This is a genomic window from Algoriphagus sp., assembly GCF_013373065.1.
Lineage (GTDB): Bacteria > Bacteroidota > Bacteroidia > Cytophagales > Cyclobacteriaceae > Algoriphagus.
This window is the reverse complement of the sequence record NZ_JABXIN010000014.1, coordinates 57,672-101,655: the sequence shown is the minus strand read 5'-3', so window position 1 is coordinate 101,655 and position 43,984 is coordinate 57,672. Positions and strand designations below refer to the sequence as shown.

General features: G+C 36.9%; 39 protein-coding genes. 2 read left to right on the top strand and 37 right to left on the bottom strand.

The window, feature by feature from the left end; genetic code table 11:
- The first annotated feature begins 494 nt into the window (after positions 1–494).
- Complete coding sequence (locus HWE15_RS11020; protein ID WP_290507589.1) at positions 495–1,478, top strand: polysaccharide deacetylase family protein; 984 nt, start codon at positions 495–497, stop codon at positions 1,476–1,478.
- A 24-nt stretch (positions 1,479–1,502) separates the two neighbouring features.
- Here the strand turns inward: HWE15_RS11020 and HWE15_RS11015 are convergent, their stop codons facing one another.
- The 27 genes from HWE15_RS11015 to HWE15_RS10885 form a co-directional block, all read right to left on the bottom strand.
- A complete protein-coding gene (locus HWE15_RS11015) occupies positions 1,503–2,663 on the bottom strand; it encodes a glycosyltransferase (protein ID WP_290507588.1) in 1,161 nt (386 codons plus the stop codon).
- 1,271 nt (positions 2,664–3,934) lie between these two features.
- A complete protein-coding gene (locus HWE15_RS11010; protein WP_290507587.1) occupies positions 3,935–4,972 on the bottom strand; it encodes a hypothetical protein in 1,038 nt (345 codons plus the stop codon).
- Between the two features lie 479 nt (positions 4,973–5,451).
- Positions 5,452–6,546 carry a glycosyltransferase family 4 protein gene (locus tag HWE15_RS11005; protein ID WP_290507586.1) on the bottom strand — a complete coding sequence of 365 codons (1,095 nt, stop codon included), beginning with the start codon at positions 6,544–6,546 and terminating at the stop codon, positions 5,452–5,454.
- The gene (locus HWE15_RS11000; protein WP_290507585.1) at positions 6,543–7,604 is read right to left on the bottom strand and encodes a glycosyltransferase; all 1,062 of its coding nucleotides are present in this window, start codon (positions 7,602–7,604) and stop codon (positions 6,543–6,545) included. Before HWE15_RS11000 ends, HWE15_RS11005 begins: the two co-directional genes overlap by 4 nt.
- The gene (locus HWE15_RS10995) at positions 7,601–9,211 is read right to left on the bottom strand and encodes a hypothetical protein (protein WP_290507584.1); all 1,611 of its coding nucleotides are present in this window, start codon (positions 9,209–9,211) and stop codon (positions 7,601–7,603) included. Before HWE15_RS10995 ends, HWE15_RS11000 begins: the two co-directional genes overlap by 4 nt.
- 1 nt (position 9,212) lies before the next feature.
- Positions 9,213–10,547 carry a glycosyltransferase gene (locus HWE15_RS10990; RefSeq protein WP_290507583.1) on the bottom strand — a complete coding sequence of 445 codons (1,335 nt, stop codon included), beginning with the start codon at positions 10,545–10,547 and terminating at the stop codon, positions 9,213–9,215.
- Complete coding sequence (locus HWE15_RS10985; RefSeq protein ID WP_290507582.1) at positions 10,544–11,341, bottom strand: class I SAM-dependent methyltransferase; 798 nt, start codon at positions 11,339–11,341, stop codon at positions 10,544–10,546. Before HWE15_RS10985 ends, HWE15_RS10990 begins: the two co-directional genes overlap by 4 nt.
- Positions 11,338–12,234, bottom strand: coding sequence for a glycosyltransferase (locus tag HWE15_RS10980; protein ID WP_290507581.1), 897 nt, complete (start codon positions 12,232–12,234; stop codon positions 11,338–11,340). Before HWE15_RS10980 ends, HWE15_RS10985 begins: the two co-directional genes overlap by 4 nt.
- A gap of 10 nt (positions 12,235–12,244) precedes the next feature.
- Complete coding sequence (locus HWE15_RS10975) at positions 12,245–13,129, bottom strand: glycosyltransferase (protein WP_290507580.1); 885 nt, start codon at positions 13,127–13,129, stop codon at positions 12,245–12,247.
- The gene (locus HWE15_RS10970) at positions 13,126–13,968 is read right to left on the bottom strand and encodes a glycosyltransferase (RefSeq protein WP_290507579.1); all 843 of its coding nucleotides are present in this window, start codon (positions 13,966–13,968) and stop codon (positions 13,126–13,128) included. The genes HWE15_RS10975 and HWE15_RS10970 overlap by 4 nt, the downstream gene beginning before the upstream one ends.
- Positions 13,965–14,972: a glycosyltransferase family 2 protein gene (locus HWE15_RS10965; protein ID WP_290507578.1), complete on the bottom strand. Its 1,008-nt coding sequence runs from the start codon at positions 14,970–14,972 to the stop codon at positions 13,965–13,967. The genes HWE15_RS10970 and HWE15_RS10965 overlap by 4 nt, the downstream gene beginning before the upstream one ends.
- On the bottom strand, positions 14,973–15,956 hold the full coding sequence (locus HWE15_RS10960; RefSeq protein ID WP_290507577.1) for a glycosyl transferase: 984 nt from the start codon (positions 15,954–15,956) through the stop codon (positions 14,973–14,975). It abuts the gene before it with no gap.
- Between the two features lie 10 nt (positions 15,957–15,966).
- Positions 15,967–16,713 (bottom strand): glycosyltransferase family 2 protein, encoded by a 747-nt coding sequence (locus tag HWE15_RS10955; protein WP_290507576.1) that lies wholly within the window; start codon positions 16,711–16,713, stop codon positions 15,967–15,969.
- Positions 16,685–17,524, bottom strand: a complete 840-nt coding sequence (locus tag HWE15_RS10950) for an FkbM family methyltransferase (RefSeq protein ID WP_290507575.1) — start codon at positions 17,522–17,524, stop codon at positions 16,685–16,687. Before HWE15_RS10950 ends, HWE15_RS10955 begins: the two co-directional genes overlap by 29 nt.
- Positions 17,525–17,564: 40 nt before the next feature.
- On the bottom strand, positions 17,565–18,377 hold the full coding sequence (locus tag HWE15_RS10945) for a sulfotransferase domain-containing protein (protein ID WP_290507574.1): 813 nt from the start codon (positions 18,375–18,377) through the stop codon (positions 17,565–17,567).
- Entirely contained in the window at positions 18,361–19,632 is a 1,272-nt protein-coding gene (locus tag HWE15_RS10940) for an ABC transporter ATP-binding protein (protein ID WP_290507573.1), read from the bottom strand. Before HWE15_RS10940 ends, HWE15_RS10945 begins: the two co-directional genes overlap by 17 nt.
- 9 nt (positions 19,633–19,641) lie before the next feature.
- Positions 19,642–20,589, bottom strand: a complete 948-nt coding sequence (locus tag HWE15_RS10935) for a glycosyltransferase family 10 (RefSeq protein WP_290507572.1) — start codon at positions 20,587–20,589, stop codon at positions 19,642–19,644.
- Between the two features lie 5 nt (positions 20,590–20,594).
- Positions 20,595–21,299: an FkbM family methyltransferase gene (locus HWE15_RS10930; protein WP_290507571.1), complete on the bottom strand. Its 705-nt coding sequence runs from the start codon at positions 21,297–21,299 to the stop codon at positions 20,595–20,597.
- Between the two features lie 379 nt (positions 21,300–21,678).
- On the bottom strand, positions 21,679–22,467 hold the full coding sequence (locus HWE15_RS10925) for a glycosyltransferase family A protein (protein WP_290507570.1): 789 nt from the start codon (positions 22,465–22,467) through the stop codon (positions 21,679–21,681).
- A gap of 5 nt (positions 22,468–22,472) precedes the next feature.
- Positions 22,473–23,681: a glycosyltransferase family 4 protein gene (locus HWE15_RS10920; RefSeq protein ID WP_290507569.1), complete on the bottom strand. Its 1,209-nt coding sequence runs from the start codon at positions 23,679–23,681 to the stop codon at positions 22,473–22,475.
- Position 23,682: 1 nt separating this feature from the next.
- A complete protein-coding gene (locus HWE15_RS10915; protein WP_290507568.1) occupies positions 23,683–24,465 on the bottom strand; it encodes an FkbM family methyltransferase in 783 nt (260 codons plus the stop codon).
- Positions 24,462–25,271 (bottom strand): hypothetical protein, encoded by an 810-nt coding sequence (locus tag HWE15_RS10910; protein ID WP_290507567.1) that lies wholly within the window; start codon positions 25,269–25,271, stop codon positions 24,462–24,464. The genes HWE15_RS10915 and HWE15_RS10910 overlap by 4 nt, the downstream gene beginning before the upstream one ends.
- Positions 25,253–26,137 carry a hypothetical protein gene (locus HWE15_RS10905; RefSeq protein ID WP_290507566.1) on the bottom strand — a complete coding sequence of 295 codons (885 nt, stop codon included), beginning with the start codon at positions 26,135–26,137 and terminating at the stop codon, positions 25,253–25,255. Before HWE15_RS10905 ends, HWE15_RS10910 begins: the two co-directional genes overlap by 19 nt.
- A 50-nt stretch (positions 26,138–26,187) precedes the next feature.
- Complete coding sequence (locus tag HWE15_RS10900; protein ID WP_367203934.1) at positions 26,188–27,648, bottom strand: MBOAT family protein; 1,461 nt, start codon at positions 27,646–27,648, stop codon at positions 26,188–26,190.
- 292 nt (positions 27,649–27,940) lie between these two features.
- Positions 27,941–28,717, bottom strand: coding sequence for an ABC transporter permease (locus HWE15_RS10895; RefSeq protein WP_290507564.1), 777 nt, complete (start codon positions 28,715–28,717; stop codon positions 27,941–27,943).
- A gap of 96 nt (positions 28,718–28,813) precedes the next feature.
- Complete coding sequence (locus tag HWE15_RS10890) at positions 28,814–29,158, bottom strand: four helix bundle protein (RefSeq protein ID WP_290507590.1); 345 nt, start codon at positions 29,156–29,158, stop codon at positions 28,814–28,816.
- A gap of 560 nt (positions 29,159–29,718) precedes the next feature.
- Positions 29,719–30,225 carry a winged helix-turn-helix domain-containing protein gene (locus tag HWE15_RS10885; protein ID WP_290507563.1) on the bottom strand — a complete coding sequence of 169 codons (507 nt, stop codon included), beginning with the start codon at positions 30,223–30,225 and terminating at the stop codon, positions 29,719–29,721.
- A gap of 291 nt (positions 30,226–30,516) precedes the next feature.
- On the opposite strand from HWE15_RS10885, the gene HWE15_RS10880 reads away from it, so the two are divergent.
- Positions 30,517–31,824, top strand: coding sequence for a hypothetical protein (locus HWE15_RS10880; RefSeq protein WP_290507562.1), 1,308 nt, complete (start codon positions 30,517–30,519; stop codon positions 31,822–31,824).
- On the opposite strand, the gene HWE15_RS10875 is transcribed toward HWE15_RS10880, so the two are convergent.
- The 10 genes from HWE15_RS10875 to HWE15_RS10830 form a co-directional block, all read right to left on the bottom strand.
- Complete coding sequence (locus tag HWE15_RS10875; RefSeq protein ID WP_290507561.1) at positions 31,785–32,954, bottom strand: hypothetical protein; 1,170 nt, start codon at positions 32,952–32,954, stop codon at positions 31,785–31,787. The genes HWE15_RS10880 and HWE15_RS10875 overlap by 40 nt on opposite strands.
- Positions 32,951–34,459, bottom strand: coding sequence for a hypothetical protein (locus HWE15_RS10870; protein ID WP_290507560.1), 1,509 nt, complete (start codon positions 34,457–34,459; stop codon positions 32,951–32,953). Before HWE15_RS10870 ends, HWE15_RS10875 begins: the two co-directional genes overlap by 4 nt.
- The gene (locus HWE15_RS10865) at positions 34,456–35,934 is read right to left on the bottom strand and encodes a hypothetical protein (RefSeq protein ID WP_290507559.1); all 1,479 of its coding nucleotides are present in this window, start codon (positions 35,932–35,934) and stop codon (positions 34,456–34,458) included. Before HWE15_RS10865 ends, HWE15_RS10870 begins: the two co-directional genes overlap by 4 nt.
- 221 nt (positions 35,935–36,155) lie before the next feature.
- Complete coding sequence (gene rffA, locus HWE15_RS10860) at positions 36,156–37,325, bottom strand: dTDP-4-amino-4,6-dideoxygalactose transaminase (RefSeq protein ID WP_290507558.1); 1,170 nt, start codon at positions 37,323–37,325, stop codon at positions 36,156–36,158.
- A 70-nt stretch (positions 37,326–37,395) separates the two neighbouring features.
- A complete protein-coding gene (locus HWE15_RS10855) occupies positions 37,396–38,094 on the bottom strand; it encodes a GNAT family N-acetyltransferase (RefSeq protein ID WP_290507557.1) in 699 nt (232 codons plus the stop codon).
- On the bottom strand, positions 38,078–39,019 hold the full coding sequence (locus tag HWE15_RS10850) for a glycosyltransferase family 2 protein (RefSeq protein ID WP_290507556.1): 942 nt from the start codon (positions 39,017–39,019) through the stop codon (positions 38,078–38,080). Before HWE15_RS10850 ends, HWE15_RS10855 begins: the two co-directional genes overlap by 17 nt.
- 426 nt (positions 39,020–39,445) lie before the next feature.
- Positions 39,446–41,896, bottom strand: coding sequence for a leucine-rich repeat domain-containing protein (locus HWE15_RS10845; protein WP_290507555.1), 2,451 nt, complete (start codon positions 41,894–41,896; stop codon positions 39,446–39,448).
- Entirely contained in the window at positions 41,883–42,722 is an 840-nt protein-coding gene (locus HWE15_RS10840; RefSeq protein ID WP_290507554.1) for a hypothetical protein, read from the bottom strand. Before HWE15_RS10840 ends, HWE15_RS10845 begins: the two co-directional genes overlap by 14 nt.
- Complete coding sequence (locus tag HWE15_RS10835) at positions 42,719–43,297, bottom strand: hypothetical protein (protein ID WP_290507553.1); 579 nt, start codon at positions 43,295–43,297, stop codon at positions 42,719–42,721. Before HWE15_RS10835 ends, HWE15_RS10840 begins: the two co-directional genes overlap by 4 nt.
- Before the next feature lie 23 nt (positions 43,298–43,320).
- Positions 43,321–43,791 (bottom strand): nucleoid-structuring protein H-NS, encoded by a 471-nt coding sequence (locus HWE15_RS10830; RefSeq protein WP_290507552.1) that lies wholly within the window; start codon positions 43,789–43,791, stop codon positions 43,321–43,323.
- Positions 43,792–43,984: the final 193 nt, after the last annotated feature.

Here is a 43,984-nt window from a genome sequence, read left to right as displayed (position 1 = left end):
TGCTACTTTTGAAGGCCAAAAGTAGCCAAAAGCCTTCGACGCAAAAAAGCTTCCACGCACATGGCCAACGCATGGCCCGCTTTTGCGTCAGCCCCACGCGCCAAAACAAATTGAAAAAGGTAGAGTCTGAGAATTTTCCATCCGATCATGCTGAAGGTATGAATTAGAAATAGCCCGGGATCTCAACCCAGATATTAGAATAGGCGGTTTTCCCAGCGCTGGCCCGACAGTATTGTTAGGAAACGAGAGCAAAATGCCAGCAAGACGGAGACGAGTCATTTTTGAAACCCTCCAAGAGATGGTGTCAATTTGAAAACTTGATTTCCATTGGTTTATTTCTCCACCTTAAAAACCCTTGGAGGGTTATGATCTGAAAACTTCCGTTCGTGAGGACACGAACGGGGGTTGGGAGATTTAAAAAAACCCTTGGAGGGTTTAACTTTAAATGAAATCAAAGATTTTCTTAACTTAATCCAAAATTACCCTTTTAACACATGCCTGGAATTTTTACCATTTCCCTCGATTTTGAATTGCTCTGGGGGATTTTTGATAAGGTCGGAACCAATTACAAACCGGAATATTTTTCCAATACCCGAAAGGTAATTCCTCAAATGCTGGATTGCTTTGGGAAAAATGAAATCGGAGTAACCTGGGCAACGGTGGGGATGCTATTCGCAGAAAATGAAGAGGAATGGAAAGCCTACTCACCGGAATTCACGCCTTCCTACCGAGATAAAAAATTATCTGCTTATGAATGGGCTAAAAAAAATGGTATCCGACCAGAAGTTCATTTCGCCCCGGAATTAATCCGACAAATCTTAGATACTCCCTTTCAGGAACTGGGCTCTCATTCCTTTGCCCACTATTATACCCTAGTCCGTGGCCAAAGTCCAGAACAATTCCGACAGGATCTAAAAGCCACTCAAAAAATCGCTCAAAATAAATTCGGGATTTCGCTTCAATCTCTCGTTTTCCCACGAAACCATATCAACGAGCTATATCTCCCTATTTGCCTGGAGGAAGGCTATGAATTTGTTCGGGGAAATCCTAAAAACTGGTACTGGCAAGAAACCCAGCATGAGAGTTTTGGTAAAAAATTCTTCCGGTCTGCAGACTGCTTTTTCCCTGTAGGAGATAAAACCTCCTACCGACTCGATGAACTTAGTCATTTCAAACAAGAGCCGCTTATCATTCCGGCTTCCCGCATCTTACGACCCATGAATATTCGAAATGGTCTTTTTAATGAGATTCGATTGCAGCGTATTTTGAATGAAATGGAATCAGCCGCCAAAGCTGGAGAGGTTTACCATTTGTGGTGGCATCCCCATAATTTTGGAAATGATCCCGAAGCCAGTATCAAAGAATTGGATCGAGTTCTTGAAAAATACCGGGAACTTCATGAAAAATTCGGCTTAGAATCCAAATCCATGAAAATGCTGGGAGAAGGATTACTCGAAAAATCCAGAACTAAGGTGTAGGGAATACACCTTGAGAAAAATAAATCACTCGCTTTCGTTTCGAAGAACTTGATCGTAGATGGCTTCTAATTCGGAAACCATTCGCTTCATGCTAAAATGATTAACTACCTGAGATCGGGCTGCTTTGGCCATTTTTTGTTGCAATTCAGCATCTCGTAAAAGCTTCAAGCAATATCCCTCCAAATCTTCCCATTCATCTATTCCGGTCAAAAATCCCTGCTTTCCATCCTGGATAACTTCTCCAATTCCTCCTGCTCGGGTTGCTACCACCGGCACCTCACAAGCCATAGCTTCCAACATCGCAATCGGCAAACCTTCAAATTCAGAACTGCTTAGATATATATCCAGGATATTTAAAAAAGGGAGTACCTCCTTTTGTACTCCTACCAAGTGGAAATTCTTTTCAAAACCAGAATCTAAAATCTGCTTTTCAATGCGAGATCGCCATTCTCCATCCCCCACCAGTAAAAAATGAACATTCGGTTCCTTTTTAAGAATCCGAATAGCAATTTCCACCCACAACCAAAGACGTTTTTGAGAGCGAAATACGGCTACTTTTCCGATAACAGGAACCTCCACAGGAATCCCCAATTGTGATTTAACAGATAATTCTCCATTCCCTTTTCCCTGATCTCTCAAATTCTTAAAAATCTCCGTATTCACTCCATTCTGAACCACCTTAACTTTCAATCTCCCTCCCCGTTTGTATGGATCCCAAATAGAATTCAGCTGCATGGAAAGCGCCACCTCATTGGAAACAGCAATGGCTACATCCTGCTGCTTAAAGGTCAGACGATTTCCCCAGTAGGAAACCTTATTGTATCGATCCCAAGTATTGTGTTCGGTATACACAATAGGAATATCCAATTTTCTACCGACGAAACGCGCCAAAATACCTGCCCATGGCAAATGGGCATGGATGATATCAAAGTCATACTGCTTGACAAATTCCCGAACTCGCTGAACTTGGAAAAACAATCCCAAATTGCCGGAAGGAATCAAATGCACTTGTATTCCTGCTCGCTCCAATTCGTCCACAATATTTTCCACCTGATGGTAAAAATAGAGGCAATGGAATTCAAATCGACTTTGATCATGAACCAAAGCTGTCTCCGGAATCAGCTTTTCCGCCCCTCCCCGACCGAGGGATTTAATGAGGTGAAGTATTTTGGTTTTGGAGGTCAAATCGGAATTTGAATAAATGGGTTAGGTTCTTACTCCAATCCAAAAATAATGGAATTGTGAAGTTCGAAGTACGATTTACGAAGTACGGTGATTTTTTCTTTCCTAATGTGGTCTTATGCCATCAATCCAGCATGCATCTGTGAATGATTTAATGATGAATGTAGAATGATGAATGTTAGATATCGAAGTAGGTATCTAAAACCCTCCAAGGGATTGGTGAAACTTGAATTAAACGAAAAACTTTGAAAATGTATGTCACTATTGAAAACCCTTGGAGGGTTATGGACAGATCTGAAAATTTCCGTTGGCGAGGACACAAATGGGGGCGGCGGAAATTCTTTATTGATGAATAGTTAATAACGAATTAAAAAATTGAATAACGCCTGAAAAACCCCGTAGGGGTGAAACTATGGGTAGCCCTGGGTGAGTGAAGCGAAACTCAGGGAGAATAAATTAATAGAAAAACAGCGCTGGCCCGGGATTATAAATAGGAAACGAAGTCTTGATGCCAGCAAGACGAAGGTGAGTCTTTGTCGAAACCCTCCAAGGCTTTGAAAACTTAAACGACAGTAATATTCTCTATTTGAATAACACATTTCAACCTTTGCTACTTTTGAAGGCCAAAAGTAGCCAAAAGCCTTCGACGCAAAAAAGCTTCCACGCGCAAGGCCAACGCATGGCCCGCTTTTGCGTCAGCCCAACGCGCCAAAACAAATTGAAAAAGATAGAGCCTGAGAATTTTCCCATCCGATCATGCTGAAAGTACAAATTATAAATAGCCTAGTGTTTCAACCCCGGATTATAATACAGGCCATTTTCCCAGCGGTGGCCTAGGATTATGGTTAGGAAACGAAGATTTGATGCCAGCAAGAACTTGTCTGCCGTGTCAGATGAAGACGGATCTTTGATAGATGAAGTACGATTTAAGAAGTACGAGACATCTTAATTTCTTAATGTGCCTTTTTACCCTCAATTCAGCAAAAAACTCGGAAAGCTTTAATGATGAATGAAGAATAGTGAATAAAAAATTAAATAACGCCTTAAACACCCCGTAGGGGTGAAAGATTGGTAGCCCTGAGTGAGTGAAGCGAAACCCAGGGAGAATAAATTAATAGAAAAACAGCGCTGGCACGGGATTATTAATAGGAAACGAAGTCTTGATGCCAGCAAGACGAAGACGGATTTTTGAAAAAAATTGCGATTAGAATGCCGTTCGTGAGGACACGAACGGGGGCGGGTGAGTAAGATATCTTTTGATAAAACCTCAAAGGTTAGGTGGCTGCTTCAGCCACTTCTCGCTCCCTTCGTTCTCGCTCAACAATCCGATTATAAATCTCCGCCCGCTTCTTAATCCGATTCGTTTTTTCCCAGTCCATAAAGGCCACGATCACAAAAAGCATATAATACATAATCTGGGACTTTTGTCGGATGATAATACCCAAATTCGACATCACAAAGGTCATGGAGATGGAAATGGAGATAAATACCACCGCTGACATCTTCACCATGGCCGGGGCGATACGGATATAATCAATAAAGCTCTTCTTAAAAATTTTGGAGAACATGTAGATATACAGGGTATTTTCCATGGACACTACCAAACCCAAGGCATTCGGAGAATCCACAAAAAGAGGCCGGAACCAAAAGGTAAAAAGCTTCATCGGAAGGCTATAACTTGTCATGTCAACACCAGAACCTGCAGACTGCAAACGCTGTGCATTTAAAGCAGTTTCTTCCTCAAAGCTTAGTAATATATTATTCGGATCAAATCCTAAGTAAGCCAACAAATCCTCATATACAAAAATACTTAATCCAATACCTGCCAAGGCAGCTAAGTACTTCTGATAGACAGGAACTTTCTCACGTCCCAAAATAAATCCAACCCCCATTCCTATCAGCACGGCAAATAGGATATGCGGTCGAATCATGTAACAGAAAAACCCACCTAAAATCATCAAAAAAACACGCTTTCCTGGCCATGAAAGTCCATAGGTCAAAAAAGCCAAGCCCGCAAAGATATAAGCTCCTTTTCCTAAGGAAGCAGTCCAAAAGTGCATATTGGGTAAGAACATAAAAATGGTGATCGCGTCCCAACCCTCAAACTTGGGATTAAAGCGCAGGTTTTCCTTCATAAAACAATAGAAGTACACAAAGCCCCAATACCCCACCCAAGTAGAAAAAAACATCATCATATCATAGTTGAAGCCCAACCACTTGGCAAAAGGATAATTCACCCATTCAATAAATGAAGTTCCAGGCTCAAAAGCATCAAACCAATTAGTGTACCACGAATGACTTCGATAATACATAACAGAGTCTGACCTATTAAATTGACCGTAAGTCCAATAAACCAATCCAAAAAACATATGGTACCAGTACAGCTGATTTAATAGTCCTGCCTTCAGCCATTTGTGTTCCTTTTGCAGGTTATTCAAAATGGGCTGGGAGGCGAAGAAAAGAAAAAGGACTAAGAGTACGGCGCCGAGCAAGGGTATCGAGGTTAGTTTAATTCAAATATAAAAAAAGGGGGAAGATTGTTAAATGTTAATGGTTAAGCGTTAAAGGTCCGTAGTTCTATGTTCTATTTGGAGAATTGTATGATTGTGTAATCGGGTAATTGCTTAATTGAGAAGAGAAGGAAAGGTTAATGGTTAAAAGTAAAAAGTTAATCGTTGGATAGTTAGGAGTTCAGCTTTGTATAATTGGGGAATTGATGAACTGTGTAACTGATGAGTAGTGATTATATGAAAATCAGATTTTTATGTAAGAGAAAAACTGAATTTGGGTATTAATTTGGAGCTAAAATTTTTTGAAAAAATTCTTCAAATTGAGAAGTGACTTGGTTAAGGGAATAACGGGACGTAACCAATTGATAAGCCTGATCCAAAATCTTTTGTTTGGCGGTTTCGTCCATTTGCAAAACGTCCTGAATGTCATTTGAAAAGGCTTTGGAATCCTTTGGTGGAATACACCAACCCGTTTCTCCATTTTTGAGGACTTCAGATATACCTCCTACTCCATAGGCGACTACAGGAATACGGCAATACATTGCTTCTAAAATCACGGCTGGCAAGCCCTCAATTTTAGAGGGTAAAATCAATGCTTTCGCCTTTTGCAACACAGGAAATGGGTTGCCCAAATTGGAAATCAATAAGACCTTTTCCTGAAGGCTATGCACCTCAATTTTCTTTTTCAAATTCTCTACCAAGATTCCTTTTCCCAGAAATAGCAAATGCAAATCCGAAAATTGATTATGATTTTCAACAAACCAATCTATTAGAAATTCCGGATCTTTTTCCTCAACAAAACCACCCATAAAGAGCAAAAATGATTTGGGTAATTCTAAATCCAATTCTTCCCTTACTTTGCCTTCAATAGCTGTTCCATCAATTCCAATTGGAATGGTATGGATTATTTTTGAATAACCATAAAAGTCCATCAAATCCAAGCGTGTAGCCTCGGCTACAGAAATCACCGCGCCTGTTTGATTAAGCAGAAATTTATAAAAACTTTTGGTCCATCTGCTTTTGACAAAAGGACTCATCATGTTGGCATTTCGATAAACTAAGCAGAATTGGCTACCTCTCAAAAATTTTGCAGCGACACCATACCTCAGCGTATCAGAGGCATTGGCTTGAACCAAATCAGGCTGGAAATCTTTCAGAATTTTACCCAGTTGCCAGAATCCTTTCCAATCCACCAATTTTTTACCCGGTCTGTTCAAGTGAATTATTCTTCCTGAGAATTCCAGTCCTTCCCCACCGGACAGAAGGGTAATGACCAAAACCTCATGCCCCGTTTCCAGGAGAGATTCTGATAGCTGAAGGGCAAAAATCTCCGCTCCTCTTCTTTGTGCACGGGTTAGAAGTTGGATAATTTTCACAGGCTTTGATAAAGATTTAAAAAATTCCGAGCTGCTCTTGACATACTGAAATATACTTTGGCTTTTTCCTTCATTTGCTGAGCCCTTTTAGAGTAAAACCCATAATTCTCTTGGACATCAAGCATGGCTTGAATAAAGGCTTGGCTGTGGTTAGGAGGTATACCCAAGACGGATGGAAACTCTTCCTCTAATTCAGCTACCCCCCCTACTCGATAGGCAATCACCGGAATTCCCAAGCAAAGCGCCTCTGCAATTACCCCAGGCATCCCTTCAATCAAGCTGGGAAGGATAAGTACGGATTTTCCCGGTAGATTATCCCAAGGGTTATTCAGGCTTCCCAAAAAACGGATCCTTTCACCCAAGTCTTTGCTCCCTACTTCCTCAATTATTTTGCTTTTAAGTGGGCCATCTCCGATTAAATAAAGATTTCCATTTAGTCCTATCTTTATTCCATCCTGTAATAGCTGAATTAGACCCTGATGATTTTTTTCAGGGGTAAATCCTCCAATGTGCACCCAAGTCAGCTCCTCTTCTAATGAATAATTTACCTCCGAAATTTTGACAGCAATAGGAATAACTTGGTGTGGAATTTTGGAATCGGAATATTGATTTAAGTCCGCCTGGCTAAACTTTGAAACTGATACCAAGGCATCCATTTGCCTTAAAAAGAATGTATTTAGTTTTTCCTGAAAACTACTTTTTAAATAAAAGCCCATTACCCCTCCATTATTGAATATCAGCTTGGATTTGAGAGAAAAGAACCGAGCCGTCAAGGCTAAAAATTTTAGGGTATCACCCCCATTGGCCTGAATGATATCGGGACTAAATTCCTTAATAAGGCTGTAAAACCTCCTCCAGTTTTTAGGATTCCAAGCGGACCTAGCCGAACTCAGATCCAAGCATCTTATTTCACCTAAAAAGGGCAAGGTAAATGAACCGGGATATAAGCTGACTACTATAACCTCATCACCATGATTAAGCAACTCTTTTCCCAATTGTGAAGCAAATATCTCCTGCCCTCTTGCCTGTTGACAATGTATCAAAAGAAGAACTTTCATTTTCTAGAATAAAAATCCAAAATCCAGTTTTCTCCCAATTGATTGAGAGTATGAATTCCTAAGATACCTGAAGATTCATCCGGCTCGACTCGAAAAGCTTCCTCCTCTAAATAGTCCACCAAACTAAGCTCTTTAATTTCCATCACCCGAATGCGATGTCCATATCGTTTAGCGGAATCTTGTGCCGGGCGATAAATCTTTCCATCTTTTTTAAATAATCTTCCTGCTGGTCTTGCTTTCCTCACATCCGATACGATGGGATTTTTAGGATGAGGAGTCCATTTGGTTCCAATTAATGAAGGAGAAAAGTATAAATAGAGCTCGTCAAAGGGTGAGCAGGCTGGATTGAACTTCTGATTTACAAAAAGCCAATAGCCATCTTCATTCTTCCAAAGCGTTGGGTCATAGGCCTCTTCAGGAAAGAAAATCTGAATTTTTTCCCAGGAAAACGGAAAGTTAGTGGACCGATAAAGTATAAGATGACCAGCTTCTGCTGATTCAGGTAGGAGGAAATAATTTCCATCTTCTTCCAACAGAAATGGATAAGACAAATGATAGGATTCTTCTAAAATGACCTGATGATTACCCTTTTCGTCTATTAAAGCAATACTTCCTTTCCCCTTCTTTTTACCGAAAAGCTCTGCAAAAAACATCCATTTGCCTTGATAGAAAAATGGAAAGGGATCTGCAAAATATTTCTTAAAGCTCTCTGAGTTAGGAAGAAAAGTTATATCCTTTTTTGATATCACTTGATTAGAAAAAGTCAGGAAATCAACTGTACCTATATCCCAGTGAGCTTGATGCCTTTTTTCCCGAACCTTCCTTTTCAAATTCCCATACAAGAGATTACTAATTCCTCTTATTAAATCTAAAGTTCGGGGATTTCTCCAAAGAGGACTTTTGGCATGGTCTTGCGTATTTTCGTTTTCCAATTGTTTATTCCAATTATCTACACCTATCCGATCTATTTCTTTAAGCACCCGAAATGGGAAATTCGAGGAGGCCCAAAAGATTTTATTTCCATTTCGTTGTACAGATAAGGGGTCTGTTTGGGTATGAGTTTGATATAATACTTTTCCCCGATCCAAATCTTCATTCAGCTTCATTAGAACACAACCTGTAGTGGGGATTTGCTTGACCACTTCCCAAAAAGCGGGAGGCCCTCCACGATAAACTTTTGGGTCTCCGTGGTGATAGGACCAAACTCCTAAGGTGGCTAATTTTAATACCTCTCCTCTCAGTATTCTAAATCCAAATCGAATCAGGATATCAGGCGCACAGGCACGAATTTGATCTAAGTCTTTGGAATCAAAATAATCCGAGTAAGTTTTTTGAATAGGTTTTATGGGGAGCTCGGGAACTTCCCAGCCTGGAATATTTTGCAGATTCTTTTTGGCAAAAGCATCAGGTTGTTTTAAGAAAAACTTCCGATCAATCCAGCGATAAGTTCTGTATAGAATTGGAGATTTCTTTCCACTGGGCTTAGGAGATTGATTAATCACCGACAAAACAATTTGAGCATTTTTTGCCTGCTGGATTTGAAAAACAGCTTCCCATGCCCAAGCCGGAACCTCCAATGAATCCAATAATATTACAATTCGCAGCATGCTAATTTTGCTTAATTCGATAAGCAATTTTTACAAGTATTTGCTCGTACTGGAGAGCAATTTTTTCAATATCAAATCGCTCAATAGAAACTTTTCTGGCTTCATTGCCTAAGCCCTCCATTTGATCCGGATTTTCGATGGCCCAAAGCATACATTCTTTTAAAGATTCAATGTTTTGAACAGGAAAAACTAAAGCAGATTTTTGGTCGGTGACTGCCTCTAGGTTCATAGGAATATCGGAAGCTATAATGGGTATCCCGGCCATCATGGCTTCGACTAGGGCACCGGAGAAGCCTTCGTACCAGCTGGGGAAGATAAAACAGTTGGCAGTTAGCAGTTGGCAGTTGTTAGGCTGAGCGGAGTCGAAGCCGGTGGTTAGAATTTGTTGGTTAGGACTTATCTGGAAGTAATATCCTTTCAAAAGAGTATCCATTGGGTTCTGGATTTTTCCTGGGAGAAAAACAGATTTTTGGGCTCCTAATTCTTGGATTAATGATTCCAAGTTTTTTCTATAAGGCCCTTCTCCGAAAATGGTCAAGGTACAATCCGGATATTTTTTAAGGACTTTTGAGAAGGCCTGAATGGCATCCTGAAAGCCTTTTCGTTCCAATAAGCGACCATAGGAGATAAAGTTCCGAATTGCCCCAGTCTCTACTTTACCATCGGAAACCAAAACATTTTCTTTTGCATCCATTCTGACAATTCCATCTTCCCCATTCCCATTTCCCTTCTCCCTATTTCCCTCTCCCTTATCCTTACTACCGAGATTTTCTCCAGAACCCAAATTATTGTACCGAGTTAATTCCGGAACTTTTCTACCCCGATAAACTACCGAAATCTTATCCCGATCTATTCCCAAAGTCTTCACATGGGAGTCCGATAGCGCTTGGGCATTAGCAATCCAAAATTTAGGAATTCCTGAAGTCAGCCAATCCAGCCAATACACCAACTTGTACTTGATGCCTTTCTTATCTGTCCAAGCTATCGGTGCATAGCTGTCATTGACCAAAGTACCTACCAATGGCACTCTTGTAATCTTTGAAGCGATCCGAGTAATGATATCAGCCCGCCAAAGGGAAGAAACCAATAAATCCGGCTTTTCCTTTTTGATCAATTGAACCAAGCGGTAAATAGCCAAATGAAAATGATAAGACTCGGGAATATCCAAAAAAAAGAGCCGAAATCCGGCTCGTTCATAGGCGTCTTTGAGGTCATGCTTAGGATAGAAATAAACAAAACCCACATCTACGTCCTTGGAAAAACTTGAAAGAATCTCAAGGTGACTCCGTTCTGCTCCTGCATTGACTAAGGCATCTTGTGTAAAGAGGAGTTTCAATTAAGTTCGTTAGATTTTAGAAAGTTTTGCTTCTCTCTAATTGTTTTAAAGTTCAAAAGTCGCTTTATCCCTTGCATTGATCCTAAGAGAAAAGTATCCAATGAGAACTTTCTCTTTAAGGGCATCTTAACTTCTAAAATAGCCAATCCTTTATCCCCAAACCTCTCTTTGAAATAGATCAATTCAAGGCCTTTATAAACCTTTAACCATTTGTATATCACACATTGTTCTGTATACCGTTCTGCATCATCCATAACGATTAAGCATCCAACTTTTAATTTATCATAGATATCATCCAATGCTCCTTCTCTTCCATAATAGTATTGAGGGCCATCAACGAAAACCAATTCAACCCCATACTTTAGCTTTTTCTTTTCGGATACCTGATAACTAGCATGGATCCCAAATATTCCGAAAACAAAACGTATTCTGCCCGTATAAAAACCCATTGAATCGCGATCAACTAGCTCTTTTAATTCACTGGGAATTTTAAACCAATTCACATTTTCTTCTATGGAAAAAACTTCATAATTGGGGCTAACTTTTGGCATGGTAAAATGAAAAACGATTGTAGAAAATCCAGCTCCAATTTCTACTACTCTATTAATCTTCTTCTCTTTTACTAAAGCTATAATTGCTTCTGCCACTGGTTTATCAATCGACCAACCACCCGGAGAATGTTTTAAAACTTTTAACTCAAGTTCTGATGGATTAGAATTGGTAAGTTTCAGTTTTTCATCTGTAAAAGTACTTTTAGACAAGTATGAAGTGACATTTTCCTTAATCCAATTCATAGGCTTTTGGCTATTCTTTTATGCATTTTTTTAGCGAAACTGAATGGAAAAAGGACAAAAATTAAATAAAGGAGACTTGATTTTATAGGATAGCCCATGGATTTCAAATAGATCCTAGCCTGATTAGTTTTTCCGCAATATAATGCAAGCCACATTGCTTTATGATACCACCATTTTTTGCGAGAATTATTTAGCTCTATTAATTTATGATACCGATCAATAAGTCTTGAATAGGCATCATACTGGGCTAAAAAATCTTTTCTAACTGATTCATGATCGCCTATCAAACAATTTACCAAGATTTTTGAAATCCCAGCCCCCTTTTCTTTCTGACTGATTCTAAGAAAAAACTCTCTATCAACGGAGGCTTTAAATAATTCATCAAAGCCATTAAAACTTTCAAGCATTCTTTTTTTAAACGCTACCCCACAATTAGTCCCAATTCGTAACTCATCAAAAAATGTAGTGCTAGGTAATGCACTTTGTGGACTCCAAAACTCTTCTTTTATAATCCCTCCGGTTGGATTTACATATCTTACGCCAGTCCAAAAGAAACTTATATCTGAATTTGCTCTTATCGTTTCAGACAGATTTTGTAAATAATTAGGTTCAAACCAATCATCGCTATCCAAATACACAATCCACTCCCCCTTTGCGACTCTCCAACCAGCATTTCTAGCCTTCGCATTTCCTCCATTTTCAGACAGAGATACTACCCTAAGCCGCTTGTCATTGATAGCTTTTACTATTTGAAGTGATTCATCGCTTGAAGCATCATCTACAATGATGAGTTCAAAATCCTGATAGGATTGATTCAAAACGCTTTTAATCGCTTTCGAAATATAATTTGCTCTATTGTAGAGCGGAATTACTATAGAAAAGCGAAAATCCATTTACTTTAGTTTAAAGGTCAATAGTTTTTCCTTTTATCCCTTTATGATAGTGATGAAAAGCCAAAAAAATCATCTTTGCATTCTGGAACCCATAACCCAGACCATATTTAAATCCATAGATTGATTTGGCGAACCATTTCTTAACCAATCTTGATCTCATGGATTTTAATGTGAGCGTATCTGAGATCATCAATAAATTCCTGAGGCTATAGTATTCTCTTGAGGGATTTTGCTTCTTTTTATAATTTGGTCTTTCATAATCTGTTCGATTATGGAGTTTTCTTAAGTCAAGGAATATTTTGCAGTGGGCAAGAATAATAAACCCTTTTCGTGAAGCTTTCAGACAAAAATCAAGCTCTTCAAATCCAAAGAACAAATCTTCATTGGGCAATACCCCTGCATTCACCAGCTCTGCACTGACCAACATGGACATCCCTCCTGCTACAAAATCAACTTCTACAAATTCCTTTTTTTCAAGCAACCGGGATTGGATTCTTTTGACTACTCCCTTTTTACGATCAAAAAAATGTCCTACAGCTCCTATGATACCACAAAAAGGGTTTTCATCACGGATAGAAAGTAACTTCTCAAACGTGTCATTGAAAAATGGTGGGTCGTTGTCATCTCCCCAAAAAATCCAATCCAAGCCCTCTGCGGCACAGAGTTCCAATCCTTTTTTCGCAGCGCCCGCAGGTCCTGCGTTATACCCCATTCTAAAATAATTGATTCGATTGTCCAAAAGACCTGCGATCGCATAATCCGTCTTCAGATTATCAGAGTTATCGATGACCCAAATCAGTTCCGGTGGAAAAGTCTGCTCAAATAATTTTTCAATCGTCTCCAGTAGGATATTTGGACGATTATAGGTAATAATAAAACCTCCAAATCGAATCATATATTGACGTCTTTGGTATAGATTCTTTTGGATAGAATTGGAAGGAAGCTTAACCCGAATCTAGCCAAAGTCTTAACCTTCCATGGCTTATACCGATAAGCTTTCCAAAGATGCTTTCTTGCTTGGGCAAATCTTTGAAAACGCAATTGGTTAACCCCAACAATTTGATGATAAAGATACTTCACATGTTCAGTCAATAGCTTATCATGTTTTTCCAAAATTATCAAAATGGAATCTATCATATTTTGGAGGTTTTTGCTACCTCCATCTACAGACTGATGATAAATAAAATTAGGCTTTTTAATATATTCTGTAGGTTTTTCTATTTGATCAATTCTGAAAAATAATTCAGTATTCTCTGCAAAATTTAATCGTTCATCAAAACCTTTTATTTGATCAAAGATTTCTTTTTTGATTAGCCAAGATCCAGGAATAACAATTGGCCTTTTTCTCATTTGTGCCGAAACATTCTCTTCCTTCCCAAATCTATCAACTACCTTCATATCACAATAAACTATTCCAGGATTAGATTTTAAACTAGATCGAAAATCTTCGAGCCAATCAGTAGTGAAATCATCATCATCATCGAAAAATAGAAGATATTCTCCTTTAGCTTCAGCTGCGCCGATATTTCTAGCAGAGCTAACCCCTAGCCTTTCTCCTCTGTGAATGTATTTAATCCTAAATTTAAAATGGTTAAAAATTTCTTGTGGTAATTCATCTTTACTATCATCCACAATAATCAACTCTTCTTTTTCAACCACTTCCCCTAATCGAAAAAGTAATTTTTTCAACTGATCTGGACGATTAAGGGTTGGAATGATGATAGAAATCTTCATTGAACATTATTGTTAATGAAAAAAATTCGCTTTAGCTCCGAATAAAGTTTCAAAGATTCGACAGGATATCTACGGAAGGATTGAACTCTTGATCTTAGAATTGCTAATGCTAATTCATTCTCCCAATTTTTACTATTTATCAAAAATCTATTTTTGTAATATCTAAGCCTATGTTTTAAAGATTCCATTTTAAAACTGGCCTTAAAACCTGAAACTGAAAGATTCCTGTTTTTGAAAAAAGTTCTATATGCAAATAATAGAGCACTTCCAGAAGCTGTACCCGCTTTAAGTTTTATATAATAAGATTCGTTCAATCGTTGTTCAGAAAGATCATGGTAAAATCTCAGTTTATCTTCATAATAGATTTTATAGCCTTTCAGTTGTAGGAGCCAGCACCATTCCAAATCATCTCCTGAGAGCAAAGTTGTATTGGTTCTTCCTATTAAGCTTGGATAAAAGCCCGCCTCTAAAATCTCCAGCATAGGAATTCTTCGAAAAAAAGAACCGGCACCATAAACATGACTTGGTGAGAAATCAATCAATCCAGAATTTAACCTTTGTGGTCCCACGGCATAACTTTTCTGATATTTTTCAAACCAAACTGGTGGATTTATTGTCATTCGTGCAATACCTCTTCCACCAACTATTCCTACATTTTCATTTTTCTCAAAAATTTCTAACCCAAAATCTAAATAATCAGGGGATAAGGAATTATCATCATCACAAAAGAGCAAATAATCATATCTAGAATTCATAATCCCGGCAATTCTTGCATGAGTTAGTCCAGTCTTATTTTCTTTAACCAACTTAAATTTAATTTTCAAAGGATTCTCAGAGAAATAGTTATGACAAAAACCTTCTATATCCTCTGTTGAAGCATTATCAACCAAAATCAATTCCCGAGTAATTCCCGGATTTAATTGTAAAATAGAATCAAGAGTTTTGGGAAGTCGCTCTACTCCATTGTAAGTACAAATGATTATACTGACTCCATTTAGTCTCATTTAAACCTTAAAAATTCTGAAGATGGCATTAGTCATTTTGGATTTTAGCTTTCTACCGATTCTATGCTTTAGTTCGTTTGGAGTTTCACGGAACTTGAGTGATGGCTTAATACCGCTTAACTGATCATAACCTCTGCTTTTTAGCTTTATCTCATAATTATCAAATAATTCACGTAATGCGCCTTCGCTTTCCATATCAAATTCAGAGGATTTAATCCGCTCAGTAATAGTTTGAACACCAGGTTTAAATCCAGAGAAATGAAAAAAAATCAAAGGGAAGTCAATCGAATTTACAAAATAAGTTTCCTCCATCTTTTTCAGATTCCGTTCCGAAAGATTCCACCAAGCCATGTTCCAACCAGGATGCTTTATGGATTTCATATTGAGAAAAAACAGTGCTGCAATATCTATCCATTTTTGATCGACAAATATTCCACGGCATTTATCCAACTGGCAATAATGAGTCAATCTCTCTTTCCACCAACTGACAATTTTTAACCCTTCCTCACATCTAGCTATTCCAACAAATCCCAAATTATTAATTCCATGCTTAAGTGAAGCTAATTCTCCACGCACAGTTTTTTCAGGAAGGTAGATTAAATTTGGTGTCAATAAAGCACTTGCACCATCCCAGCTATTTTCCAGATTACTGATCGATTGATAAAAGAGAATATCAGGATCTATATAATAAATCCTATCTACTTCGGGTCTCGTTCGAAACAAATACTCAAAATAAAAAGGCTTTACTGCTGTATTGAATTCAATGATATTATATCTACTTAGCATATCATCAAATTCGGCATATCCCAAATCAAAACATGGGAGAATTTCAAAATCTGAAAATTGTGTATAATCTATATTTATATTTATTTTATCTACTAAACCAATAATAAAATTAACATTTGGATCAAATTTTAAGATTGAATCTCCTAAAGAAGCAGCATGTGATAAATAGTTATTGGAGCATAAAGTGAATACTATCAAAATCTCAAGATTAATTATTTAATATTTTTTTTACTTTAGAAATAAATACTTTCCATTTAGATGGAAACAAAAAATAATATTTTAAAGGAATGTCTTCAAAAATAGAATCATAAATAGCTGCATTGGTACTCAAACCTCCAGAAGAAAAATTAGCTATGATAAGATTTAAGTATAAAAATTTGGTAATAGATATACACCTTAAATTGAAATCCCAATCTGAATTGATAGGATATTGCAAATCGAAAAACAGTTGATTTTTGTTCAAAAATGATCTTCTGTAAAAAATTCCCTGATGACAAATATTCTTTTTTGTTAATCTGAAAGAATCAAATTCTCCGGCATAAACTTCCTGATCTTTGGCCCAATCCGAATCGCCATGAATTAAAACATCTCCATAGGCCACGTGACAACTAGTATTTAGTAACCTTTTATAAACTTTATCTAGGGTATGTTTATCATATAGCCAATCATCTGCCCCAATAAAATATACCCATTCCCCCTTTGCAGCAGATATGCCTTTATTCATGGCATCATACACCCCTTTATCAGGAGAGGAATAAATCTCAATTCTTTTGTCTTTAAAAGAATTAATAATCTCCAGGGTATTATCAGTGGAGACTCCATCCATTACAAGAATTTCAAATTCAGAAAAATTTTGATTTATTAAACTACTCAGAAGTCTTTCTAAATACTTTCCAGAATTAAGAGTGGGTACAATGATTGAAAATTTAGCTTCCACTTTCCATTGAGTTTCCAATCCAGTCGTTTGGTAAGACAATATGATTTCCTACCTCATTATCCACATCCAAGGCATGGGGAAATGAATTTGAGTAAGAAAATTCTTTTACCCGATCTTTTCTTAAAAATGTAAACTCCATGATTGGAGGAATCTCAATACCATCTTTTTTAAAAACCGGGTAGCAGTTATTGGGATGTATATGAATGCAATAGTGATTATGAAGCAATTTTTCAAAAACAATTGAGGCAAAACGGAAAAACTCAGGATTCCAAAGTTTATCCAAGTCATGAAACTCCACTACAATAATTCTGAAACGATTTAATAAGGAAGTGGAAATACTGATTAAGGACTCATATTCAAACCCTTCAATATCCATTTGCAAAATCAGATCCGAATAATCTGATATACTTGATTGGGTTACCCATTCATCTAAGGTGATGAATTGATCATCACTTTTCGAACCTATGAATTTCTTGAGAAAAGAAAACTTAACTTCCTTAGGGTCGAGATTTGGCGAATCAACGGAATTATCTGCCATGAAAATTTTCATTCCATGTCGGAAGCAATCCGTCTCAAAGGAACTAAATTCACCAACTCCCGGTGAAAAGCAAGCTTCAACACCTTTTAAATCATTTGGCACTAAATATCCTCCATCGGAATCTGCACCAAGCCTGATTAATTCTTTGTCAGTGCGAATTGGTTGAAGCTTTGAAATCAAATCAGTTAATTTTTGCTTTTCGGTCTTATCTAAAACAATTTTATCCTGTTTTTCAATTATGCCAACTAATAAGTTGAAAACCTTGATTTTATTTTTGATCAAAAAGTTCATATTTCTTTACCGATTATAATCTCTAAGTATGAAAATAAAACTAGACATAGTTAAATAACTCCAGCTCGTTTTTTGACTCCGTCTCAAAGTATTCAAGCAGATCCTTCTCAAATTTATCCTGGTAACTTTTTGATTTTCCTTGATTAAAAAACAATACTCCTTTTTCTCCTTTTAGATCTTTATGAGCCATTCCTTTACTATTTGAAACTCTTTCTCGCATTTTTTCTATATGACATCCTTCGACAATTTTTTGTATAAGAAATTCATCCCTTTCAATTTTTGCAAACTCACATACTTTTTTTAATTCGTTTATTGGATCTTCCAGTAAGTCCTCATATCGAATAATCATCATATCTGAATGATATGGATTTTTCATCCATTCTCTTACATGAAAACCCCATTTACAAGGAAAAAGATTTTTTCCCTCGGTAATCATGTCTTTCATTGACGTCTCCTTATTAATTATTTTCAAGTAATTCTCATAAGAAACCATGACATCTCTTCCATCTCTTACTAGGTAAATAACTCTTCTATATCTTTCGTCTGGGAGGTTATGTGATTTGAAAAAATTTATTTCCGAAAATCTTTTATAGTATGTACGAGCATGAACGTCAGGAACCAATTCCTGGGCTAAGGATTCAGGTAAATATTCTGTACTTATACCAAATACTAATCCTGAAATCAAGGATTGCATCCAAGTATTTCCTGATTTTGGATATCCAACAATGAAAATATCTTTTTCAGAAAATTCTTCAATCGGTATCAAAAAATTTCTATCTATTAAGTTTTCCAAATTCCTATTCATCCCCTTTTTAGAAGGAGAATTTTTAAATAGTTCAATCAATTTTTTCATTATTCCAAAATAGTTGCGGGGCAATAATTCCTGGCCATTTTTCTTTTCTAGTCGACCCATGTAATCCTGATGAAAGTACCCTAAAAGATAAATAGTCTTTGGGATGCAATAAATAGTCTACCCCAGGCTGACCAGCATGAATTCTTACTTTGTATTGACCATCCCTTAATATTCTATCCGGGATAAAACATTTCGTTGAATAATTTCCTTCATCCAAGCTATATGTTAAAACTTGTTGGTTTGTAGAAGCAAAAACTATCACCTCATTCATATCTATCAGCTGAAACACCATTCTTGCCCCTTTTAAATTCTCTTTTAAAGAATAATTTATCTCCAATACTATTTCATCCGTGTCTTCAAAAGTATCAGTTATTTCCTCCGCTTTATTTTTTAAGCAAACGCTATAAATATCAAATACTGATTCACTGGAAATTGGCTGATTATAGTATCCAGACAATTCGTCAGAACTAGAAGTATTTAAATAATAATTTACTGTCTCATCAACATTGCCGTTTTTTACTAATTCGCCATTGGATAATAATATTGCTCTAGAACATAAAGTTTTGACTGAAGGAAGATGATGACTTACAAATAATACTGTTCTTCCCTGCTTTTTACTCACTTCCTCCATTTTACCAAGGCACTTTGCCTGAAACTCATAATCCCCTACAGAAAGGACCTCATCAATGATTAAGATCTCTGGTTCTAAATGAGCTGCAACTGAAAACCCTAGACGAACTTTCATTCCAGAAGAATAAAACTTAACAGGTGTATCAATGAACTTCTCCACCCCTGAAAAATCAATAATTTCATCCAGTTTTCTATCAATTTCTTTTCGGGTCATTCCTAGAATGGTTCCATTCATATAGATATTCTCTCGTCCTGAAAGTTCGGGATGAAATCCAGTTCCCACCTCTAAGAGAGAGGCAACCCTTCCATGGATTTTGATTTTCCCTGAAGTGGGATCGGTAATCTGAGAGAGGATTTTCAGCAAGGTTGATTTCCCCGCCCCGTTTTTTCCGATAATCCCTAGAACTTCTCCTTTTTCTACTTCAAAATTGATGTCTTTGAGCGCCCAAAAAACAGATTCGTCTTCTTCTCTAAATTTATTTAGTGCCTGAAGTCTTTTAAGATTCTGCCAGGGAGATTTAATAAGATTTGCCACCTGGCCAGCTAAGGTATCAGCTTGCTTTTCTTTCAAACCCAACCTGTACCTCTTTGAAAGATCTTCTACTCGAATTACAGTTTTGCCCATAACTTTTTTTTAATACCATACACGTTCTGTGTATCCGAGTTTTTTCTTTATTCTGCTAAATATCATTTTATTATAGCGAATAGACAGACCTAAATATTTTCGAATGCCTTTAGATCTTGATTCACTTGGACCATTAAAGATTTTTTCAAAAAATTCAACTATTCGACTTTCATCAAAATATTCAGTAAACTGATTATTTTTGAAAATTGGTTGAGCTATAAACTCCTTATATGCAGACAGATTTTCATTCAAATACTTTATTTCTGCGATCAATTCTTCATCTGAATTGAAATCAAGCCTATTCAAAATTCTTTTAGGATTAAAATCTTTTTCAATGCAATTACTCCCCCAATAAATCGGAATACAACCTGCTATAAAACAATCCATGATTTTTTCAGTGACATACCCAGGGTAAGAACTGTTTTCGTATGCAATACAAAACTTATAGGGTTTCATAAACGCGATTTTATCTGGAACTGGCCCACCTACATTATTTAGAACCTTTCCTCCAGAATCCACAGGTAAGTAGGTACTAAGCTTTTTGAAAAATTTATTACGCTCCATCGCCCCTGCATTAGAAGAAATAAAGCAGCAAAATTTAGTTTTGGGGTTTTGATCGATGATTTGTTGATGCTTTGGAAATAGTAATTTAGAAAAATCATAATACCACAATATGGAATATAGTGGGACTCTTAAATAATCTGTTCTATTTAGGAAATCGAAACCTAAAGCATAGTCACATAAAAAAAAGTTGGGGCGATGATTCTCTCCTGTATAGAATATTTTTGGACAATCATATTTTAAATGTTCAGATCCCCAAGATGAATAAATAATAAAATCTGGCTCACTTTCAGTAAGAAGCACAGAAAAATATCGCTTTAAAAAAGTAAAGATCCGATCATTTTCTGCCTCAAACCCACTATAATGATCGACAAACTTTAATTTAATTACCTTCAATATATCTAATACTTAGCTATAATGGATTCCAATTTTTTCCGAACCCTCCACAAAAAAGTCCTTATTTTTATAGAAGCTGAAAGCAAATCAGATTTAAGATAAATATCGTCACTTCCTAAACGAATAATAAACATATATCCTTTTTCAAAGAGAAAGTCCTTAATACTATTATCATTATAATTATTTTCTATTGAAATGGCGGAAATAATCATCTTTTCAAAATCAATAGATTTCAAAACTGAAAGTTCATTACCTTCAGTATCAATTGTTGCGAAATCGATAATTTTCCCAGTTAATTCAGGAATAGATCTTATTTTTTTTACTGGAACATCAATCTCCAAAACTGATCCTCCATGTAATTTAATTTCTTGACTTATTCGATCAAGGTGTTTATCATCATAAAACTCTTTAATGCCACTTAACATTTCTGAATATCCCTCAACTTGGCAGAAAGTCACATATCCATCATAATCACCAATACATGTATTATAGGATCGACATTTTCTGTTTTCTACTAATTCCCTAAAAACTTTAGGGTTTGGTTCAAAACAAACCCCATCCCAATTTCTATATAATTCAAAGAAATATGAATTACTAAACTTGACTCCATCATGCGCACCAATGTCAATAAAGAAACCATTTTTTTTATGAGGAAAAAAAACTCGATTTAAAAACTCATCTTGTCGATATTGAGAATAATATTTTTTCAAATCAATTAATTAAGTTCGAAATGAGTAAGAAAAAAAGTAATATAGATCTAATATATAAATGAGTTAATTCCACCTTAATCAATTATTCGAGAACAATAGTAAACAATCAACTTTTAAAATATCCCCCTATTCATTTAATACTGAGTTGATAGCATCTAAATATTTTCTCTTTTTAACTTCAAAATTTTATACCTCTCAATGTCTAAAATTCCGCTTCCTTCTCCGCTCCAAATTTATTTAGCCCTTGAAGTCTCTTAAGGTTTTGCAAAGGGGGGGGGCTAATAAGATTTGCTACTTTACCAGCTAAGATATCAGCTTTTCTTTCAAACCTAACCTATATTTTTTTGATAGGTTATTTATTTTAATGACTATTTTCATTCTAATTAGAAATCGCCCTAAGCCAGAACTTAAATAATTGTTTTAAAATTAAAATTTTATTAAAAACACCAATTGGAAGCCCATAAACCTTATTGTAGACTTCATTCCACATAATTTTCTTTGATTTAATAGAAGCTACTTTACTCAAATTATTATTATGAATAGAATAAGAGGCTATTGGCGCCTTATCAACAATAGGGGATACTTTTCCTTTGGAAGCCATTCTAATCCAAAGTTCAGAATCCTCATGAGGCCAACATACTTGATCAAAGAAACCTACTTCTTTAAAAAAACTTTTCCTCACTGTAATAGAATTGGTATGGAAATAACCCCCTTTTAACAAATATGTTAACACAGAGGTAGAGGGAGATTTTTTTAAAAACCCCATATTTTTTTTACGTCCAGTATCCAGATTAATTACTTCTACAATCCCATAACAAGCCTGAATTGAAGGGTTCTCTCTTAATAATAAAAGAGCTTCTTTAAACCTATTTTCATAATAAATATCATCCGCATCCAAAAATGAGATAATGGGAAAATTAGCTAACTGAATACCTAAATTCCTGGATGCTGCTGCCCCTCGATTTTCATGATTAGGATGCATTTTACATTTAACTTTCGAATACCTTAGTGCTAGCTCACAACATTTTTTTGAGGTGCTGTCAGTCGATCCGTCCTCCACAAGGATTACCTCCCCCACACAATCATGTTTAAGTACTGAGTGTACTGCGTTTTCAATAAAAAACTCTGCATTAAATACTGGAATAATTACGGATACTTGCTCAGTCATATATTTCAGTTACTGCTAAAACCATAGATATCCAACATTCTATTTCCTATCACGGAAACATCAAAGTATTTTGCCACATAATCTTTAGCGGCATCTTTCATAGAGTATCTAAGAATAGGATTATCAATCAAAAAAATTATTTTTTCAACAAAGTCATCTACATTGTTTTCTTCTGCGATTAAGCCTGTCACTCCATCCAGCATACCATATTTCATTCCACCAGCATTAGAAATAATAACTGGTAATCTCATAGCTTGAGCTTCTTGCAAAACCAACCCTTGAGCTTCTGTTTTATGACTGTTTGATTCATGAACCCCTGGTAATAAAAACAAATCAGCTTCTTCGTATTCAGATAAAATTTCTTCTTGACTTAACATCCCTAATAGTTTAATTTCATTACCTAAACCAAGCTCCACTATTAGCTTCTCGCACAAATCATATAAGGGGCCTATGCCAATAATTTTAAGTTTCACAGGATAGCCTAGAACAACTAGTTCATGGACAATTCGAATTGCTAATGTAGGAGCTTTCAATTCTATCAACCTTCCACAAAAAATGAGATTGAAAAAACCCTTTTCAGTATTTTCTTTTTTGGAAGGTTTAAAAAAATTTACATCCACTGGTACAGGAACAATCTCAACATTAGACCAACTTTCTCCTACTGAATTGATCAAGCATTCTTTCGTATATTTAGAGTTGACAGTTACTTTATCTGCAAGTCTCCCAATATTCTTATACTTTTCTTTATGTGTATTCAATGTTTTATGAGAAAGATCTTCACCATGGAAAGAACAAATTACTTTGGTATTTTGAAATAACCCTATTGATTTCAAATCACATACTAATGCTCCAACATGGCCGTAATGTGCATGAATAACATCATATTGGGAGTAATATTTAAAATAATTAAGATTTCCAATCAAGAATAATCCTTTTTTCAAACCCCATAGTTTTATTATTTTAAAAGAATAATAGGGCTGAACTATAATATTTCTCAATAATTGATATCCAACTTTACGATTTAAAAAAGTGCATTTTTTAAAAAGATTATATTTAATAATTTTGTCATGTAAATTCTCTGAATAACTTGGATTATTTTTTAAAGCAAGTAACTCCACATAAAACTGTCTATCCAATAAAAAATATATTTGATTATAAAGAAAGGTTTCTGAATAATTAGGAAAACTATCTATGAAAAATAAAATCTTCTTCAAATCAATTGCGACTATATTTTATCTTATATGATAAATGGGATTTTAAACAAAAATTATCATATTGATCTCCAATGATTTGGTAACCATGCTTTCGAAGCAAATCCTCAGATTGATTCTTATCTTCTTCATTCAAGTTCGCTTTTTCATATCGAATGAAATCACATTTAAATCTTGAAAAATCAATCAACTTAAGTATTTCAAAATCATAACCTTCAGTATCTATCTGAAGATAATCTACTTCCATAAATTCAGGATACATTGAAACCAAATCCATAAAAGTTATACCATCAACAATAAATACATCAAAATCTTCATCTAATAAATTTTTACTCGATAAATGCTTTTTATTTATGGATCCGATCCCTTTCCCCCAATTCGGGATTTTTTTTAATCCTTTATCATTCAATTCATATAACTCTATAGAAGAATTATTTTTAAAGATGGCCTTTCTTATTAATCTAATATTTGGAAAACCCTTATAGTTATTTGCCAACTCTTTAAAATATTTTGGAGAAGGCTCAACAATTATTCCCTTTGATTTTCTCATCACAACTTCAGAATGTAAAAAATCAAATGAAACACCATCATTTCCTCCTATTTGTATAAATGAAAACTCATCATTTTTAGGAAAGTTTCCTCTAAATGTTTTTTTTGGATCAATGGAAATCCATTTAGAAATCACTTTATTTTTAAACAATCTTCCTTTTATATAATCACTTGAATTGATTATATTAAAAATCAATTCATGCAAAAATATATTTATTCTAACTTTAAAATTTCTCATATATAAAATCCATCATCAAATTTACTTCGGACATAATTATATATTTGATAATCTAATTTATTATAATTTTTAAACTTAGTTATCTCATCTTCTGAAAGAGTAGAAATTTCAGTTTTGGAGTTAGATGAATTAACATGTGGAATATCTAAAATCATTTTTCTATTCATTTTTTTTGATAATTGAACTAAAGATCTATTGTACTCCTCCATTAAACCAACAAAAAAATAACTATCTACTCTTTCTTTATAATTGTTTTCATCACATTCAAGGATCTGAGCAATAAAATTCATTTCTTTAAAAATGTAATCAGATAAAGTAAACCCTTGAACATAAGTATGACTTCGCTTTTTCCCATATTTAAATAAAGAAATCCTTTGATGTAATGGTTCCCTGATAAATGTTATCAGATAGACCCGGGAACTCCTAAAAACTTCTGGAAATCTCTTGCTTAAATTAAACCTTCCATTAAAAAAATGTCCTGCTATAATTTCAAAAGGTCTTATTTTTGAATAGTTAGGTACATTTTTTTCAAACTCACTCAGGGCAATTTCAAAACCTTCTTTACTGTTAAACTCAAATTCATGTGGGGGATAATCTTTAACCAGATGAAACCATTTTCTTAAAACAATATTTAAACTTGTCCCTCCACACTTCGGGATATGGTTAAAAATAAATATAGGATTCTCTCCAACTTCTTCTGGGTAAGGATTTAATTTATACTGGATATAAGCCCTACCATACAGGAATTTATCCTTTAAATATTGGTAAGGTTTACTTCTCCTTAATTTTAAAAATTTGATAGCCAAATTTCTTTTACTCTTTTACTAAATTTTATCGTAAATAAATCTACTCCTCTTTTACTCAAATGACCTTGGTCTATAAAATATGCCTTATTAAGTATTGGAAATTCATCCGGATAAAGCATGGGAATATCAATTTGCTTTAGGGTATTTTTTAAATCTTCCTGACTATCAAAAAATCGAGGAGCTGAAAATAAAACTATTTCAACCCCCTCAATTGTGGCTAAATGAATTATTTTCTTCAAATAGTTCCAATCTACTGAATCTGCGACACCAGGCAATTCTGATATACCAATTTGTGATTCTTCTATATTTTCCCCGTTTCTAAAAGCTCCTCCCTTTAAAATGGAAAAAGGATTTTCTTGAACTTCAATTAACCGAATTTTTCTTAATACTTCCTTTGGGGAATAATACTTATTGAAGTAAAAATACCTCCATTGTGGAAAAAGCTTAGTACCTATATTGTCAAGAAGTGGTATTTCTTCTATTAAAACATTCCTAACATTTTCATTTTCCCAATAGGGAAAAAATGTAAATGCATGAAACTCATTACTAAAAGCCACATCAGAATTTAAAGAAGCCATGTCAACCTGAAGAAATAGCTTTTTTATTGAATTAGATTTTAAAAATAAATCCAAAATCAAAAAATTATCTTTAAACCCACTTCCATTTGCTCCAAGGTTAATTCCATTCCAACCAGTAAGGCTATCTAGCAAATTCATATCAAAGGCTCCAAATGCTCTACTAGAACCTAAAACAGCATATTCATATGCTCCTCCTTCTAAAGATAAAACCCATTGTTTCTTTTCAGTTTTGTCGAGAAATCGTTTTTGGGTAAAGAAGTAATCACAAAAGGATCCATATCCAATCATAAAAACCGATAGAAGTCCCGCTGCTACAAGGCTTTTAGTAAGAAATCTCCTCAAAACTGGAAATATATAAAGTCTTGAGGATTGAAAAACACCCCATAAAATAGGATGAGGACTATAATAGCAGAATAGCTTGAGTAACGTATAATTGGCTTTCTGAAATTGAAAACCTGTTCACCTTTCATAATCCATTCTAAGCAAATCAAAATTGAAATCAAGACAATTGAAAGTAAATATGAGCTTAATCTAACCCCACTAATTAAGGGATGAAAAACTATTCCTTTTAAATACCCCCAAGCCTCTCCTACAGTATCTGCCCTAAAAAAGACCCAAGCAATACAAACCAATAAGAAAGTTGATCCCATCTGAAAGATTTCCTTGAAAGAAGGAACCATGTGCTCTCCCTCATGTAAGTGAGCTCTGTTCTTCCCAATCAAGAAGATTGGAATAAACAATGCCGCATGGATTCCTCCCCAAGCGATAAAAGTCCAGTTGGCTCCATGCCAGAATCCTGAGACAAAGAATACAATAAAGATATTTCGGATAGCTTTTGCTTTAGGCACACGACTACCTCCCAATGGGATATAGACATAATCTCGAAACCACGTAGAAAGAGAAATATGCCATCTGCGCCAAAATTCAGCAATATCCCTACTGAAATAAGGAGTTCGGAAGTTTGTCATCAGTTCAAAACCAAAGAGCTTGGCCACTCCTATAGCTATATCAGAATAACCTGAGAAGTCTCCATAAATCTGAAAAGCGAAGAGAATAGCGCCCATCATCAGTTCTAACCCTGAAGCAGTTTGGTAATTCTCAAAAATGGGATTGACGACCAAGGCGCAGTTATCGGCGATCACCATCTTTTTGAATAGTCCCCATAAGATAAGCTTCATCCCGTCTGAACCTTGCTGGTACTCAAATTCCCGCCTTTTGAAGAACTGAGGAAGTAAATTAGATGCACGTTCAATAGGTCCTGCAACCAGCTGCGGAAAGAAAGCCACAAAAGCAAAAAAGGCGACGGGGTCTTTGGTTGCTTCCATCTTACCTCGATAGACATCGATCGTGTAGCTCATGGTCTGAAAGGTATAGAAGCTAATTCCTACTGGAAGTATCAGATTCAGCGTACTGGCGTGAGCCTGAAAACCGATCAGATTGATAAAATCAGTAGCGGATTCGATAAAGAAGTTGAAGTACTTGAAAAAGCCGAGGAGACCGAGGTTGAAGAGGATGCTAAGCGTTAAATAGAATTTGGGGTTTCGCGTCACTATGAGGAGGAACGACGAAGCAGTCTCCGTTTTATTTTCCCTTTCATCTATTGAGATCGCCACGCTCCCTTCGTCCGCTCGCGATGACGGAGCCTGGGCAATGACGTACCCCAAACGAAGCCCGCACCAATAATCCACTGCTGAACTTGTTATTATCAATCCCAAGAATCGCCAATCCCACCAGCCGTAAAAAACATAGCTAGCAAGTAGAATAAAGGCATTTTGAAGCTTCAGATTTTTCTGAAACACAAACCAATAGCCTAAGAAGACTAGCGGAAGAAAAATTAGAAATTCAAAGGAGTTAAAAAGCACTTTTTAAGTTTAAGGTTGTTCTACGTTTTGATTTCTACGTTGAACACTGAACCTAGAACATTGAACGCCAAGGCTACATCAGCGAAAGGGCGTTCCATTTTTCGTCCCGATTACTTTGTGATTTATTATCTAATCGGGACCGCCTAATGACTATAGCTAAGCAACATCCGCAAATATTCGTTCCATTCGGCGGCCCCGAAAATATTCGGGATCAAAAAATGGCACGACTTTATGCCACATCGGCAAAAGTCCGTTCCATTTTTCGAAAGTACATCATCCCAAAAACAAAGACGACTACTGCTACAATGCTTCCTGGCCAAATCCAATCCCAAGGCATGGGGCGGTTGAGAAAGGCGGCTCGAAATCCTTCGATTACGCCTACCATGGGGTTTAGGATATAGATTTTTTGGTATTCGACAGGGACCGCTGAGGTGCTATAGACCACCGGAGCGGCATAAAGCAGGAGCTGTACTAAAAAGGTAAGGGCATGCTTTACATCCCGATACTTGACTGCCAAGGCTGAAAGAAACATCCCTATCCCTAAACTACACATCAAAAGTTGCAAGATCAAAAGCGGGGTAAAGAGTACCCCCCATCCGGGAACCTGCTTGAAATAGATCAGCATAAAGATGACCACTACAAAGGCAATCGTGAAATCCAACATTTTGGATAGCAGGGCCGATAACGGTAGCACCATGCGAGGGAAATAGACCTTGGTGATCATATTGGCATTTTGAATCAGGGAATTAGCTGATTCGGTGAGCGTACCGGAGAAGTAGTTCCAAGGCCATAAGGCCAGGTAGGAAAAGAGTATATAGGGCATCCCATCGGAATCTACCTTAGCCAAGCCTCCAAAAACCAGGGTAAAGACCACCGTCGTGAATAGCGGCTGAATAATCGCCCAAGACACCCCAAGAATAGACTGCGCATAGCGGGCCTTGATTCCGCGGAGCGTGAGGAAATACAGGAGATCCTTGTATCGCCAAAGCTCCTTGAAGTCCACCATCTTCCAGCCGGAGGAGGGTTCGATTACTTTGTAGTGTTGGGAGTCGATACGGAATTATGAGTTAGGAATGAGGAATGTTGAATTAGGAATTAGGAGTTAAGAATTACGCTTCCCTTCCCTGCTTGACTTGATAATTGAATTGAGAATTTTGATCAATTCTTCAATTTCACTTGTCAAGAAATTGTAATCTGGACTATTAGCACCTAGCTCTTCTCGATTGAATAGACGAAGCCAATATCGAGTTTCTCTAGCTTCTTTGGCAGCAATAACCATCTTAGCAATAAAATCTAATTTGGAGTGTGCGGCTTGGGCTTCTTCTACATTTGCTCCAATTGAAGTTGCCGAACCAACAAATTGATCTGCTAAACGATAATGACCTGCTTTCCGGAGCGAAAAATATAGATTGAGAGATCTTTCTGCAAACTGAAAAGTTTTGGTCAGTATGTGATTTTCATTTTTAATAATGATGAATTTGGAATGTTGAGTTAAGAATTAGGAATGTTGAATGAAGATTTTTGAGTTTCTAAAGAAGAGTGTTAAATGAGGAAATAGAGTCCCGAATGAAAATATTGCTGACATTTAAATCCATCATTAATCAATTCATAATTCTAAATTCCCCTCCGCACAGCTTCGCCCTGTCACTCCCATTGAGGAGTTAGGAATGTTGAATCAGGAATTAGGAATGAAGAATAATGAACTCAGGTATAGATCAAGGATCTTATTGACACAAATTCATAATTCATTAATTCATAATTCTTCATTTTCTTTTACTTTGCTTCACTCGCAATGACGAGAGCTCAAAGATGACTGAGTAATAAAATTACTCGGTGAATTGGGATTTGCAAATGATCTATAAAAGAATTCTTGGTTGTTAAGCAGTAAAGACTACGACTTCGCTCAGTCTGACAAGGTTTATCGTTTTACCTTTTAGATTTTAAGTTGATCCTTCAGCATAGCCTGGCAACCGACTTGGAACGTTGGATCCCGAACCTCGAACCTTTCTATTTCCCATAAATCAATATTCCCATTATATCCCCAGGGTCGGCCTCGTGTATTGCTACATCAACTTGCCGATTAACTTTCTCATAGGTTTTTTGTCGGATAAAATCCAGGTAATCCCGATCCAAATTTTTTCCGATCAAAATCATTTGAACCGTTCCCGAATCTATTCCCTGAGCATAATCTCCCACAATATAGGCTCTCTCCACCTCTCCCATTCTCTTGACTATTCGTTCCATCAGATCGTCCAATCCCAAAAATTTGGAAACCATATTTTTGATTTCCTGGAAGAAAGGATGGCTTTCATTGGCCTTGTACATTTTGGTCTTCCCCTCCTCTTCGGCCACCAATAAACCTGCATCAGTCAAACGGTTGAGTTCCACCCGAACCGAATTTGTCGACTCATCGAATTCCTTAGCCAAGGAACGCAAGTAGCCGGAATTGGTATGCGAAAAAAACTTTAAGAGCAGTTTGATTCGGGTTTTGGATGTGACGAGAGAGTCGAGCAACTTTTAATATTTATGAATTAGGAATGAAGAATGTGAGTAAGAAAATTACTCATTAGTAAATAAAAATAAGAGTTTGGAGAAATCAAAATTCGATTCTTTATAAAATAAGAGTCGATATTATTTCTTCAATTGAACTCTGAGTTTAAGAAATAATGGTTTTTGAATCTAAAATCAGTTAATTCACTTTCGAGTCAATTCATTGACAAGATACCTAAAGGCTTATCTAATTTGGATTCAATCAAGAAATATAACACTTATCTGCCATGGGGAGCGCTATCAATTCTTCTGGTAGTGTATATCTATTTCCTTTTACGGCTGGATTTCGGTTTTGGCTCCTACTATGGCGATGAGATTTTTTATCAAAAAAATTCAGAAAGCTTTTATCAATCGGGGGAATTGTCAGCATCCTTTACTTACTCCGGGAAAGGATCAAAAATAGGTGGATTTGACGCTCATGGCCCCGCCTATCCTCTTTTGTACAGTTTTTTGCTAATGCTAAAGGCTTCACCTTCTTTTCATATTCCATTGACAAACCTCTTGGTTTTTGGAATTACCATCTTTGCATTAGCGATCAAACGAACTCATCTTACACAATTTCCCCTGCAATTATTATTGATTCTCGGAAGCCCCTTCACATTATTTTATGGGTTTAGCTACATGCCCGAACTAATTCACTTCAGCATAGGGATTGGACTATACCTGCTTTTCTCAGCTTATTTTAAGCATGAATCCCCATCAAATCTCTGGTTCTTATTAATCGGAATTGGGATTGCAGGGCTTTTTAGAAGTACTTGGTTTTTTGCATGGGTAGCGTTGGGCATTTCCCTAATTCCGAAAAAGAAATGGCTGGGATTAGGTTTGATGGCATCAGGAATAGGAGCAGCTCTTTTTTATTCATCTTTCTTTTATGAACAGACCCCCAATGTATTTTCCAATTCTCTAGACCTGATTCAATTAAATAATTGGGGACGGGCGATTTATGAAGTCTATTTCAATACCAAACGAAACATCTACTTTCTCCTCCACTACACAGAGGGAAAATATTATTGGGTCTGGAAAATATGGGTATTGGTTAGTTTGATTTTTGGTTTGATTTATCAAAAGAAATCCAAACTAATTCGATTATCCACCCTTTTACTACTAATTCAGCTCGCTTTCTCGGTAATCATCTATAAAACTTACGAATGGACCGATTGGCGTATGCTCAGTCCTGTTACCATGCTTTTGAATTTGGGTTTAATAGAGAATAGAAAATTAAAGTACCCTTCCTGGCTCTTGGTGGGATTAAGTTTGGCCAGCTTTTTCTTGATCCTTCCCTTCCAGCAAAAAATCATTGGACTTCGAAACGACTATACTCTTCCGGGAATAGAGAAAAGTGTAATTGAAGAATTAAAAAATCTGGATCAAGCACTCATACGAATCCATCCTTTTGTTCTAGAAAAATATCAATTAGAAGAATTGCCTTTAGTTAATCATGATGGGAATATTTTACGCTATATCTTACCCTTTTACGAACTGGATGAAGCTCCAGCTACACATCGTTTGGAAATCGAAAACCATCAACTGATTATTCGTTCGGAGAATATTCTGGCCCAATAAGCCACTCCACTTAACACATGCAGTGAGAAGACAACATAAAAAAGCGAAAACTTCCATTTTGAAGTTTGAAAATCTTTTTGTCTTTCTTGATAGACCCAAACCACCATAATTATCAAGTGAATTAAATAGGTAATAGGGATTTGCCAGTAAAAATTAGCATGCCATTCCCGGAAACCGGTTTCGGCAAGCAAAAGATAGATAAGGATCGCAAAGACGAGCAAAGCGAATGAAAAGACGAAGGTCTGATTTTGGAAAGCCTTTCTTCCCCAAAAGATCAGGAATAAGACAGTCAATGAAAAGCTGGAAAAAAAATCCCAAAAAGGTTCAAACGCATAGTGAAGCCAAACTTTTAAGGGACGGATTTGAATCTGGGGAATTTCATTTTTTTGGAAATAATCTAAAACCATGGGATCCCAATTGTAAATCAGGATTTTCTCCAGCCAAATCACAGCCAAAAGGCCAACAGAAATTCCTATTGAATAGCCGAAAAACCGGCTTCGAAAACCATGGTAATATCCTGAAAACAATGGAAATAAGGGGATATAGCAAAACAGGAAACTGGGCTTGATCAAAATAATTGCAAAACTCAATCCAAGGATATTCCAAGGGAATTTGAGTTCATAATTTTTCCACCAGTCCATGGTTTTCCTAAAAAGAATTAAAGAAAATGGAAATACCGCTATAAGGGTAGAGTTATGCCAAATTGAAGGCGTGAATTTTCCTAAATACCAAAAATCACCCTCAACTGGTGGAAAAACTAAGGGACCGAAAAAAATCAAGGCCAAAGACAATCCAAGCGCCTCCCTATGTTCCTTTACACCTTCTTCCTGAAGCCATTTGAATACAATAGTATACTTCCACCAAATGAAAAAAGTCAGTGTCAGGAGCGAACTGACCACAAAGGGGTATTTAATTCGGACCAATAAATCCAAAAGGTAGATCAAGGCGTAATACCCTGGTGGAATCGGAAAAAAACCATTTTCAAGATATTCTTCAAGGAAGAAATTATGGGTTTTGATATCCACTCCATACCGTCCATATCGGATTAAAAAATAGATAGTAAACCCAGCTATTAATGCGATTATCAGGTTCCAAAGAACAAGGGAGATTTTATACAGGCTACTTTTCATGGAATCTTCACCAAAACAAAATCTTCTAAATAGGTAAACACTCCTCCTCTAGCTTCAAAATAGGCAATATTATTCCGAAAGGTATTTTTCTGAACCAAATAGGCGGTTTTAGAATGGTGGCTTTGATTCTCAAAACTATTTAATAAGGAAGGCCACCCCATGATCTGAAAGGGTAAAGGATTCTGAAAAACTAGCTCATGATAAAACTTATGCTCTCCTATCAGAAATATCCGTTCAAATTCTTCCTTCTCCAAAAGAGTCAATTGATTTTGAATTTCGGTATCCTCTGGGATATTCTCGAAGGATTTAAAAAAGGAAATCAAATGAAAACCTATGGCTAGAATTAAAAGAGTAAGTAGCGAATAATTAGTAAAAGTGGATATGGGAATAGTTGAGTTTTGGATTAAAATCATGAAGAAGGCAAATAGTAAAAAAGCCAGTGCATAGATCTGAACTTTTAGGAGAAAAAAAGGAGCCAAAACCAGAAACCCGGCAAATATCAAGAAAGATACCAACGCGGATTTCCAAGAATTAATTGCTATTGAATAAAGGATCAAAACAATCCATAAAAAGATAAAGAAGTGTTCTTTCTCGATATAAGTAAAAAGTGCTTTTTTATAAAACGAAAAAGATATCAAGGGGATTCTTGCTTGGTCAAGATCCTGCTTCCATGATGAAAGTACCTTAGCATCAAGCCTATCCTGCTCGAAATCCTGCAAACCATTGGAAAAGTAGTACAAGTCTGGTTTTTCCAGCTTCCAATATTCCTTTTCCAATTGAAGAAAAGGGTGATCAAAGACAGCAGACCTTAAATGATTCAATTGAACAAATTCTTCTTTATCAGCTTTTTGAATCCAGAAAAGAGAAAAAGCTGATCCGATCAGAAATAGAATAAGTGGAATTACGGCAGCTCGTAGAAAGAATTTACTCCAACCAAAAATAATCCCAAAGCCAACAAATCCAGCAATCAGCAAATACCCGACTTCAGGCCTTACCAAAAAACCTAGAAGGATTAAAACATCAGATTTGAACCATTTTTTTATTTGCAAGTCTTCTTTCGAAAATCTCCAAAACCGATAAGCCAGGCCCGCACTGAGAGCAAGGGCTGAGACTATAGAGAATTGTAAAAAAAAGGCAAAATGGAGAATAAAGGCAAAGAATAACAGATTCCATATCTGAGCGATCCGGCGTTTCCCAAATTTTTGATGATTTAGTCGGACAACAGCCAAGAAAGAGAAATACAAAATAGAGAACCAGATAATGGGATACCAAGGAAAATTTGGAAAACCTCTATAAAGTTTAGCCAATACCCAACTCATTATCGGATGGATAAATACCGCATAGGATTCAGGCTCACCAGTATAGGATCCAGATATTAGCCACATCATAGCTTCATCATCATTCACCTGAAACCGCCAAGGAAGAAACAAAACAATAACTAATGCAATGAGCATCAAGCATGCCCAGGATATTGGTGTTAGGCCTCTAGAAAAGAAAACTTTCATTCCCATGAATTTAGAAGAATCGCTTGACCGCTAAAATTATCAGGTAATTTCTGTAAGGGATAATAGACAAATAATTGATTGCTATCTCCTTTTGGAAAATGTTGTCTTAGTTGTTCTTGATCCCAAATACCTGGCGTTTTAGGCATGGTCTTACCCAATAAATAGGGAATCCCAGAAATCCGATAGACTGCCAAAAGCTTTTCTTCCCGTCCAACTTTAGTTTTGAGTTCTTCTAATTTGGCAATCTGATTTTGGGTTAAATAAATTGACTTCCCGGGAAGATACTCCCAATATTCAGTTGCATTCCAAAGGCTTTTCTGTTCAAAAGGGTGCCACCAAAGTCCATTGAATACAAGCAGCAAACTCATCAGAGAAACCCCATAGTGATATCCAATTCTCCTCTTTTCTGGCATTTCCTCCATCAAAAGGTGAATACCCAAAATCCAAAAGACAGCATAATGAATTCCTATTCGAAGCCAGTATACATTACTTCCGAAATGAAGCAAAAAGGGTAAGAAAAACAGAAGTAGCAACCAGCCTTTTTTGGATTTGGAAAGAGTATATAAATCTGATTTGGAAAGAATAAATGCCATCAAAACGACTCCTATCAATAAAAAAAAATGATTCCATTCCTCTGTGATCCAAGTTTTAAAAAAAATATAACTCGATGCTGAAAGTATAATACCCCACTGAAGGAGGCGATTTGAAATTTTCTCAAAAACTACCCATGCTAATCCAAAAACCAGAAGAATCCAGAATAAACCTACAAGGGTATGTTTGAGAAGAAGGATACTTTGGTAATCAGCTCTCTCAGTCTGCATAGCAATTCCATCTACAAGACGCAAAATAGAATTTTGCTCAAACAGGCCGTAAAAACTCAACTCCAATACCAAATAAGGAAGTAAAAGCATTCCTAAAATTTTCCAGGAAAGCTGCCTTTGGATGTTCAAAATAAGAAGCGTCATCCCTCCCAATAAAATCGCAGCAGTGACTTTTACATAAACAAGCAATCCTAAAATCAGCCCGAGCAAAATATGCTTCCCAACTGCCTTATCCTTGGATGAAAGCATAGCTAGCCAACAACATGCTAAGACGACTGTCAAATGGTTGTAGGAAAGGCTTGCCGGTAAAAACCCATAACCCGCAAATAAGCCCAAAATAGCCAATAAATAAACAAAAACTGAGTGACGTTTTTCACCCAAAATATTTTTGTAAAAAACTACCAATCCTAAAGCCCCAAATCCATAAAGGACCAATCGAAGAAACCGTAAACCTACAATTCCAAAATGGATTCCGCTGAATTCATAAATAGCCTTGAAAAACAAATCATAATTGAAAATTCCAGCTTGATTTTCCTGAAGCGGATGAGCCAGCAAAACATACAAGCCCTCATCCGACACATCAAATCCCTGATTGATTCCAAGCATCACGAGCAGGATACAGAGAAGGGATGAGATAAGGAGGGTTTTGGGCATTTTGGTGATTGGAAGATTAGAAAATTAAAAGATTGGAAGATTGGAAAAATAGGGAGTTTAAATTTTAAAGTGAAGCGTTGGAAGGTGGGAAGGTTGAAAAGTTCAGGGTTCGAAGTTCGAAGTTCAGGGTTAGTAACTGAACCTTGAACTCTGAACAATGAACATTGAACCTAAGTAAAGAATTGAAATCATAGGTCAATTTTCAAATTCGATAGAATCTATTACGTAAGATCCGGTAGTTCGTAAAACAAAGGTAGCCGAAGAAGGAAATCAGAAAAGCGGTCAGAATTGGGAAAAGTTCGGACAAACTGTTCGGGTTGGTGTTTTTGTATAAACTCGCTTTTATGCAGGCTTTGGTAATGAAAAACAGCCAATATTCCATTTTGCCTCAATCGGCCTATGTATTGTTGTCGAAGATTAGCATTTTCAAAAAGCAGGTAAAAAAGATGGTAATTTCCGGGTTGGGTTTGAAATTCTATTTCCCCTAACCCCTGTAAAGCTTGCTCCAAAATCTCTAAATAGGTTTTTTGAAGCACGCTTGGTTCCTTTTTTAATCCGGAAAACCATCCCTGATAATCTTCCCAAATTTGTTTTCGCCTTTCTTGGATAGCATCTAAATTTTCTAATTGGCCCCATAAAAAAGCTGCATTGAGCTCAGAAAGCAAAAAACTGCTCCCCAAATCTTTCCAACCGTATTTATCACTTTCTCCCCGAAAGAAAGCGGTCCGATCGGTACCCTTTTCCCAAATGATTTCGGCACGTTTTTCCAAGTTCGGATCATTGACCACCAACATCCCTCCTTCTCCACAATGGATGTTTTTGGTTTCGTGGAAGCTAAAAGTTGCCAATTGCCCAAAACTCCCTAATGCTCTCCCCCCTTCAAAACTCTCAATCGCCTGTGCGGCATCTTCCACCAAGAAAATCTTGTACTTATCCGCCAATTTTTTGAGCTGACCAATTTCGCAGGAAACACCTGCATAATGTACTAGCACAATTGCTTTGGTTTTTGAGGTGATGAGTGGTTCGATCGTGTTCACATCAAGATTGGGAAAGTCCTCCTGACTATCCACGAAAACCAGTTTGGCACCTCGCAAAGCAAATGCATTAGCGGTGGAAACAAAAGTGAAGGAAGGCACAATAACCTCATCTCCTTCCTGAATTTCCAATAGCAAAGCCGCCATTTCAAGAGCATCGGTACAGGATGTAGTCAAAAAACAACGATGGAAACCATACCGATTCTGGAAAAACTCTTGGCATTGCCTTGAGTAAAATCCATTTCCGGAAAGCTTTCCCAAGTTTTCAGCAGCATCTTGGATATTCACGAATTCCTTTCCCGTGAGATAGGGTTTATTAAATGGGATTTTAAGAGGGGAATTTGGAAAGGACCTCATGAGCGAAAGGAAATCAAAACGATTGGACAAGTTAAAAAAATGGATCAAACATCCCTTTTCTTAGCCGCCGCTAGTTTCTCCAAAAATGGTAAACCCAGATTTTTTCAGCAATAGAATAACCTATATGCTCATACAAATTCATGGCTGGTATATTGGACTGTTGGGTAGGTATTTTTAGTTTGGAAATTCCCCTATTAAATATTTCCAATTCTACTGCCTGAATTAACTTTCTTCCCCAGGATTTTCTTCGGTGATTAGGATGTACAGCAACCAGTCCAATCTCTGCAAAATTCTCTTTTTCCTCAAACGTCACCATTCCTGCAAGATCAGGAGCTACTAAAATATTTCCCGAGTCAAGTGCTTTTTCAATCCATAACTCATAGAGCTTTTCAAATTCCTTTGAAGTAAGTCTCGGATCTAAATTAAACCTTGAAAATTTTCCGCTTTCCAAACCCAAAAAAAGAAGTGAATCATGAATTGACCGTTCAGCCGTTCGATCTCTAAACTTCTGGATTGGAACCACCTCTTCTTCGTTCCAGTTTTCGCTTAACTCCTTTTCAAATAGGATTTTTATATCGACTGGAAGAATCTGGGTGCTTGAAAATTGAATTGGTTTTTCGGAAAGGATATAGACCAACTGATAATCCTTTGCTTCGATTAAAAATTCTTCTTCGGTCATCGAAGAATTCCACCTAACCTTTCCAACCGGATAGCCGAAAAGCTCAGAATCAAAGGAAAGCTTTTGAATGGAATTATTGCTTTTCCCCATTTACTTTTTTCTCAATAATATAAATAGGTCTCCCCTTCACACCCTCAAAGGTTTTTCCAACATATAGCCCTACCATTCCCAAGGTAATTAAGACGATACCAGCTAAAACCCAAATCGAAATGATCAAACTTGCATACCCTGCCACGATTATTTCTCCCTGCCAATATCTGATTAAAGTATATAGCGCAAACAAAAAACCTGTTAATGCAATCAAAACCCCTAATTTGACTGTCATGCGGATAGGTTTATCACTGTAAGCGAGCATGATATCCAAAGCCAGGTTAAATAACTTTTTGGGGTGATAGGAGCTTTTCCGTTCTGAATTTCCCTGATGGGTAACTGGTATAGCTATTTGTCGAAAACCTACCCATTTGATCATGGTCGGAAAATAGCGAATGGACTCTCTCATATTGATTACTTCCTGAATGACTCGCCTATGATACATTCCGAAATTGGCTACCGTTTCATCTTGTTCTGAGCCTGTGAGGTATGAAAGCGTACGATAGAATAGTTTGGATCCTAATTTTCGAAAAAAGGAATCTTGACGATTGATTCGTCTCCCAAGTACAACATCAAATCCTTCTTGAGCCTTTTGATAAAGCCAAGGAATGTCTTCCGGACTATCCTGTAAATCACAATCCATGACCACCATCCATTCCCCCTTTGCCTGGTCCAGACCAGCGGTGATAGCATAGTGCTGCCCAAAATTCCGGGAGAGTTTAATTCCTTTTAAAGAAGGATACTCCCTCGCCAATTGTTCGATTCTTGACCAGGATTGATCGGGGCTGTCATCATCCACCAAAATCAGCTCAAAAGATTTACCCATTTGATCCATCACCTGATGAATCCGAAGGGTCAATTCTCCCAAGGTTTCGTCACCAAAATAGACTGGAATGACAATAGATATATGAGGTGAGTTTTCCATGAAGTGCGTTGACCTAAAAATAAGAAAGGCTTTTGAAACAGGAGAAAAATTTCTCGGCTCACATCTCTTTTAAGGAAGAAATACTCCGAAATCTGATTATCAAGAAAGATTTTAACAACTCCTTCACCAGAACCTGCTTGAAAAAATCATATTAAATAAAGGAAAGATTAAAAATTGTGGAAAACTTTTGTCTCTTACTCTCAAAAAATACCCTGTTTATGGTATTTTTTTCTCGGTAGAAGATTTTACCTTTGATATAGGGTGATTAAGCAACTTTTCTCATGATTGTTTTCGAGAAATACAAAAGGGACTTTTTCTAAAACTTTTTGACCCCTTTTTTTCCGAATTCAAAAAATTTGGAAGTCTAACTTGGAAAAAGAGCCAGATTGAAAAATCCGGCTCTTTTTTTTATTCCTCGGATCGCAATCAATAATAGCGTACCTCACAATTTGGATTGATTTCTTTGAAACGGTCCACGGTGCGACTAGGCAATCGAGTATTGAAACAGGATAGTTTTTTCAAGTTTTCCAAACCTTCAATCGGTCTCAAGGATCGGAGGTTGGTACTTGCCACATCCAATTCTTCCAATCTTACCAAATTTTCAAGTCCTTTCAAGCTTTTCAAATTCGTCCCGGAGATATTCAAAACCCGTAGTTCCAACAAAGACGACAAGGCAGTCAAATCTTCAATTCCTGTATTGGAAAGATCGAGTTTTTGCAATTGAAACAAACCTCCAATTGGTGTAAAATCAACCACAGGCATTTGCGAAAGGCGCAAATCTTCCAGCAATTTCATATCTGCAATTGCCGAAATATCAGTAAGCGGCGAATCAAAAACGGCTAGCTTTCGAAGGTTGACAAATGCCTTTAGCGGAACAAGATCCTGAATGGAAACCCGCTCAAAATTCAAGGCAGCCAAGCCTGTCAAATTATGGAGCTGTTCAGTAGATGGATTTTCCGGTAGGCTGTATTGTCTCCTCAACAGTTCCTTCCAAGATTGGGATAGCCCTCCCCACCATTGATCCAATTCATTGATTCGATAAATCAAGGTTATATCCGGTTTTTTCAATAAAAATTCCGGAACCTCTTCTTTGAGAAAGTCACCTCCATCTACATTGAGGTAAGAAAGTGAAGACAGACCAACCGCAGGGAGAATGCTTTCAATTGGACTTCCAGAAAAATTCAAAACCTCCAATGATTCTTGATCTGACAAGGGGTTCAAATCCCGAACCTGCGTATTTGTTGCTTGGATTTTAACCAGCGTTTTAACTTCGGAAAGAGGCAAAAGATCAGAAAGTGGATTATCCGAAAAATCAATTTCATGCAATTTCACGAATCGAGTAACCGGTTTCAAGGTTTGGATATTCATATCTGACAAATCCAGTTTTTCCAAACCTATGGTAGATGTTAAAATCTCAATATGAGGTGAATCTCCTTGAATTTCCGGATTGGCCTTTCGAAGCGCATTTTTCCAAGCATCCGATAAAGCTGCCCACCAACTTTCCAAATCTTTCACATGGTGAATTAAGAGGACCTGTGGATTGGCTCGGGAGAAATTGTCAGCGGAAGAAATGGATAATTTGGTCTCATCTGCCAGCACTTTTCTTAAGGTTGGTTTTCCATTAAGACCAGAAATATCAGCCACTTCTGTCCCAGTAATATCCACCGTTTCCAATCGATCTAAGCCTACTAACGGACTCAAATCCTGAATATTGGTTTGGGAGAGATCCAAATAGGTTAAAGATTGAAGCTGACTTAAATTGGAGAAATTAATCAGGTAATTTCTTTTTAAAGTCAACTGCTTCAGATTCTTTAGATTTTGGATATTTTCTGCATTATTAAAGCCACTTTCGGTCAAGTCCAAGGTTTCCAAAGAATCGAATTCATTGAGTACCTGATAGCTTAGGATTGGCGTATTCACCAACTTCAAAGTTTTGAGTGATTTCAAATTTTGAAGTTCATCAATTTCCTGAATCTGCGTTCCGGAAAGATCCAAGCTTTGCAAGCGATCAGAGTATTTAATAAACTGAATATCAGCTGTTGGTGTATTTGAAACGTCTAAGTATTCCAAAAAAGTAACATTGGATATAGGTCCTAAGTCCATGATTCGGGTATTGCTCAAATCCACATAGCGAAGGTCTCGAAGTGACTCTAAAGGACTCAAGTCCAACAAGGAATCCGTACCGGATAGATCCAAGGAATCGATAGAAACAAAACGATACAACAAATCCAAATTGATGGAATCCGTCTCCTCCAATGAAAATTCTCCTCTAAAGAAATTCTTCCAATGAGGATCCAAGATTTCCCACCACTCCAACAATTCTTCATCTCGGCTAAGTTTGGTGGTGTAAATACTGACAATCTTTAATTCATCGGATTGATCATCCAAATTGACCTCCACAAATCGCGGCTTGGTATCCGTTACTTTCACTCCATCCTTCCCCGTTGCTTCAATAGACCGGTCCAAAGAAACAACAAAGAATACCTCTCCATTTTCCTTTTGTCCTGGTTTCACATCCCGGATTTTGAATTGAAAGGCCACATTTTGATAAAAGAATTCAATGTCTTTTAGATAGGCCGTGATGTCTTTATTGATAACTACCTTCCGGTCCAAAAGCAAATCATCTTCTACCTGAACGGTTCCATCCCGAAAAATTTTCAAATAGCTCTCCCGAATAATGACATCTTTATCTCGAGTAGGTGTATCCTGAGCTCCAATGGTATTGAGCAAGTATTCTAAAAAACGGATTTGATCTTCCACACGGGAAGTGTATGATTTGACTTCTTCTTCAGAGTATCCTTTTATTGTTTGGGCAATGCCTACCTGGATTGTGAAGAAAATAGCGATTAGAACAAATAGGGATTTAATTCTCGCCATAAATGAATTTTTGAAGCATTTCTTTATCTCCTGGGTTCAGCCTTACCAGACTTGAAATCAGCCAACCTGTATTAAATCCTGGCCGATTGAATTGAGCCACTTCGAAATACCAGCCATCAATTTGGAAGAAGTGAAAACGGACATCACTGACGGTATCAAAACGTAAATTTCCTTTTTTCATTTCATAGAGAAAAATGGTCAAATAATCGGGGGAAAATGAGCTTCGTGTAAAGGCTTCCGGAAGTTCAGAATCCTGAAAAGCCCTTCTTAGGTTCATGAAACCCAATTCATGGGAAAGAGGATGAAGAAAATCCTTTTCATCACCGACTGGCTTATCAAAAAGGTTACGAAACGGGCCAAAATCCACTGCATCTATAACCCATTCGTAGCCCAACCCTTGAGGTTGGATTTTTAGGATGAGGGTAGCACTTTCGCGTTTCCCCTGAAAGAAAAACTCTGCTTTTACTTCCGCAAACCAACCTTCTTGATGAAAACTCAGGTATTGAGGGTATACCTCAGAAAGGACTTGATCGGCAAATTGAATTTTTAGCGCTGGACTAATTCCACTCGTCTGGTTATCGAACAAGACCTGGATGAATCCTTTACGTAAAGCTTGGTTGTGATAGAGAGAGTCTCCTGGATAGAATCGGGTATTCCCGTCAATTGACTCCTCTGCATTGAAGCGCCGAAAAAATTGATTGAGTTGTTTGGTCGAGGCGGCGAAGCGACCATCATCTTTGATTGTTCCGCCAGAGCCTATGCCCTGGGCGGAAACAATCGAAATGCTTGCGATAAAAACCGCAAAAATAATCAGGGTTAATCTCATGCGGATGTTTCAGTCACTCGCACATCACCGAGCATTACATCCCAAAATTCGATGGTACGACCAGCGATTTGAGTCTGCTTTTTCTCTACGTAAATAGTGATGTCTTTTTTGGTGGTGTCTTTGTAGTTCATTCCTGTTTCGATGGATGTTCCTTCGAAACGCTGGAAAATGGTAATCACTCCTACATAACGACCATCAGGCTGACGCTCCAAATCAGAGATATACTGAATGTCATACCAGGTGATATTCACCCGATCATAATTAAGAGCCATCAGACGCTCGAAGTATCTTCTGACTTTGTAGTATGCAATTTCGGGAGAATTAATGCTTGAAACACCCATTTCTGCACCAGGAGCAAAGAGCTCTTCAGCCCGGTCCATAACACGGTTTGCCTCAGAAAACTGAGTGTCTTTGCTGCCAATGATGGCGATATATTTACTTAAGTCTTTTACTTTCTCAAGTGCCAAGGAGTCAATCGCTTGTTTTCTTGCTGGACTGATAGTCTCCGATTGAGCCATGGCAGAAAAGGAGCTTACTAGAAAGAGTCCAAGAAAAAGGATAAAGGTATTTTTCATTTTTTTTAAGGTTCTAACGGTGATTACTTTCTTCTTAACTCAAGCTCGGAAACTTTTCCATTTGCATCCAAGCGGATATCACTGATGAAATTCAGGTTCTTTTTGGTGTCCTTCAAGTATTCAAGATACTTCCGAATCGTAGTAGGCTCATCGTAATCCTTGATTCCATTTTCTTCGTGAATCACAATCAAAACAGGAGTATCCTGATTGGAGAACATCGCCAAAGTCTGTTCAATAGATTGATTCGCAATAGCAGTGTTTCCTGAAGCAGCTACAGAATTGAAGGCATTTTCAAGTTTTTCGACAGCTACTTCTTCTGCTGTAGGAGCAGGGGGTTGAGGAGCAGGCTTTTCTTCTACACGCTCAATAGGAGCTGGTTCCGGCTCAGGTTGAACAGCTTTCTTTTTTGATTTGCAGGCTCCCATGGCAAGTACAAAAACAGATGCCAAAAACAAAGAGCGACTCAGCGAGGAGGTGATTGATTTTACTTTCATTGTTTAGGGTTGAGTTAATTATTTGAAAGGTTGTTCGATGAATTCATTTGCTTTGAATTTCTCAACAAAGTAAATAAAAAGCATTGATTAAGTGGCAAATGAAAGACCAAAACCCTTAGATAGTTTATCAAAGAATCTTAAAATTTTTATGAGCGGTGGGGGAAATGTGTCTCTGAAAAAAAATCTATTGAAA

Excerpts from the sequence above, each read along its gene's own strand:
- HWE15_RS10875 (WP_290507561.1), bottom strand. The coding sequence starts at position 32,954 with ATGAAAAGTAGCCTGTATAAAATCTCCCTTGTTCTTTGGAACCTGATA.
- HWE15_RS10905 (WP_290507566.1), bottom strand. The coding sequence starts at position 26,137 with ATGATTGGATATGGATCCTTTTGTGATTACTTCTTTACCCAAAAACGA.
- HWE15_RS10985 (WP_290507582.1), bottom strand. The coding sequence starts at position 11,341 with ATGAATTGGATTAAGGAAAATGTCACTTCATACTTGTCTAAAAGTACT.
- HWE15_RS10855 (WP_290507557.1), bottom strand. The coding sequence starts at position 38,094 with ATGGGGAAAAGCAATAATTCCATTCAAAAGCTTTCCTTTGATTCTGAG.
- HWE15_RS10970 (WP_290507579.1), bottom strand. The coding sequence starts at position 13,968 with ATGAAGATTTCTATCATCATTCCAACCCTTAATCGTCCAGATCAGTTG.
- rffA (WP_290507558.1), bottom strand. The coding sequence starts at position 37,325 with ATGAGGTCCTTTCCAAATTCCCCTCTTAAAATCCCATTTAATAAACCC.
- HWE15_RS10940 (WP_290507573.1), bottom strand. The coding sequence starts at position 19,632 with ATGGGCAAAACTGTAATTCGAGTAGAAGATCTTTCAAAGAGGTACAGG.
- HWE15_RS10965 (WP_290507578.1), bottom strand. The coding sequence starts at position 14,972 with ATGAGACTAAATGGAGTCAGTATAATCATTTGTACTTACAATGGAGTA.
- HWE15_RS11000 (WP_290507585.1), bottom strand. The coding sequence starts at position 7,604 with ATGAAAGTTCTTCTTTTGATACATTGTCAACAGGCAAGAGGGCAGGAG.
- HWE15_RS10915 (WP_290507568.1), bottom strand. The coding sequence starts at position 24,465 with ATGAGAAATTTTAAAGTTAGAATAAATATATTTTTGCATGAATTGATT.
- HWE15_RS10845 (WP_290507555.1), bottom strand. The coding sequence starts at position 41,896 with ATGGCGAGAATTAAATCCCTATTTGTTCTAATCGCTATTTTCTTCACA.
- HWE15_RS10830 (WP_290507552.1), bottom strand. The coding sequence starts at position 43,791 with ATGAAAGTAAAATCAATCACCTCCTCGCTGAGTCGCTCTTTGTTTTTG.
- HWE15_RS10925 (WP_290507570.1), bottom strand. The coding sequence starts at position 22,467 with ATGACTGAGCAAGTATCCGTAATTATTCCAGTATTTAATGCAGAGTTT.
- HWE15_RS10950 (WP_290507575.1), bottom strand. The coding sequence starts at position 17,524 with ATGAACTTTTTGATCAAAAATAAAATCAAGGTTTTCAACTTATTAGTT.
- HWE15_RS10945 (WP_290507574.1), bottom strand. The coding sequence starts at position 18,377 with ATGAAAAAATTGATTGAACTATTTAAAAATTCTCCTTCTAAAAAGGGG.
- HWE15_RS10980 (WP_290507581.1), bottom strand. The coding sequence starts at position 12,234 with ATGGATTTTCGCTTTTCTATAGTAATTCCGCTCTACAATAGAGCAAAT.
- HWE15_RS11020 (WP_290507589.1), top strand. The coding sequence starts at position 495 with ATGCCTGGAATTTTTACCATTTCCCTCGATTTTGAATTGCTCTGGGGG.
- HWE15_RS10835 (WP_290507553.1), bottom strand. The coding sequence starts at position 43,297 with ATGAAAAATACCTTTATCCTTTTTCTTGGACTCTTTCTAGTAAGCTCC.
- HWE15_RS10865 (WP_290507559.1), bottom strand. The coding sequence starts at position 35,934 with ATGCCCAAAACCCTCCTTATCTCATCCCTTCTCTGTATCCTGCTCGTG.
- HWE15_RS10895 (WP_290507564.1), bottom strand. The coding sequence starts at position 28,717 with ATGGTGGACTTCAAGGAGCTTTGGCGATACAAGGATCTCCTGTATTTC.
- HWE15_RS10870 (WP_290507560.1), bottom strand. The coding sequence starts at position 34,459 with ATGAAAGTTTTCTTTTCTAGAGGCCTAACACCAATATCCTGGGCATGC.
- HWE15_RS10995 (WP_290507584.1), bottom strand. The coding sequence starts at position 9,211 with ATGCTGCGAATTGTAATATTATTGGATTCATTGGAGGTTCCGGCTTGG.
- HWE15_RS10850 (WP_290507556.1), bottom strand. The coding sequence starts at position 39,019 with ATGGAAAACTCACCTCATATATCTATTGTCATTCCAGTCTATTTTGGT.
- HWE15_RS10975 (WP_290507580.1), bottom strand. The coding sequence starts at position 13,129 with ATGATTCGATTTGGAGGTTTTATTATTACCTATAATCGTCCAAATATC.
- HWE15_RS10840 (WP_290507554.1), bottom strand. The coding sequence starts at position 42,722 with ATGAGATTAACCCTGATTATTTTTGCGGTTTTTATCGCAAGCATTTCG.
- HWE15_RS11010 (WP_290507587.1), bottom strand. The coding sequence starts at position 4,972 with ATGTATTATCGAAGTCATTCGTGGTACACTAATTGGTTTGATGCTTTT.